This window comes from Streptomyces regalis, from assembly GCF_001509475.1.
Taxonomy (GTDB): Bacteria; Actinomycetota; Actinomycetes; order Streptomycetales; family Streptomycetaceae; genus Streptomyces; species Streptomyces regalis.
This window is the reverse complement of sequence record NZ_LLZG01000025.1, coordinates 1-56637: the sequence shown is the minus strand read 5'-3', so window position 1 is coordinate 56637 and position 56637 is coordinate 1. Positions and strand designations below refer to the sequence as shown.

Annotated in this window: 48 protein-coding genes, 2 pseudogenes and 1 riboswitch; of the genes and pseudogenes, 12 read left to right on the top strand and 38 right to left on the bottom strand. The window is 70.3% G+C overall.

Going from position 1 to position 56637, the window contains the following annotated elements; genetic code table 11:
* Positions 1-52: 52 nt before the first annotated feature.
* The 6 genes from ADL12_RS05720 to ADL12_RS05695 all read right to left on the bottom strand — a co-directional run bounded on the left by ADL12_RS05720 (position 53) and on the right by ADL12_RS05695 (position 6966).
* Complete coding sequence (locus ADL12_RS05720; protein ID WP_062699176.1) at positions 53-838, bottom strand: SGNH/GDSL hydrolase family protein; 786 nt, start codon at positions 836-838, stop codon at positions 53-55.
* 145 nt (positions 839-983) lie between these two features.
* The gene (locus ADL12_RS05715; RefSeq protein ID WP_062699173.1) at positions 984-1700 is read right to left on the bottom strand and encodes a DUF6250 domain-containing protein; all 717 of its coding nucleotides are present in this window, start codon (positions 1698-1700) and stop codon (positions 984-986) included.
* Positions 1684-2172: a rhamnogalacturonan lyase family protein gene (locus ADL12_RS05710; RefSeq protein WP_062699171.1), complete on the bottom strand. Its 489-nt coding sequence runs from the start codon at positions 2170-2172 to the stop codon at positions 1684-1686. Before ADL12_RS05710 ends, ADL12_RS05715 begins: the two co-directional genes overlap by 17 nt.
* Complete coding sequence (locus tag ADL12_RS05705) at positions 2172-3221, bottom strand: GDSL-type esterase/lipase family protein (RefSeq protein ID WP_159053085.1); 1050 nt, start codon at positions 3219-3221, stop codon at positions 2172-2174. The genes ADL12_RS05710 and ADL12_RS05705 overlap by 1 nt, the downstream gene beginning before the upstream one ends.
* 258 nt (positions 3222-3479) lie before the next feature.
* Entirely contained in the window at positions 3480-4427 is a 948-nt protein-coding gene (locus ADL12_RS05700) for a LysM peptidoglycan-binding domain-containing M23 family metallopeptidase (protein ID WP_062699168.1), read from the bottom strand.
* Positions 4428-4431: 4 nt separating this feature from the next.
* A riboswitch (cyclic di-AMP (ydaO/yuaA leader) is annotated at positions 4432-4589 on the bottom strand.
* Between the two features lie 307 nt (positions 4590-4896).
* Positions 4897-6966: an alpha-galactosidase gene (locus tag ADL12_RS05695; protein ID WP_062699166.1), complete on the bottom strand. Its 2070-nt coding sequence runs from the start codon at positions 6964-6966 to the stop codon at positions 4897-4899.
* Positions 6967-7146: 180 nt separating this feature from the next.
* Between ADL12_RS05695 and ADL12_RS05690 the strand changes: the two genes are divergently transcribed.
* Positions 7147-7944 carry a tyrosine-protein phosphatase gene (locus ADL12_RS05690; protein WP_062699164.1) on the top strand — a complete coding sequence of 266 codons (798 nt, stop codon included), beginning with the start codon at positions 7147-7149 and terminating at the stop codon, positions 7942-7944.
* A gap of 26 nt (positions 7945-7970) precedes the next feature.
* Here the strand turns inward: ADL12_RS05690 and ADL12_RS05685 are convergent, their stop codons facing one another.
* From ADL12_RS05685 to ADL12_RS05595, 20 genes and pseudogenes are all read right to left on the bottom strand, one after another.
* Entirely contained in the window at positions 7971-8093 is a 123-nt protein-coding gene (locus ADL12_RS05685; RefSeq protein WP_062699162.1) for a DUF6126 family protein, read from the bottom strand.
* Positions 8090-8713 (bottom strand): annotated as a pseudogene (locus ADL12_RS58315) (cupin domain-containing protein). Before ADL12_RS58315 ends, ADL12_RS05685 begins: the two are co-directional and overlap by 4 nt.
* Before the next feature lie 80 nt (positions 8714-8793).
* Positions 8794-10179, bottom strand: coding sequence for an aspartate aminotransferase family protein (locus ADL12_RS05675; protein ID WP_062699158.1), 1386 nt, complete (start codon positions 10177-10179; stop codon positions 8794-8796).
* Entirely contained in the window at positions 10176-12182 is a 2007-nt protein-coding gene (dxs, locus tag ADL12_RS05670; protein WP_062699156.1) for a 1-deoxy-D-xylulose-5-phosphate synthase, read from the bottom strand. Before dxs ends, ADL12_RS05675 begins: the two co-directional genes overlap by 4 nt.
* A gap of 31 nt (positions 12183-12213) precedes the next feature.
* Positions 12214-13389, bottom strand: a complete 1176-nt coding sequence (gene ispG / locus ADL12_RS05665) for a flavodoxin-dependent (E)-4-hydroxy-3-methylbut-2-enyl-diphosphate synthase (protein ID WP_062699154.1) — start codon at positions 13387-13389, stop codon at positions 12214-12216.
* Between the two features lie 4 nt (positions 13390-13393).
* Entirely contained in the window at positions 13394-14416 is a 1023-nt protein-coding gene (hpnH, locus tag ADL12_RS05660; protein ID WP_062699152.1) for an adenosyl-hopene transferase HpnH, read from the bottom strand.
* Between the two features lie 5 nt (positions 14417-14421).
* Positions 14422-15063 carry a phosphorylase family protein gene (locus ADL12_RS05655; RefSeq protein ID WP_062699150.1) on the bottom strand — a complete coding sequence of 214 codons (642 nt, stop codon included), beginning with the start codon at positions 15061-15063 and terminating at the stop codon, positions 14422-14424.
* A complete protein-coding gene (gene shc, locus ADL12_RS05650; RefSeq protein ID WP_062699148.1) occupies positions 15063-17090 on the bottom strand; it encodes a squalene--hopene cyclase in 2028 nt (675 codons plus the stop codon). The genes ADL12_RS05655 and shc overlap by 1 nt, the downstream gene beginning before the upstream one ends.
* Before the next feature lie 143 nt (positions 17091-17233).
* Entirely contained in the window at positions 17234-18370 is a 1137-nt protein-coding gene (locus tag ADL12_RS05645) for a polyprenyl synthetase family protein (RefSeq protein WP_079051854.1), read from the bottom strand.
* Positions 18370-19797 (bottom strand): hydroxysqualene dehydroxylase HpnE, encoded by a 1428-nt coding sequence (gene hpnE, locus ADL12_RS05640; protein WP_062699144.1) that lies wholly within the window; start codon positions 19795-19797, stop codon positions 18370-18372. Before hpnE ends, ADL12_RS05645 begins: the two co-directional genes overlap by 1 nt.
* Complete coding sequence (locus ADL12_RS56115) at positions 19794-19937, bottom strand: DUF6380 family protein (protein WP_244187783.1); 144 nt, start codon at positions 19935-19937, stop codon at positions 19794-19796. The genes hpnE and ADL12_RS56115 overlap by 4 nt, the downstream gene beginning before the upstream one ends.
* Complete coding sequence (gene hpnD, locus ADL12_RS05635) at positions 19937-20887, bottom strand: presqualene diphosphate synthase HpnD (protein WP_062699142.1); 951 nt, start codon at positions 20885-20887, stop codon at positions 19937-19939. Before hpnD ends, ADL12_RS56115 begins: the two co-directional genes overlap by 1 nt.
* On the bottom strand, positions 20884-21813 hold the full coding sequence (gene hpnC / locus ADL12_RS05630; RefSeq protein WP_425265066.1) for a squalene synthase HpnC: 930 nt from the start codon (positions 21811-21813) through the stop codon (positions 20884-20886). Before hpnC ends, hpnD begins: the two co-directional genes overlap by 4 nt.
* A gap of 358 nt (positions 21814-22171) precedes the next feature.
* Complete coding sequence (locus tag ADL12_RS05625) at positions 22172-22951, bottom strand: ABC transporter ATP-binding protein (RefSeq protein WP_062699140.1); 780 nt, start codon at positions 22949-22951, stop codon at positions 22172-22174.
* Positions 22944-23873 (bottom strand): ABC transporter permease, encoded by a 930-nt coding sequence (locus tag ADL12_RS05620; protein WP_062699138.1) that lies wholly within the window; start codon positions 23871-23873, stop codon positions 22944-22946. The genes ADL12_RS05625 and ADL12_RS05620 overlap by 8 nt, the downstream gene beginning before the upstream one ends.
* Positions 23874-23981: 108 nt before the next feature.
* Complete coding sequence (locus ADL12_RS05615) at positions 23982-24854, bottom strand: glycosyltransferase family 2 protein (protein ID WP_062699136.1); 873 nt, start codon at positions 24852-24854, stop codon at positions 23982-23984.
* 5 nt (positions 24855-24859) lie between these two features.
* Entirely contained in the window at positions 24860-25639 is a 780-nt protein-coding gene (locus ADL12_RS05610; protein ID WP_079051865.1) for a CDP-alcohol phosphatidyltransferase family protein, read from the bottom strand.
* Positions 25617-26678 carry an iron-containing alcohol dehydrogenase family protein gene (locus ADL12_RS05605; protein WP_062699133.1) on the bottom strand — a complete coding sequence of 354 codons (1062 nt, stop codon included), beginning with the start codon at positions 26676-26678 and terminating at the stop codon, positions 25617-25619. The genes ADL12_RS05610 and ADL12_RS05605 overlap by 23 nt, the downstream gene beginning before the upstream one ends.
* Positions 26666-27418, bottom strand: a complete 753-nt coding sequence (locus ADL12_RS05600) for a phosphocholine cytidylyltransferase family protein (protein WP_062699131.1) — start codon at positions 27416-27418, stop codon at positions 26666-26668. The genes ADL12_RS05605 and ADL12_RS05600 overlap by 13 nt, the downstream gene beginning before the upstream one ends.
* Entirely contained in the window at positions 27415-29259 is a 1845-nt protein-coding gene (locus ADL12_RS05595; protein ID WP_062699129.1) for a DUF5941 domain-containing protein, read from the bottom strand. The genes ADL12_RS05600 and ADL12_RS05595 overlap by 4 nt, the downstream gene beginning before the upstream one ends.
* A 282-nt stretch (positions 29260-29541) precedes the next feature.
* On the opposite strand from ADL12_RS05595, the gene galE reads away from it, so the two are divergent.
* From galE to idi, 3 genes are all read left to right on the top strand, one after another.
* Positions 29542-30525: a UDP-glucose 4-epimerase GalE gene (galE, locus tag ADL12_RS05590; RefSeq protein WP_062699127.1), complete on the top strand. Its 984-nt coding sequence runs from the start codon at positions 29542-29544 to the stop codon at positions 30523-30525.
* 156 nt (positions 30526-30681) lie between these two features.
* Positions 30682-31623 carry a cation diffusion facilitator family transporter gene (locus ADL12_RS05585; protein ID WP_062699125.1) on the top strand — a complete coding sequence of 314 codons (942 nt, stop codon included), beginning with the start codon at positions 30682-30684 and terminating at the stop codon, positions 31621-31623.
* A 196-nt stretch (positions 31624-31819) separates the two neighbouring features.
* Complete coding sequence (gene idi / locus ADL12_RS05580; RefSeq protein WP_062699123.1) at positions 31820-32413, top strand: isopentenyl-diphosphate Delta-isomerase; 594 nt, start codon at positions 31820-31822, stop codon at positions 32411-32413.
* Between the two features lie 21 nt (positions 32414-32434).
* Here the strand turns inward: idi and ADL12_RS05575 are convergent, their stop codons facing one another.
* Positions 32435-32944, bottom strand: a complete 510-nt coding sequence (locus ADL12_RS05575) for an ATP-binding protein (RefSeq protein ID WP_062699383.1) — start codon at positions 32942-32944, stop codon at positions 32435-32437.
* A 248-nt stretch (positions 32945-33192) separates the two neighbouring features.
* Here ADL12_RS05575 and ADL12_RS05570 point away from each other — a divergent pair, with 248 nt between their 5' ends.
* Positions 33193-33948, top strand: coding sequence for an enoyl-CoA hydratase/isomerase family protein (locus ADL12_RS05570; RefSeq protein ID WP_062699121.1), 756 nt, complete (start codon positions 33193-33195; stop codon positions 33946-33948).
* Here the strand turns inward: ADL12_RS05570 and ADL12_RS05565 are convergent.
* Both ADL12_RS05565 and ADL12_RS05560 read right to left on the bottom strand, forming a co-directional pair.
* A complete protein-coding gene (locus ADL12_RS05565) occupies positions 33920-34570 on the bottom strand; it encodes a DJ-1/PfpI family protein (RefSeq protein WP_062699119.1) in 651 nt (216 codons plus the stop codon). The two genes, ADL12_RS05570 and ADL12_RS05565, sit on opposite strands and share 29 nt — an antisense overlap.
* Before the next feature lie 10 nt (positions 34571-34580).
* Entirely contained in the window at positions 34581-35540 is a 960-nt protein-coding gene (locus tag ADL12_RS05560; protein ID WP_062699117.1) for a GlxA family transcriptional regulator, read from the bottom strand.
* Between the two features lie 114 nt (positions 35541-35654).
* Here ADL12_RS05560 and ADL12_RS05555 point away from each other — a divergent pair, with 114 nt between their 5' ends.
* The 4 genes and pseudogenes from ADL12_RS05555 to ADL12_RS49675 all read left to right on the top strand — a co-directional run.
* Positions 35655-36524: an SCO6745 family protein gene (locus ADL12_RS05555; protein WP_062699115.1), complete on the top strand. Its 870-nt coding sequence runs from the start codon at positions 35655-35657 to the stop codon at positions 36522-36524.
* 120 nt (positions 36525-36644) lie between these two features.
* A complete protein-coding gene (locus ADL12_RS57630) occupies positions 36645-36776 on the top strand; it encodes an LPFR motif small protein (protein WP_266450389.1) in 132 nt (43 codons plus the stop codon).
* Positions 36777-36880: 104 nt separating this feature from the next.
* On the top strand, positions 36881-39253 hold the full coding sequence (locus tag ADL12_RS05550) for a Tex family protein (RefSeq protein WP_062699113.1): 2373 nt from the start codon (positions 36881-36883) through the stop codon (positions 39251-39253).
* Between the two features lie 288 nt (positions 39254-39541).
* A pseudogene (locus ADL12_RS49675) lies at positions 39542-40334 on the top strand (serine hydrolase domain-containing protein); the annotation flags it as partial.
* A 69-nt stretch (positions 40335-40403) separates the two neighbouring features.
* On the opposite strand, the gene ADL12_RS05540 reads toward ADL12_RS49675, so the two are convergent.
* On the bottom strand, positions 40404-42044 hold the full coding sequence (locus ADL12_RS05540) for an ABC-F family ATP-binding cassette domain-containing protein (protein ID WP_062699110.1): 1641 nt from the start codon (positions 42042-42044) through the stop codon (positions 40404-40406).
* Positions 42045-42235: 191 nt separating this feature from the next.
* Positions 42236-43261: a hypothetical protein gene (locus ADL12_RS05535; protein ID WP_062699108.1), complete on the bottom strand. Its 1026-nt coding sequence runs from the start codon at positions 43259-43261 to the stop codon at positions 42236-42238.
* 66 nt (positions 43262-43327) lie between these two features.
* On the opposite strand from ADL12_RS05535, the gene ADL12_RS05530 reads away from it, so the two are divergent.
* On the top strand, positions 43328-44278 hold the full coding sequence (locus tag ADL12_RS05530; RefSeq protein ID WP_062699106.1) for an FAD-dependent oxidoreductase: 951 nt from the start codon (positions 43328-43330) through the stop codon (positions 44276-44278).
* A gap of 11 nt (positions 44279-44289) precedes the next feature.
* Here the strand turns inward: ADL12_RS05530 and ADL12_RS05525 are convergent, their stop codons facing one another.
* The 3 genes from ADL12_RS05525 to ADL12_RS05515 all read right to left on the bottom strand — a co-directional run bounded on the left by ADL12_RS05525 (position 44290) and on the right by ADL12_RS05515 (position 49305).
* On the bottom strand, positions 44290-45993 hold the full coding sequence (locus tag ADL12_RS05525; RefSeq protein ID WP_062699103.1) for a BCCT family transporter: 1704 nt from the start codon (positions 45991-45993) through the stop codon (positions 44290-44292).
* 88 nt (positions 45994-46081) lie between these two features.
* Positions 46082-47353 (bottom strand): M14 family metallopeptidase, encoded by a 1272-nt coding sequence (locus ADL12_RS05520; RefSeq protein ID WP_062699102.1) that lies wholly within the window; start codon positions 47351-47353, stop codon positions 46082-46084.
* Positions 47350-49305, bottom strand: a complete 1956-nt coding sequence (locus ADL12_RS05515) for a Xaa-Pro dipeptidyl-peptidase (protein WP_062699100.1) — start codon at positions 49303-49305, stop codon at positions 47350-47352. Before ADL12_RS05515 ends, ADL12_RS05520 begins: the two co-directional genes overlap by 4 nt.
* A 218-nt stretch (positions 49306-49523) precedes the next feature.
* Between ADL12_RS05515 and ADL12_RS05510 the strand changes: the two genes are divergently transcribed.
* Positions 49524-51035 carry a M1 family metallopeptidase gene (locus ADL12_RS05510; RefSeq protein ID WP_062699098.1) on the top strand — a complete coding sequence of 504 codons (1512 nt, stop codon included), beginning with the start codon at positions 49524-49526 and terminating at the stop codon, positions 51033-51035.
* 13 nt (positions 51036-51048) lie between these two features.
* On the opposite strand, the gene ADL12_RS05505 is transcribed toward ADL12_RS05510, so the two are convergent.
* Genes ADL12_RS05505 through ADL12_RS05495 form a run of 3 tightly spaced genes read right to left on the bottom strand, consistent with a single transcriptional unit; the run spans position 51049 to position 54005 of the window.
* Positions 51049-51978 carry a PfkB family carbohydrate kinase gene (locus ADL12_RS05505; RefSeq protein ID WP_062699096.1) on the bottom strand — a complete coding sequence of 310 codons (930 nt, stop codon included), beginning with the start codon at positions 51976-51978 and terminating at the stop codon, positions 51049-51051.
* Entirely contained in the window at positions 51975-52499 is a 525-nt protein-coding gene (locus ADL12_RS05500) for a macro domain-containing protein (protein ID WP_062699094.1), read from the bottom strand. Before ADL12_RS05500 ends, ADL12_RS05505 begins: the two co-directional genes overlap by 4 nt.
* A 39-nt stretch (positions 52500-52538) precedes the next feature.
* Positions 52539-54005 carry an amino acid permease gene (locus ADL12_RS05495; RefSeq protein WP_062699092.1) on the bottom strand — a complete coding sequence of 489 codons (1467 nt, stop codon included), beginning with the start codon at positions 54003-54005 and terminating at the stop codon, positions 52539-52541.
* A gap of 229 nt (positions 54006-54234) precedes the next feature.
* On the opposite strand from ADL12_RS05495, the gene ADL12_RS05490 reads away from it, so the two are divergent.
* Positions 54235-54969, top strand: a complete 735-nt coding sequence (locus tag ADL12_RS05490; RefSeq protein ID WP_062699091.1) for a MerR family transcriptional regulator — start codon at positions 54235-54237, stop codon at positions 54967-54969.
* Between the two features lie 13 nt (positions 54970-54982).
* Here the strand turns inward: ADL12_RS05490 and ADL12_RS05485 are convergent, their stop codons facing one another.
* The gene (locus ADL12_RS05485; RefSeq protein WP_062699089.1) at positions 54983-56611 is read right to left on the bottom strand and encodes a thiamine pyrophosphate-binding protein; all 1629 of its coding nucleotides are present in this window, start codon (positions 56609-56611) and stop codon (positions 54983-54985) included.
* Positions 56612-56637 lie beyond the last annotated feature (26 nt).

Below are 56637 nucleotides of genomic sequence, written 5' to 3'. Positions count from 1 at the left end.
GTGGGCCGCGCCCTTCGAACAGGGCGCGGCCCACACCGCCCGGGCGCCTGCCTCAAGCCACCGATTCGATCCGCATCTTGATGTCGTCGGGGGACAGCGCGCCCTTGGCCGTCACGTGGTCGCCCGAGGACTCGCCGCGCAGGCGCCGCCCGATCCACGGCACCAGGTACTCGCGCGCCCAGTGGACGTCGTCCCGGCGGATCTCCAGGGTGCCGCGGGCCGGGAGCGGCGGCCAGGGCTGGTCCGGGTCGGCCGGCACTTCCAGGCCGAGGACCTGGCCCGCGCGCAGCGCCACGCGCGTGTGCCCCTCGGGAGACAGGTGCAGCCGGTCGTCGTCCCAGGCCCGGCGGTCCTGAACGGTCTTCAGGGACCACAGGTCGAGCACCGGACAGCCGTACCGGTCGGCGATGGCCCGCACATGACCGTTGTACGTGGCGATCTTGCCGCGCAGATGCTTCAGCACGGGCACGCCACGGGTGTCGAAGCCGGTTGTCACCATGACGGTGCCGACGGCGGAGGTGAGCCGGACGATCGCCCGCTCGAAGCGCTCGGCCACCTCGTCGGGGTCGGATCCGGGTCGGAGGATGTCGTTGCCGCCCGCACAGAACGAGACCAGGTCCGGGGCCAGTTCGACGGCCTTCGGAAGCTGGTCCTCGACGATCTGGTCGAGCAGTTTGCCGCGTACGGCGAGGTTTGTGTAATTGAAGTCGCCCTCGGGCCGCCGGTCCGCGAGCAATACCGCGAACCGGTCGGCCCAGCCGACGAACGCCCCGTCGGGGCCGGGGTCGCCGACGCCCTCGGTGAAGCTGTCCCCCACCGCAACGTACGACCCGATCACTGATCTGCTGTCACTCTTCGAATCGCTTGCCACATCGGCACATGATTCACCTTCGAATGTGACCTACGCGACCGTAAGGAGGGGTTGACGGTCGGTGAGATAAGCCACTTGTAAAGTGTTGGCCAAACCTGGAATAAGCCTCTGATCAGGGGCGTTTGGGGCTCAACCGCCATACCCGAAAGTCGCTGATCCGGAAGTGGCTCCAGGTGGTCCGGAAGGCGAAGTGCCCGCTGGTGTACGGCTCCGGGTCGGTGTGGTCGAAGACGAGCCGCCCGTTGTTCCACCATCGCACGGTCGAGCCGTCGGAGACGATCCGGACCCGGTGCGGCTCGTTCGCCACGAGCAGCGGCTCCGTGTAGTCGTAGAGCAGCGGGCGAACCCCGGCCTGGCCGACGTAGCGGCGCAGCCGCGTCGTGGTGTTCGTGTTGGCGCCGTAGCCGACGTAGTACGTCTTGAGGTAGTCGTACTCCGCCAGTGCCCCGCCGCGCGCGGTGGCGAAGATGTCGTCCGGGGAGCGGACGTCGGTCGCGTTCCAGAAGTTGTTCAGATCGGAGACGCGGTCGTTGACGCCGCCTGCCGATATGGGCGTGGCCGCGTATTCGATGACGTACGGCCCGTCCAGCCGCTTCTTGAACCAGACCGTCGCACCGGCGGGCACGTCGACTTCGAGGATCCCGCGGGAGGCGGTGACGGTGCCGCCCTTCTCGAGTTCCACTGCCCATTGCCCCAGGCCGTGACGGAAGTCGTCGTGGGCGATGAGGCGGCGGTGGCGGGGCGTGGCGCTCGCCGTCCCCGCCGGGGCGAGGGCGGCAAGGGCGGCGCCGGCGGCCAGGGCTCCGAATGCTCTACGCGTGGTCGTCATGGGAGACGGCTCCTTCCGGGAGAGTGATCGAGGGCTTCGGCACGCGACGGGTCTCGGTGCCGAGGTGGTAGTCCGTGTACGTCGACTGCAGGTAGCCCCGCACGGGTCCAGCCGAGGCGGTACTCGGGTTCTGGGCGAGGGTGTAGAGGCGTGTCCTCGTGGGCTCGGTGGTGGTGTAGAGGCGCAGTGCGGTGTGGTCGCCGGTCTCGGCAAGGATCTCCTCGCGCCAGTCGCCGACGATGTCGCCGTAGAACGGGGTCGCGTTGCGGGCGCCCGACACGACACTCGACGGTTCGAAGAGCCTCGCGCTGGTCTCGGTGGCCGGGTTCCACTTCTCGACGTGGGTGTGGTCGAGGTTCTCCACGACCCGGCGCGGCTCCTCGGCGGAGTGCCCGGCGGGCGCGCAGAGCAGACCGGCCGGCAGGGCCGCCGCGGCGACGGCGCCGGTTCTTCGGCGTCGGTCGGGATGCACTAGAGCCCCTTTTCGAGAAGGGCGATCAGTCGGTCGGCCACCTTGCGATGGCCGTGGGTGCTGGGGTGAACGGTGCCGTTGAAGTCCCCGGCCGCCGACGAGAGCCAGTCGGTCGTGTCGACGAACTCGATGCGGGGATCGGCGAGTTCACCGACCACGGCCGTGATGTCGTCGGCATGTGCCCCGTTGAACGGGCGCAGCGCGAGGATGCGGGCGTGCGGCGCGGCGGCCCGCAGCTGGTCGAGGTAAACGCGGTAGGCGCCCCGGAACTCGTCGGAGCCGTAGGCCGCGTCGTTGGTGCCCTGGTTCACCACGATCACGTCGGCCCGGCGGTCGGACTCGGCCCGGGAGCCCGCGTGGTTCCAGCCGTACGCGTCCGGCGCCGCCGGCACTCCCCCGTTGCCGGTCTGGATCACACCCTGGCGACCGAAGCCGACCTGGGTGAGCGAGGCGCGCAGGGCGTCGGCGACCAGCGTGGGGTAGGCCTCCGTACCGTCGGCGCAGTCGGAGGTGTTCGCCTCGCACAGAGCCATGACGCCTTGCGTGATGGAGTCGCCGTAGAAGGCCAACTTACGGGCGCTGCGGGCGGGTTGATGGAGCAGGTGCCCTCCGTCGTCGAGCCGGAGTCCGGTCAGGACGACGCCCGTCTGCAGGGGCGGAGTCCACCGGTTGGCCCGGGAGAAGACGTCCTTGACGGAGATCTCGAGCGAGTGGGGCCCCCGGCCGTCCGCCGTGATCTCCAGATCGCTCCGGTCGACTGCGTGCAGGCGCTTCGGCCCGCCGTCGACCGACTCGTAGATCTGCGCGGGCACGGTGATCGAGGCGACGTCGAAGAGGGCGTGGACGCTGTCGCCGGTGAACCGGAAGCGCAGCCGAGAGCCCGAGTTGACGGTGGTGGCCGCCTCGGCGGTCCGGCCCCAGTGCCCCTCGTAGGCGAGGCGCCTGTCATCGGGGCGTACGGCGTTCGGATCACCGGACGCGGAAGCGGGCTGCGGGACACCGAGGAGCACCTCCACAGCCACCGCAGCCATCAGAGCCAATGCAGCCATCAGAGCCACCGCCAGGGGCGTACGTCTGCCGACGCCGGACACGGGAACCTCCATGAGCCGCAGAAAGCGCTTGCACCATGACGGAGATCACTGTGTCCTCACCCTCCCCTCACTGTCGACCCCCTGAGCGCCCCTGCCACAAGACCGCTATGGAGCGATCATGAACGAGCAAAGCCGCAAACACCGAAGGCCGGACCCGGGGATCGGGGTCCGGCCTTCGATTGCGTGTCAGGCAGGTGGTTCTGAGGGAGGCGGTCGTCAGCCGACCGGGATGCCCTTCGAGCGGAGGTAGCCGACCGGGTCCATGTCCGAGCCGTAGTCCGGCGTGGTGCGGATCTCGAAGTGCAGGTGCGGTCCGGTCACGTTGCCGGTCGCGCCGGAGAGGCCGATCTGCTGGCCGGCGGTCACGCTCTGGCCGGCCGAGACGGAGAGCGACGACAGGTGGGCGTACTGGGCGTAGTAGCCGTCGGCGAGCTGGATGACGACCTGGTTGCCATAGGCGCCGCCCCAGCCCGCGGAGACGACGGTGCCCGCGCCCACGGCCTTGAGTGCGGTGCCGGTCGGGGTGACGAAGTCGACGCCGGTGTGGTAGCCGCTGGACCACATGCTGCCCGCCACCTTGTAGGCGGTGCTGACGGCGGCACCGGCGACGGGGGCGGAGAAGCCATTGGCGGTGCTGGTGGTCTCAGCGCTCTGGGCGGCCGTGGTCGTCTTCTTCGCCGCGGAGGACTCCGTGGAGGACTTCGAAGCGGACGAGTCCTTGGAAGGCGCCGGAGAGGAGGAAGAGGAAGAAGGCGACGAGGACTTGGGGGCGCTCGCCGTGGCCTTCTTGCCGAGCGCGAGCTTCAGACCGGGGTGGATCAGCGACGGGTCCGCGCCGACGGCCTCGCGGTTGTCGGCGTAGAGCTTCTTCCAGCCACCGCTGACGTTCTGCTCGTCAGCGATCTTCGAGAGGTAATCGCCAACCTTCACCGAATAGGTCCGCACGCCCGACTTCTTCTCGGCGGCCTTCTTCTGAACCGCCTTGTTCCCAGCGGCCGGAAGGGACTGAACGACCTTTTCCGAAACGGACTGCGAGGGAGCGGCGTGGGCGCCGGTGGCCCCTATGAGCGGGAGAGCGAGAGCGGCGCCGCCGGTTCCGGCGACGGCGATGGAGCGGGTGAAGCGGGGGGACTTCGGACGGCGGTGCTTACCCTTCGCGGGCATGGCGAATTCCTCTCCGGCGCCTGCGAGGTGAGCTGTCGGGTGCGGGCTGGAGATGCCCGGCCGCGCCGAAACGCAGCTTTACCCCTAGCCGTTCCGGAGACCGGAACAGGCGGTTGTACCTGTGGGTCCCCCGCTCCTGCCGTGGTCGGGTGAGTTTGCGCGGGTTCCGGGCGGCGGCAGGATTGGGCGTCCGTCCGGATTGGTGGCGAACGTAAGCGAGGAAGACGCAAGGGAACAAGTGACAGGTTCCGTCCGAATGCGTTCCTGTTGATCCCTTGTGGGAATTCTCGGTCACTGTCCGTGGATTATCGGTGCGTCGCCCGACTCAAAACCCCTTGAAAAGCACGTACATTACGTGAACATGACGGGCGACGCACGGTCACGAATATGACGCTCCTCACGTGGTACCGCTCCAGCTCCCTTTCCTCCGGAGCGAGTTGGAATGAAGGCGCCAATTCGGACAGAACCCCTAGATGCGACGCAGTCGGATAACCGTCGCATCAAGGTCGCCACGCAAACCGGTACGCAGTCCGTGATGCACCAGTACAGCACCTCTATGAATTTCGCCCGTTTCAAGGCATTCGTACGATGCTGTCGGGTCGAGGGCGCGCAGCCGCAGCGCCGGGAGGGGCTCGCCGTAGCTCTGGGCCTGGAGCCAGGCGAGGACGACCGTCTCGTCGCCGAGCACGTACTGCACCGCACTCAGCCCGCCGCCCGGGGGCCGCAGCCGGTAGAGGTCACCGCGCTGCACCATGGGCCGGATGTCCCTGTAGAGGGTCACCCATTTCCGGGCCTCGGCGAGCTCGTCCTCGCTCCACAGGCTGAGGTCGCCGCCGACGCCGAGCACTCCCGCCATGGCGCTCACGAACCGAAAGCGCAGTGAGCTGGCACGGTGGTTGAGCATGGCGTTCGGGCTGTCGGTGACCCAGGCGGCCATGACCCTGGCCGGGTGGATCTGGCTGAAGCCGTGCTGGATGGCGAGCCGGTCGAGGGGGTCGGTGTTGTCCGAGGTCCACACCTGGTCCGTCCGGCTCAGCACGCCGAGGTCGATCCGTCCGCCGCCGCCCGAGCAGGACTCGAAGGCGACGCCCGGGTGAGCGGCCCGCAGCCGGTCCAGCAGGCCGTACAGGGCGTGCACGTGGTCGACCCACAGGCGCTGCGGGTACGGCTCACCGGGCCAGCCGGCGTCGGTGAAGCAGCGGTTGAAGTCCCACTTCACATAGTCGATCGGAGCGCTGGAGAGGAGCCCGTCGAGCCGCTCCCAGAGGTACTCCTGGACGTCGTCGCGCGCGAGGTTCAGTACGAGCTGATTGCGAAATTCCGTCCGCTTTCGTCCCGTTTGGTGCTGTACCCAGTCGGGGTGGGCGCGGTACAGCTCGCTGTCCGGATTGACCATTTCGGGTTCGACCCAGATGCCGAACTGCATGCCGAGCGCGTGCACGTACTCGGCGAGCGGCTTGAGGCCCGACGGGAAGCGGTCGGGGTTGGGCGTCCAGTCGCCGAGCCCGGCACGGTCGCTGGTGCGCGTCCCGAACCAGCCGTCGTCGACCACGAACAACTCGACCCCGATGGCCGCCGCCCGCCGCGCGAGCACGCTCTGCTGCTCCTCGGAGATGTCGAACTCCGTCGCCTCCCAGGAGTTGAACAGCACCGGCCGGTCCCGGTCGGCGTCCGGGATCACGTACGCGCGCTGGTACGCGTGCCAGGCCCGGCTCGCCCCGCCGAAGCCGCCGTCGCTCCACAGCCCGGCGAACACGGGCGTCGTGAAGGACTCCCCCGCCGCCAGCCGCAGCAGCCCCGAGTCGTCGTACCCGGCCCCGCCGGTGACCTGCACGCGCGCGTCCGGGAGTTGGGCCACGGCGATGCGCCAGGACCCGGACCAGCCGAGGGCGCAGCCGTAGACCTCGCCGTGCTCCTCGGTGGCGTCCGTGTCGAGCGCGACCCAGGGCAGGTGCTGGTGGCCGGTGTGCCCGCGCCGGCTGCCGATGACCTTCTCACCGTGAGTGAGAGGGGACCGCGCGAGCCGGGACTCGGCGCCCCAGCGGCCGTGCAGCTGGGACAGCCGCCAGTCCTCCCGGTCGGGCAGCGTCCAGGTGGCCGAGTCGGCGCGCAGCAGCTCCAGAGCGGCCCCCTGATTGTCCAGGGTCACCCAGCGCTCCACGACGTCGTCGCGCATCCGGTAGTGCAGGGTGATGTGCAGCCCGCCGTCACCAAAGCGCAAGCGCAGCTCGTCATCCTCGGTCTCGTACCGCTCGAAACTCCACTCGGTGCCGCGCCGCTCGTCGGTGCGCACGGACAGGGCGGGCCGTACGAAGCGGGGGCCGCCCTCGACCGGGTACTCCTCGTGTCCGTCGAGCGGGGACTCGAAGGGCCAGTACTCCGGCAGCGGGCGTACGGCGAGGGCCTCGGCGTCGGCGAGGGCGATCCGTGGCCCCCAGTGGAGGTGCAGGAGCTCCTCGCCGTCGGTCAGATGGATGGCGTAACTGCTGGTCGGCCCGGTCAGGAGCCACGTACGGCCGTTGTCGGAGATCTCCAGCATCAAGCCCTCACAGAGACGAACAAGCGCGATCAAGTACCAACATCATCAAGCGACGTAGGGCCTCGATGCAACGCCTGTGGACAACTCATTGGCCCAGGAAGGCATGTCGTATCGTCGAGAACGCACCCCGTCGGCCGCACCGCCGAGCCGCGTCGGCGGGGACGACTGGGAGGAGCCCCCGTGACGCAGCAGATCCCGTCGACCGAGCCCGAACTGGCCGGAGTCCGCAATTTCCGGGATGTGGGCGGACTGCCGACCGTGGACGGACGGCGGGTGCGGCACGGAGTGCTGTTCCGCAGCGGCCACCTCGCGCACGCGACCGAGGAGGACGCCGCTTTCCTGGACTCCCTGGGGCTGCACACGATCTTCGACTTCCGCAACGCGGCCGACCAGACGCTCGAAGGGCCGGACGTCGAGCTGCCGGGCGTGCGCAATGTGAACCTGCCGCTGTCCGATCCCGCGGACGGCGCCGAGTTCTGGAAGATGGTCCGGGACGGCAACCTCGACCAGCTCCGGGAGATCCTTTCGGACGGCAAGGCCGCGGGCCGGATGATCACCTCCTACCGCACGATCATCAAGGAGCGCACCGCCGAGCACTCCCAGGTGCTGCACGCGCTCGCGGAGGACAGCGTCCCCGCCCTGATGCACTGCGCGGCAGGCAAGGACCGCGCCGGCCTGTCCATCGCCGTGACGCTGCTCGCCCTCGGCGTCGAACGTGAGGCGATCCTCACCGACTACCTGGAGTCCAACGCCAAGCACCGTCGCTACAAGGTGCACCGCAGCAGCAGCTCCGCGTCGGCCTACTCCCCCGAGGTCATGGAGCTGCTCAACCCGCTCTTCGACGCGCGCGCGGAGTATCTGACGGCTGCCTTCGAGACGATCGAGGAGACGTGGGGCGGCGTCGACACCTATCTGGAGCAGGCCCTGCGGGTCACCCCGGAGATCCGGGAGCGCCTGCGGGAGCGGCTGCTCGACTGACCCCGGGCGCCCGCACGGGCCGACTACTACTGCTGGGCTCCCACCTCGAACAGCAGATAGATGAAGGCCGCGAAGAGGTGTCCGACGGCGATGTAGATGATGAGCCGTACCCACAGGGCGCGCGGGAACTTTTCCTCGATGTTGCTCATGGCATCTCTCCAGGGGTGGTGGGGCCCAGGCACAGCGTGGCCGTGGGGCTCTGCAGCAGGGTGTGGACAAAGAGCAGCTCGACCCCGCCCTGGTCCTGGGCGGCGATGCGGTGCGGGGTCAGCGAGTCGAAGTGTGCGCTGTCGCCGGGCGCGAGCCGGTGTGTGGTGTCCCTCAGGGGCGCCGTACGGGACGCGGACGCGGCAGGGCCTGCAAGCCGCGTCCCGAGCGGCGGCTGTCTCATTCGGTTCGGAGACGGTCGTACTTTGGAGTTCTCTCCCGGGCGAGCCTGGGAGACTCTCCCCTGGATCGCTCCGGAGAGTTTGACAGGTCAAGCCTGTCCGACGGCGACCCTCCCGGCCGCCGGAGCAAGTCCGTGACTCACTCGGGGCGTTGGGGACTTGGTTGTCGCCCCCGACGATGCACAGAGCGTATCAGGCAGGTCACGGATCGACACACCCCAACCGTGTCAGTGGGCCGGCGACAGCCCGGCGGAGCGGGCCGCGGCCTCCAGGGTGAGGGAGGCGCGGCGGCGCAGTGCGCGGAGCTGGGGCGCGACGGCGGGCAGGGTTTCGTCCGGCCCGGCCGACGGCTCGTTCTCGGGAGAGCGAGGTGGGCTCATGCCCTCTATTCAGCCGGAGGCTTGCCTCTGAGGCAAACTTCTTGCCTCAGAGGCAAAAGCCCGCCGAAGGGGCAAGGCACCTAGCGGTTGGCCACCGCCTGCTTGATCAACGTCTTGCCGAAGTCCCACATCAGCCCGCCCCCACTGTGCGCATCGTCCATCACATCGGTGAAGGCGTCGACGAACCGGTCCACCTCCCGCTCGCCGATGATCAGTGGCGGAATCAGCTTGATCACCTCCAGGTGATCCCCGGAGACCTGGGTGAGGATCCGGTGCCGTCGTAGCAACGGCACGACGACCATCTGCGCGAACAGGCCCTTGCGCGCGGCCTGCAGCATCGTCCAACGGCCCCGCAGTTTCAGCGAGTTGGGCCTGCCGAACTCGATGCCGATCATCAGGCCCCGGCCACGGACGTCAGCGAGCAGCTCGTACTTGTCGATCAGCGCCGCGAGCCGGGACTTCAGCAGCTCCCCGGTCGTGCGCGCACCCGCGACGATCTGCTCGTTCTCCATGACGGACAGCACGGCGAGCCCGGCGGCCATGGCCTGCGCGTTGGACCCGAAGCTCGCCGAGTGGACCAGCACACGGTCCATGGACGAGTAGACCTTCTTGAAGATCCAGTCCTTGCCGAGGGTGGCGCCCACGGGCACATACCCGCCGGAGAGCGCCTTGGCCACGCACACCAGGTCCGGCTCGACACCGTCCTCGTGCTGGTAGGCGTAGAAGTCGCCGGTACGACCGAGGCCCGTCTGCACCTCGTCGGCGATGAGCAGCGCCTTGTGCTGGTGCAGCAGCTCCTGGGCGGCCCGCAGATAGCCGGGCGGAGCCTCGTGCACGCCCTTGCCCTGGATCGGCTCGACGATCAGGGCGGCGACGTCACCCTTCTTCAACTCCCGTGCCAGGGCGTCGAGATCGCCGAGCGGTACGGCCGTGTCGGGCAGCAGCGGGGCGAAGCCGTCCCGGAAGCCGGACTCGCCGTTGACGGACAGGGAGCCGGTGGTCAGCCCGTGGAAGGCGTGGTCGCAGTACAGGATCCGCGGCTTCCCGGTGACGAACCGCGCGAACTTCAGCGCGGTCTCCACCGCCTCCGTACCGCTGTTGCCGAAGAACACCCGGTCCAGGTGCGGGCTGTGCGCGAGCAGCTTCTCGGCCAGCAGCCCGGGCAGCGGCTGGCAGTCGAAGCGGGTGAGGTCGGCGAGCCGGGCGTCCAGGACGTCGTGCAGCGCCTTGCGGACGACGGGGTGGTGGCGCCCCAGGCCCATCACCCCGAACCCGGCGAGCATGTCCAGGTAGTCCTCGCCGTCCGCGTCCCAGAAGTAGGCGCCCTCGGCCCGCTCGTAGACCTTGTCGAAGCCGATGGTGTGCAGCATGCGCGGGAGCTGGTGGTTGAGGTACCGGGTGTGCAGCTCGTAGCGCTCGGCTCCGCGCTCGGACAGGAGTCTGCCGAGGTCGAACTCCGTGGTCATTCGGCTTTCTCCTTGACTGACACGGCTTTCCCCTTGACCGGCACGGGTTTCCCCTTGGCCGGCACGACGGCACGACCGTCCTGACTGCCGTCGTCGCCCCGCTCCGAGCCGGCGACCAGGCTGTCCTCGGCCTCCTTGAGGGCCAGGCTCGCGCTGATCCGTCCGGCGATCTCGACGGGCGTGAGCCCGATGTCGGCGAGCAGCTCGCCCCGCTTGGCGTGCGCGAGAAACTGCTCCGGGATACCGAACCGTCGTACGGGTACGTCGACATCGGCGTCACTCAGTGCCAGCGCCACAGCGGCGCCGACCCCGGCCGAGCGGCTGTTGTCCTCGACGACGGCCGCCAACCGGTGCTGTGCGGCGAGGGGCGGGAGCGCGGGGTCGACCGGCTTGACCCAACGCGGGTCCACGACGGTGCAGTTGATGCCGCGGGCCTGCAGCAGCTCGGCCGCCTGGAGGCACACCGGGGCCATCACTCCGACGGCGACGAGCAGGACATCCGGCTCGCCGGCGTCCCGATGCAGCACGTCCAGACCGCCCACCCGGTCGATCGCCGGGATCGACGGTCCGACCGACTCCTTCGGGAACCGCACGAGCGTCGGCGCGTCGTCGACGGCCACGGCCTCCCGCAGCTGCGCCCGCAGCTGGTCGGCGTCGCGCGGCGCGGCGATCCTGAGGCCGGGCACGACCTGGAGGATCGACATGTCCCACATGCCGTTGTGGGAGGGCCCGTCGGCACCGGTGACGCCGGCCCGGTCCAGCACGAACGTCACCCCGCAGCGGTGCAGCGCGACGTCCATCAGGAGCTGGTCGAAAGCGCGGTTCAGGAACGTCGCGTACACGGCGACGACCGGGTGCAGCCCACCCGTGGCGAGCCCCGCCGCCGACACGGCCGCGTGCTGCTCGGCGATCCCGACGTCCCACACCCGGTCCGGGAACCGCTCCGCGAACTTGCCGAGCCCGACGGGATGCAGCATGGCGGCCGTGATCGCCACGACGTCCTCGCGCTCCTCGCCGATCCGCACGATCTCGTCCCCGAACACCGAGGTCCAGGAAGGCCCGTTGGACGGTGCGAGCGGCTCGCAGGTCAGCGGGTCCATCACGCCGACGGTGTGGAAGTGGTCCTCCTCGTGGGCGAGGGCGGGTTCATAGCCGCGCCCCTTCTCCGTGAGGCAGTGGACGAGCACGGGCCCGTGGAAGCGTTTCGCACGCCTGAGCGCGGACTCGACGGCCCCGATGTCGTGCCCGTCGATCGGGCCGACGTACTTCAGTCCCAGGTCCTCGAACATGCCCTGCGGGGCGAAGGCGTCCTTGAAGCCCTTCTTCGCGCCGTGCAGGGACTCGTAGATCGTGTTGCCCACGAGCGGGGTCCGCAGCAGTACGTCCTTCCCCCAGGCCAGGACCTTCTCGTAGCTGTCGGTGGTGCGCAGGGTGGCCAGGTGGTTGGCGAGGCCCCCGATGGTCGGCGCGTATGACCGCTCGTTGTCGTTGACGACGATGATCAGCGGCCGGTCCTTGGCGGCCGCGATGTTGTTCAGCGCCTCCCAGGCCATGCCGCCGGTCAGCGCGCCGTCGCCGATCACCGCGACGACGTGGCCCTTCTCCCCCTGTACCTGACGGGCCTTGGCGAGCCCGTCGGCCCAGCCGAGCGCGGTGGAGGCGTGGCTGTTCTCGACGATGTCGTGCTCGGACTCCTCGCGCGAGGGATAGCCGGACAGACCGCCCTTGCCGCGCAGCTTGGAGAAGTCCTGACGGCCCGTCAAAAGCTTGTGTACGTAGCTCTGGTGGCCGGTGTCCCAGACGATGCGGTCGACCGGTGACTCGAAGACCCGGTGGAGCGCGATGGAGAGTTCCACCACTCCCAGATTGGGCCCGAGATGTCCGCCGGTCCTGGCGACCGCGTGCACCAGGAACTCCCTGATTTCATGGGACAGATCACCGAGTTCCGCCTCGGACAGCGCCTTCAGGTCACGTGGTCCCCGGATGCTCTCCAGAATCGTCACGCTCGGGCCCCCTCTCGGTCCGTGCCTTGCTTCAACTCACAGTCACTTCTGGATTCCCCGTGACGGTGGGGGCGCCCGATGCGGCCCCCTCCTGCTCCATCTGCTCGGCGATCTTCATCGCCTCGTCGATCAGGGTCTCGACGATCTTCGACTCGGGGACGGTCTTGATGACCTCGCCCTTCACGAAGATCTGCCCCTTGCCGTTGCCGGAGGCGACCCCCAGATCCGCCTCCCGTGCCTCGCCGGGGCCGTTGACCACACAGCCCATGACGGCTACCCGCAACGGCACTTCCATGCCTTCCAGGCCGGCCGTGACCTCGTCGGCCAGCTTGTACACGTCGACCTGCGCACGCCCGCACGACGGGCAGGAGACGATCTCCAGGCGCCGCTGCCTCAGCCCCAGCGACTGAAGGATCTGGATGCCGACCTTGACCTCCTCGGCGGGCGGAGCGCTCAGGGACACCCGGATGGTGTCGCCGATGCCCCGCGACAGCAGCGCGCCGAAGGCGACGGCCGACTTGATCGTGCCCTGAAAGGCAGGCCCGGCCTCGGTCACCCCGAGGTGCAGCGGGTAGTCGCACTGCTCGGCCAGCAGCTGGTAGGCGTTGACCATCACCACAGGGTCGTTGTGCTTGACCGAGATCTTGATGTCCCGGAAGTCGTGCTCCTCGAAGAGCGACGCCTCCCACAGCGCCGACTCGACCAGGGCCTCGGGCGTCGCCTTGCCGTACTTCTGCAGCAGCCGCCTGTCGAGCGACCCGGCATTGACGCCGATACGGATCGGCGTGCCGTGGTCCTTGGCGGCCCGCGCGATCTCCTTGACCTTGTCGTCGAACTGCTTGATGTTGCCGGGATTGACCCGTACGGCCGCACAGCCGGCCTCGATCGCGGCGAACACGTACTTGGGCTGGAAGTGGATGTCCGCGATCACCGGGATCTGCGACTTGCGGGCAATCGTCGCGAGGGCGTCCGCGTCGTCCTGCGTCGGGCAGGCCACGCGCACGATCTGGCAGCCCGACGCCGTCAGCTCGGCGATCTGCTGCAAGGTGGCGCCGATGTCGGACGTACGGGTCGTCGTCATCGACTGCACCGACACGGGGGCACCGCCCCCGACCGCCACCGGGCCGACCTGGATCTGTCGCGACACACGCCGCTCGGCGATCGGCCGGAGGGGTACCTCGGGGACGCCCAAGGAGATGGCGGTCATGGTGTCACTCCCGGTTCCCGGAGACCGTCTCGCGCATGGCGCGCAGCGACTCCTTGAGCGAGCCCATGGTGGCGAGGACGGCGGTGGGCTCGTAGCCGCAGTGCGCCATGCAGTTGGCGCAACGCGGGTCCTTGCCCCGGCCGTACTTGTCCCAGTCGGTCTCCTCGATGAGTTCGCGGTACGTCGGGACGTACCCGTCGCTCATCAGGTAGCAGGGGCGCTGCCAGCCGAAGAGCGAGTAGTTCGGGATCGCCCAGGCGGTGCACGGGAAGTCGACCTTGCCCTCGAGGAAGTCGAGGAACAGCGGCGAGTGGTTGAGCCGCCACTTCCTGCGGTTGCCGCCCGCGAAGGCCTTCTTGAACAGCTCGCGGGTCTGCTCCACGCCCAGGAAGTGCTCCTGGTCGGGGGCCTTCTCGTAGGCGTAGGCGGGCGAGATCATCATCTCGTCGACCTTGAGGTCGTCGTTGAGGAAGTTGAGGACCTCGATGATCGTCTGCGGGGTGTCGGTGTTGAAGAAGGTCGAGTTGGTGGTGACCCGGAAGCCGCGCCTCTTGGCCTCCTTGATGGCCTCCACGGCCTCGTCGAACACACCCTCCTTCGCCACGGACTCGTCGTGCCGCTCGCGCAGGCCGTCGATGTGCACCGCGAAGGCGAAGTACGACGAGGGCGTGAACTTGTCCATCTTCTTGCGCAGCAGCATGGCGTTGGTGCACAGGAACACGTATTTCCGCTTGGCCACCAGCTGCCGCACGATCTCGTCGATCTGAGGGTGCATCAACGGCTCACCGCCGGCGATGGACACCATCGGCGCACCGGATTCGAGCACCGCTCCCACCGCCTGCGCGACCGGCATGCGCTGCTTGAGTACTCCGGCCGGGTGCTGGATCTTGCCGCAGCCCTCGCACTTGAGGTTGCAGGCGAAGAGTGGTTCCAGCTCGACGATCAGCGGAAACTTGTCCCGCCTGCGGAGCTTCTGTTCGGCCAAGTATGTAGCGACCTTGATGGACTGACGCAGCGGCATGGCCATCTGGCTCACCTCCTGGGGAGCAGCAAAGAACGGTGCCATTCGAAGAAAGCAGGGAGAACGGAACGAAGGACACGGAAAGCCGATATTCCACCGCGCAACGTGCCGATCCGGACGAGTTCATGTTCTGGAGCGTCCACGACCACCCGGACGGCCGCAACCGGGCGCTCGCCCGCGCGGACGGCGCTCAGGAGCGTGACCGCCGACTCCATGTCGACCGCGATTGCGCCGGTCGCAAGCAGATCGGACCGTTCCTGACCACGGACGACGTGATCGGAGCCGGTGAGCGGTCCGGTGTGGACGGTGCGGCCGGGAACGGCGCGCGTGAGCTCTTTGACGAGTAGGTCGGTCCCGACGCACGGAATGGTTCCGCCCGGATCCCGGGTCTCCTCGGCGACGACCAGATCGCCGGGATGCATCCCGGGAGCGAGCCCCGCGCAGAACCCCGTGGCGAGCACGGCGGCCCCGCTGAGGGCCGGGTCGGCCAGGACCCGGGTGACGGAGCGCTCGGCCGCCCGGGGCCCCATGCCGGTCCGCAGGACGGTGACCGGCCCGCCGGCGCCGCCGCGGTCGCTGGTGCGCAGGGCGAACTGCTCGATGCCGAGCGCGCAGGCGATCAGCAGCGGGGCCGCGGCGGGCTGCGGGCTCATCAGCCCCCCTTGGCCTCGGTGAGCGACTTCCCGGGCGCCCCGGTCGTGTGGGGCTTGTCGGCGAAGGGCTCTCCGTGCACGTACCGGCCGAGCGCCGTGAGCGGAAACACCTGCCGGTAGAGGTGGTAGTTGATGGAGAAGTCCCAGGGGAATCCGGTACCGGTGAAGTAGGGCTCGTCCCAGGAGCCGTCCTCCCGCTGGGTGGCCGCGAGCCACTCGATGCCGCGCTCGACGGCCTTGGAGTCCTTCTCCCCCGCGGACAGCAGGGCCATCAGCGCCCACGCCGTCTGCGAGGCTGTCGAGGCGCCCTTGCCGCTCCACTCCTTGACGTACTTGTAGGAGCGCAGGTCCTCGCCCCAGCCGCCGTCGTCGTTCTGCACGGACTCCAGCCAGGTCACGGCCCGGCGGATCGCCGGGTGCGAGGCCGGGAACCCGGCCGCCACCAGGGCGGGCACGACCGACCCGGTGCCGTAGACGTAGTTGACGCCCCAGCGCCCGAACCACGAGCCGTCCGGCTCCTGTTCGGCGAGCAGCCACTGGATGCCGCGCCGGGTGCGCGGGTCGTGGGCGAGGCCCTCGACGGCGAGCATCTCGACGACGTGCGCGGTGACGTCCGCCGACGGGGGGTCGATGACCTCGCCGAAGTCGCAGAACGGCAGCCGGTTGGGGAACGGGCTGGTGTTGTCGACGTCGAAGGCGCCCCACGCCCCGTTCTTCGACTGCATCCCGAGGTTCCAGCGCACCCCGCGCCCGATCGCCTTCTCCACCCGCTCCGGGTCGTGGTGCTTGACCCGGCGCAGCGCGAGCACCACCTCGGCGGTGTCGTCGATGTCGGGATAGTTGTCGTTGTGGAACTCGAACGCCCAGCCGCCGGGCGGCAGTTGGGGCCGCCTGACCGCCCAGTCGCCGGGCCGGACGATCTCCTCGCCGAGCATCCAGTCCGCGGCCTTGACGAGCTGCGGATGGTCGGCCGGCACCCCCGCGTCCACGAGCGCGATGGTCGCCAGGCAGGTGTCCCAGACGGGCGACTGGCAGGCCTCGATCATCCGGGCCCCGTCCTCGCGCCAGACGGCGAAACGGTCCAGCGACGCCAACCCCTCGCGCATGACGGGGTGTTCGAGGTCGTAGCCGAGCAGGTGCAGGGCGATGACCGAGTACACCGCCGGGGGCTGGATGCCGCCCCAGCAACCGTCGTTCTCCTGTCGCTCGATGATCCAGCGCGCGGCACTGTTCATGGCGGCCTTGCGCAGCCTGCGCGGGGCGACCTTGCGCAGCTGGTGCAGCGCCTTGTCGAGCCGCTGGAAGGCACCGTCCCAACTGGCCGTCGGCGCAAGGGGCTTGGGCGGGTTGGGATGGGCCGGGTCGGTGTGCAGTTCGTCGAGCGCGAAGGGCGCGGGCCGTACCGGACGCTTCGCGGAGACGATCGTCAGCGGGACGATGGTCTGCCGGGCCCAGCACCCGAAGTCGTAGATGTTGAGCGGGAACCACTTGGGGAAGTAGATGAGTTCCGGCGGGAGTTCGGGCAGGTCCTCCCACTTCCACCAGCCGAACAGGGCCAGCCAGATCCGGGTGAAGACCCGGGCGGCGGCGATGCCGCCCTGCTCGCGGATCCAGGCGGAGGCCTTGGCCATGTGCGGTGCGTCCGGCGCGTCGCCGGCCAGGCGGAGGGCGACGTACGCCTCGACGGTGGCGGAGAGTTCGCCCGGCGCGCCGTAGAAGGTGCCCCAGGTGCCGTCCTCGCGCTGCTCGCCGCGGATGAAGAGGGCGGCGGCGTGGGTGGTCGGCTCGTCGCGGATGCCCAGGAACTGACGGAGCAGCAGGTCCTCGGCGTCCATGGTGACGTTCGTCTCGAGGTCGCCCTTCCACCAGCCCTGGGCGTCCTGCTTCGCCAGCAGGAAGTCGGTGGCGCGCTGGGTCGCGCGTACGGCGGCTTCGTGCACCCCGGCCGCCACGGGGTTCTCGGTGTCGCTGGCCGCGGCTGCCCGGGGCGGGACCGCCCCGGCGCTTCCGTCGGTCGTCGCTGTCATGGCTTCCCCTTCGTGCAGTGCTCCAAGTAGTGCGTCTGCTGTGGGTCCGCCGTCGGCCGGTGCGCTTCTTCCAGCGGCACCGGCCGGCGACTACGCGAGGGCTATTCGACCGATACTGATCATCTCTTTTCGCCCGGTGGTGATCATCTCTTCCGTACGACGACGAAGTCGGCGAGCGCCGTGAACTGAGCCCGCACCCGGTCGGGCATGTCGACGGCGTCGAGGGCCTCGACGGCGATGGCGTGCTGACGGCGCGCCTCTTCGGCGGTCCACTCGCGGCCGCCCGCCTCCTCGATGAGGGCGGCGCGGGCCGCGAACTCCTCCTCGGAGAAGTTCGCGAAGTCGCTGCTCTTGGCGTCGGCGGCGAGGATCTCGCCGAGCCGCTCGGAGGCGGACCCGCCTGCCGCGAGCGCGGCCACGACCGGCAGGGACTTCTTGCGCTGGCGCAGGTCGCTCCAGGTCTGCTTGCCGGTGGAGACCGGGTCGCCCCAGATGCCGAGGAGGTCGTCGACGGCCTGGAAGGCGAGGCCCAGGTGGTAGCCGTACTTCTCCAGGGTGTCGGCCGTACGGTCGTCCGCGCCGCCGAGCACGGCGCCGATGGAGCTGGCGCAGGCGAGCAGGGCGCCGGTCTTGTTGCCCTCCATCTCCAGGCACTCCTCGACACTGACGCGGTCGCGGTGCTCGTAGGAGATGTCCTGCGCCTGGCCGTCGATCAGGGCGCGGGTGGCGGTGGTCAGGCGGCGGGCGGCGCGGCCTGCCTCGACGGTGCCGAGTTCCAGCAGGACCTCGTTGGCCAGGGCGAACAGGGCGTCGCCGACGAGGATGGCCTGGGCGGGGCCGTGCACCTTCCAGACGGTGTCGCGGTGGCGGCGCTGTTCGTCGCCGTCCATCAGGTCGTCGTGCAGCAGCGAGAAGTTGTGGACGAGTTCGACGGCGACGGCGCCGGGGATGCCGACCTCGGGCGCGGCGCCGGTGACCTCGGCGGAGAGCACCGCGAGGGCGGGGCGTACGGCCTTGCCGCCGTCGCCGGCCGTGGGGTTGCCGTCGGCGTCGATCCAGCCGAAGTGGTAGGCGGAAACGGTGTCCATGGGAGGGGCCAGGCGGTCGATCGCCGCCCGCAGTACCGGTGTGGCCAGGGTCCTCCCGCGCTCCAGGAGCGCGGTCACGTCCACCGCGGTCTCTCGAGCGGCCTTCTCGGCCGGGGGCACAGTGGGCACGGTCTCTCCTCTTGTTGCGGTACCGGGGGTGCGGGGGCCTGCCGCCGTGTGCTGGTTCAGCATCACGCCGCCTCCTCTACGTCGAAGAGGTGACCGGGGCGGGGCCGGCCCAGGGCGCTCAGCGCGGCACCGGCCGCACTCACGCCACTGCGGACCGCACTCTCCATGGTCGCGGGCCACCCTGTGGCGGTCCACGCTCCGGCCAGGTAGAGGCCGGGGACTTTGGTACGGGCGCCGGGCCGCAGCCGCCCGACGCCAGGGGTGGGAGCGAACGTCGCGGTGCGCTCCCGGGTCACGAAGAAGTCCTTCACCTGTGCATCGCGCGCCCTGGGCAACAGCCGCTCCAGCTCGGGCAGATACCGCTCGCGCAGTGCGGCGACCGGCTCATCGATCTCGTCCTGCGCGGCCGACTGGGACAGGGCGAGGTACTGCCCGTCCCGCAGCCCGGACGCGTCGGTCCGGTCGAACACCCACTGCACGGGCGTGCCGAGGGCCGCGAAGAACGGCCGGCTGAGCACTTTCCGGTCGTACACCACATGGACGTTGAGGATCGGCGCGGTACCGATCTCCAGCAGCTGTTCGGGGGCGTCGAGGGCACCGTCGGGCAGCAGGTCGTACGCCTCGCGCTGGGCCACGGCGAGCACGACCGTGTCCGCCTGAAGCGTCTCGCCGGGAACCTGAACGCTCCAACGTCCGTTCTCTTCAGGGGAGATGGAGGTGACGCGTGTACGGACCTCGGTACGGACGCCCGCGGAGTCGAGCGCCTTGCGGGCCAGCCGGTCATGCAGTTCGCCCAGCGGGACGTGCGCCCAGCCGATGTCGGCCGCGCCCGGGTCGGACAGCAGACCGGTCTTGAACACCATCGCGGCGAGCCCCAGCGAGGCGTCGCCCGCGACCGCGTTGAGGGTGGCGACCCCGACCAGGTCCCACAGGGCCTCGACGGCACGCGCCGACTGACCGTGCGCGGCCAGCCAGCTGCCGAAGTCCTGGGCGTCCAGGCTCGGATCGGCGAGGTCGAGCCCCTTGAGCGCGAGCGCGGCCCGGCCGACCTTGGCCCGCTCGGCGAGCGACAGATGCGGATACGTCGCCAGACTCCGGCCCAGGTGCAGGGGTACGGGCAGTTCGTCGCGCCGCAGCCTGCCGAGCCGCCGCCCCTCGGGCCGCGCGATGTCGAGTACGGGCACGTCGAGACGATCCTGCAGCGGCGCCAGCGCCGTCCCCTCGATACGGTCGAGGAACCAGCGGTAGGCGGTGCAGCAGCGCAGGTAGACGTGCTGGCCGTTGTCGACGGTGAGTTCGCCGCGCTGGAAGGAGAAGGCCAGGCCACCCAGTCTCGGCCTGCCCTCGATCAGGGTGACGCGCACTCCGGCGTCGGCGAGAGCGAGCGCGGCGGTGATGCCGGCGAGCCCGCCGCCGATCACGACGGCGTCTCTCCCGGAGCGTCCCGGGATGTCCGCGAGTGACCCTTCGGACCCCATGCCGTCGGTCATCGTGCACCCTCCCGTGCGCGACCGCCGAGCCGGTGCTTGAACGCTGCACGGCCGGTCGTCTCAGTCAGGGACGCGACCCGGGCGCGGAGGGTTGCCCGCCGCTTTTCGCCGGTGGCATCACCTTGGACCGGAATGTCCATCAGGCCCGCCTCCTGACGGTACGACGGGTCACATGCCGGGCGTCCAGACCGCTCAGGCCACGCACGGCGACGTACGCCTTCTCGCGCCCCGGCAGGGAGACCCGGCCGCGCAGCACGGCCTCGGGGTCGCGCTCGATGCGGTCGAGGAGGCGGCGGTAGATGCCGGCCATGGCGGCGACACAGGCACCGCTGCGCCGGTCCAGCATGGGGAGCAGCCGGTAGCCCTCGGCGAAAAGGGCGCGGGCCCGACGCACTTCGAAGTGCACGAGGCCCGCGAAGTCGGAGCCCTCCGGCGGGTTCGGCCCGCTGAAGCCGACCGAGCAGCCGAACTTGGCGAGGTCGTCGGAGGGCAGATAGGTGCGCCCCCCTACGGCGTCCTCGCGGACGTCGCGCAGGATATTGGTGAGCTGCAGCGCGAGCCCGAGCGTGTCGGCGTACTCCGACGCGCGCTCGGCGCCGCGCGCCCCGGGTTCCGTGCCGAACACACCGAGCGAGAGGCGACCGATGGCGCCCGCGACGCAGCGGCAGTAGACCTTGAGGTCGTCCCAGGTCTCGTAGGTCTCGCCGCGCACGTCCATCAGGACGCCGTCGATGAGCTCGTCCAGGCCGCCGAGCGGGATCGGGAAGGTGTCGGCGGCGTGCGCGAGGGCGACGGCCACGGGGTCGACCTCGTCCTCGTCGACCGCCCGGTCGCGGATCCGGGTCAGCAGCTCCCGGGTGTCCTCGAGCCTGGCGATCTTGACCTCGGTGGTCAGCGCACCGTCGCCGATGTCGTCGACGCGGCGCGAGAACGCGTAGAGCGCCGACATCGCGCGGCGCTTGGGCGTCGGCAGCAGCCTGATGCCGTAGGCGAAGTTACGGGCCTGCTGTCCGGTGACGGCCTCGCAGTAGCTGTAGGCGGCGAGTACCGGTGCGGACGCGTGTGGTTCTGACTCCACGGTCCGGATCACCCCTCTCCTCGCAGAGTCACGCCCGCCTCACGCAGCAGCTGGAGCTTGCTGGCCTTGGGCGGGCCGGGAAGTACGTCGTATTCGGCGGCGGCGATCGCACGGATCGCCGCCCTTCCCCCCGCCACGAAACCCGCGAGCAGCAGCTTGAGCCTGCCGTGGACGCTACCCACCAGGGGGGTGCCTTCATTCAGGAGGTTCTGGGCACGTTCCGCTTCGTATGCAACCAGTGCGCGCACCGATGCGCCTGCTGTTTTTACCGCGAGATCGGTTTCCTCGACGTGAAAACGCTTCATGTCGTCCGCCGGCAGATAGATCCGGTCACGACCGAGATCCTCGGCGACGTCCTGAAGGTGTTCGACGATCTGCAGCGCCGTGCACACCGCGTCGGAGCGGCGGATCCGCTCGGGGGTCTCGGTGCCGGTGATGGCGAGGACGAGACGGCCGACCGGGTTGGCGGACAGTTCGCAGTAGGCAAGAAGATCGTCGTAGGTCTCGTACCGCCTCACGAGCTGGTCCTGGCGGTTGGCGGCGATCAGGCCGAGGAAGGGCTCGGGGGTCAGCGAGCGGCGGCGGACGGTCGGCTGCAGACGACGCAGCAAGGGGTGGCGCGGGGTGCCGTCGAAGACACGGCGCAGATCGGCCTCGAAGGCGTCGAGGAGGACGAGAGGGTCGTCGGCACCCTCGGACGACACGCCGAGCAGACGGGCGTCGGCGCCGCCCGGAGCGAGATCGCCGTCGCCGATGTCGTCGACCAGGCGGGCGAAGCCGTAGACGGCCATGAGGTCGGTGCGCCAGGCTCTGGGCAGGAAGAACGGCGCCACGGGGAAGTTCTCCGCGGCGGCCTTGTCGAGGGTGCCGCGCTCCGGATCACCTGTGCGCGCGCTTGGTCCCGTCACCGCGGGCTGCCCGGCGCGGGGACGGCACATGCTGCGTGGAGCTGGGGAGTTTCCGTAGCCATTGCCGTCACATCTCCCGTTCTACACCGCAGACCCAATGCACACTATTTCGGACACGCCGCCCGGCCGTCCGCGCCGCAGCCCAGGGAGAGGGGTGTCGCGCCTTATCGCCCCACTTGCCGCGTTTCGGTACCGGTACAGCTTACGTTGTACAACGGGGCGCGACCCGTGCGGGTGTCCTGCACATCACAACAACACACCGATTGTCGTCAAGATTCCTACGGTCGGCCGGAGTTGACGTTTCCTTTGCAGAAGCGGGGCCCCGCCGGGGCAGTTCCGGCGGGGCCCTGGGAAGCGTGCTGGGCCGTACGGCCCATGTCCGGGTGGACTACTTGCCCGTGAACTTCTCGTACTCCTTGAGGACCTCGTCCGTGGGGCCGTCCATCCGCAGCTCGCCGCGTTCCAGCCACAGGACGCGGTTGCAGGTGTCGCGGATCGACTTGTTGTTGTGACTGACCAGAAACACGGTGCCGGCTTCCTTGCGCAGCTCGCGGATGCGTTCCTCTGAGCGCTTCTGGAACTTGCGGTCGCCGGTGGCCAGCGCCTCGTCGATCATGAGGACGTCGTGGTCCTTGGCGGCGGCGATGGAGAAGCGCAGCCGGGCAGCCATGCCGGAGGAGTAGGTGCGCATCGGCAGGGTGATGAAGTCGCCCTTCTCGTTGATGCCGGAGAAGTCGACGATCTCCTGGTAGCGCTCCTTGATCTGCTCGCGGGTCATGCCCATGGCGAGCCCGCCCAATATGACGTTGCGCTCGCCGGTCAGGTCGTTCATCAGGGCCGCGTTCACGCCCAGCAGCGAGGGCTGGCCGTCGGTGTAGACCTTGCCCTTCTCGGGCGGGAGCAGGCCGGCGATGGCGCGCAGCAGGGTGGACTTGCCGGAGCCGTTGGAGCCGATCAGGCCGATGGCCTCGCCGCGGTAGGCGACGAAGGAGACGCCGCGGACGGCGTGCACCTTGCGTACGCCGCGCTCCTCGCCGCGCTTCATGATGCGGCTGAGGGCGGCGGTGGCGCTGCCCTTGCCGGTCTTGGCGCCATTGACGCGGTAGACGATGTGCAGCTCGTCCGCGATGACGGTGGGGATGTGGGCATCCGTCCTGTGCTCAGCCACGGCCGTACCTCTCCTCCGCCTTCCAGAAGTACACGAAGCCGCCGACGGCGAACAGCAGGGCCCAGCCGAGCGCGGCAGCCCAGACGTGGTCGGGGAGGTTCTCGGAGCCGTAGCCGTCGATGAGGGCGAAGCGCATCAGGTCCATGTAGATCGCGGCCGGGTTCCACTGCAGGACGGTCGCGATCCACTCCGGCCGGTCCTTCAGCATGATCGGGATGGAGAACATCACGCCGGACGCGTACATCCACGTACGCATCACGAACGGCATGAGCTGGGCCAGGTCCGGGGTCTTGGCGCCCGCACGGGCCATGATCATCGCAAGGCCGGTGTTGAAGAGGAACTGCAGCACCAGCGCCGGCACGATCAGCAGCCAGGACAGGCGCGGGTAGCTGCCGAAGCCGACGGCCACCACGAACAGCACGATCATCGAGAACAGCAGCTGCTGGAGCTGCTGGAGCGCGAAGGAGATCGGCAGCGAGGCGCGCGGGAAGTGCAGTGCGCGGACCAGGCCGAGGTTGCCGGAGATCGCGCGCACGCCCGCCATCACCGAGCTCTGGGTGAAGGTGAACACGAACACGCCGGTGACGAGGAACGGGATGTACACCTCGCGGTCCATGCCGCGGTCTGCCTTGAGGATGAGGCCGAAGATGAAGAAGTACACCGCCGCGTTCAGCAGGGGCGTGGCCACCTGCCAGAGCTGTCCGAGCTTCGCCTGGCTGTACTGGGCGGTCAGCTTCGCCCGCGAGAACGCGAGGATGAAGTGCCGCCGGTCCCAGAGCTGGCGGACGTACTCGAACAGCGAAGGGCGGGCACCGCTCACGGACAGCCCGTACTTGGCGGCGAGCTGTGCCGCCGTGAGGCCCTCGTCGGGCGACGGAGGCGCGCTCACCGCGACACCGCCGTCGTGCGTTGTCTCACTCACCAGTTGAAACTTTCGTCTTCGAGATGCGCAGCCTGTGCGGGCCTGGCATGAACCCTCGGACTCGGGTACAGCCCGGATACGGCCCGGTGGCTCTAAGGGTCGAGCTTGTCAGATGACGGGAGGTCGGCCCAGTCGAGTCAGCCGCCACACCGTACGCCACTTCATGGGCCTGCGGGGACCGCACGGGGTGGTCCAGCCTTCCCTGAATCCACCGAACCATGCCTTGAGGGCAGGCCGGGAAGGACGGCGCAGGAGGGTGAGCAGCATCCAGACGCCCAGATAGACCGGGACGAGGGGGGCGGGGAGGTTGCGGCGGGCGAGCCAGACGCGGTTGCGGGCGACCATGCGGTGGTAGACCGCGTGCCGGGAGGGCGCGGTCGTCGGGTGGTACAGCACCATGTCGGACCGGTAGTCGATCATCCAGCCCGCGTCGAGGGCCCGCCACGCCAGGTCGGTTTCCTCATGGGCGTAGAAGAACTCGTCCGGCAGCCCGCCGACCTCGGCGAAGACCTGGGTGCGGACGGCGTTGGCGCCGCCGAGGAAGGTCGTGACCCGGGAGGAGCGCAGCGGGTCGGAGGCACGCAGCCGGGGGACGTGGCGGCGCTGGGTGACGCCGGTGTCCGGGTCGGCGATGCGGAAGCTGACGATGCCGAGCTTCGGGTCGGCCTCGAAGGCCTGGCGGCACAGTTCGGCGGTGTCGTGGTGGGCGAGGAGGCCGTCGTCGTCGAGGAACAACAGTACGTCGACATCGCGCCCGCTGGGGCCGAAGGCCTCGATGCCGACGTTGCGGCCGCCGGGGATGCCGAGGTTCTCGGGCAGCTCGATCGTGCGGACGCCTTCGGGGACGTCGGGCACCGGGGAGCCGTTGCCGACCACGACGACCTGGACCGGGTCGCCGTCCTGCTTGGCGATCGAGTCGAGCAGGGCACGGAGCTCGTCGGGGCGGTTGCCCATGGTGATGATCACCGCGCCGACCTTCATGCCGCTCACTTCAGCCTGCTCGAGGCGAGGATGGACACGAGGTGCAGCAGGGTCTGCAACAGCGCGATGCCGGCCAGCACCGCGACGCCGAGGCGGGAGAAGAACAGGTCGCCGCGGACCTGGTCGAGGACCGCCAGGACCAGGATCAGCAGGGACGCCTCGATGCCGAGGACCAGACGGTGGAACTTGAGCGCGGCGGCCGCCTTGCGGGCCAGCGCCATGCCGGAGGAGCGCATCTCGGAGGCGGCCTCCTTGACCGGCGCCAGCCCGTTCTGGTGCCGGGCGACACCGACGAGGTCGGTCTCCGCCTTGATCAGGATCGCGCCGAGCGCGGCCAGCGTGCCGAGGAACGCCCACAGCCAGTCGATACGGCCGCTGCCCCACAGGTCGGCGGCGCGCAGGCCGAAGCCGACCAGTACCGCCGCGTCGGTCAGGTAGGCGCCGACGCGGTCCATGTAGACCCCGCCGAGCGAGTACTGCTTCCTCCAGCGGGCGATCTCGCCGTCGACGCAGTCCAGCAACAGGTAGAGCTGGACCATGACCACGCCGAGCACCGCCCCCGGGATCCCCGGCACCAGCAGTGCCGGGGCCGCGAGGACACCACAGACGGTCATCAGGTACGTGAGCTGGTTGGGCGTGACCCTGGTGTTCACCAGGTAGCGGTCGACCCGCAGGGACACCTCGCGCATGTAGAGGCGTCCCATCCAGTGCTCACCGCTGCGCCTGTCCTTCACCCCCGCGGGGTGAACGACGGGGCGGAGTTCAGCTACCGATGGCCTTGACATAGTCGGCGTAGATGTCCTTGATCTGGTCGGTGGTCAGGTCGAGGTGTTCGAGGATCGTGTAGCGGCCGGGCCGGGTCTGCGGGGCGAACTCGACGACGCGGACGAACTCCTCGTCCGTGAAGCCGATCTCCTCCGGCAGCACCGGGAGCCCGTGCCGACGCAGTACCTCGGCCATGTAGGCCGACTCCTCGTGGGCTCCGCGCAGGTACATCGCGAAGGCCGCGCCCAGACCGCACTGCTCGCCGTGGGCGGCCGCGCGTCTGGGGAACAGCAGGTCGAAGGCGTGGTTGATCTCGTGGCACGCGCCGGAGGACGGACGGGAGTCGCCCGACACCGACATGGCGATACCGCTGAGCACCAGCGCTTCGGCGAGCACCTGGAGGAACTCGGTGTCTCCTATGCCGCCGGGATGCCGGAGTACCGCCTCGCCCGCCTGACGGGCGATCGCGGCGGCGAGGCCGTCGATCTTCTCGCCGTTGACGCGGTGGGCGAGCTCCCAGTCCGCGATCGCGGAGATGTTGGAGATCGCGTCGCCGATGCCGGCACGCACGAAGCGGGCCGGGGCCTCGTGGATGACGTCGAGGTCGATGACGACCGCGATCGGGTTCGGCACCCCGTAGGAGCCGCGGCCCGCGTCGTTGTCGAGGGTGGCGACCGGCGAGCACAGGCCGTCGTGCGCGAGGTTCGTCGGTACGGCGACCAGGGGCAGGCCCACGCGCGCCGCGGCGAACTTGGCGCAGTCGATGATCTTGCCGCCGCCGAGCCCGACGACCGCGTCGTAGTGGCCGGCCTTTATGTCGCTCGCCAGCCGGACCGCGTCGTCGAGGGTGCCGCCGCCCACCTCGTACCAGCTGGCGCCGGGCAGCGCGGGAGCGAGCCGCTCCTTGAGCCGGGCGCCGGAACCGTTGCTGACCGCGACGGCCAGCTTGCCGGAGTGCGAGATGCGTTCGTCGGCGAGCACACCGCCCAGGTCGTCGAGGGCACCCGGGCGGATATCCACGACGACCGGCGAGGGAATCAGCCGGGTCAGTACTGGCACGCGATCTCCCGTCCGCGGGCGAGATCGTCGTGATTGTCGATCTCCACCCACTTGACGTCGCCGATCGGCGCCACGTCGATCCGGAAGCCGCGGTTCACGAGCTCCTGGTAGCCATGCTCGTAGAACTGCTGCGGGTCGGTCTCCCACACGGTCTTCAGGGCGTCGGCCAGCTCGGGGGCGGCGTCGCCCTCGATGAGGGTGACGCCGATGTACTCGCCGGTGGCCTCGGCGGGGTCCATCAGCTTGGTGATCTTCGTCATGCCCTTCTCGGGGTCGACGACGACCTTCATCTCCTCGTCGGCCAGGTGCTTGACCGTGTCCAGGGCGAGGATGATCTTCTTGCCGTCGCCGCGTGCGGCGAGCAGCGTCTTCTCGACGGAGACCGGGTGCACGGTGTCGCCGTTGGCGAGGATCACGCCGTCCTTGAGGGCGTCACGGCCGCACCACAGGGAGTAGGCGTTGTTCCACTCCTCGGCCTTGTCGTTGTCGATGAGGGTGAGCTTCAGGCCGTACTTCTGCTCAAGGGCTTCCTTGCGCGCGTAGACGGCCTCCTTGCGGTAGCCGACGATGATCGCGACCTCGGTCAGCCCGATCTCGGCGAAGTTGCCCAGGGTGAGATCGAGAACCGTGGGTTCGCCCTCTATGCCCGCGGGCCCCACCGGCACCAGAGCCTTGGGAAGGCTGTCGGTGTAGGGGCGCAGACGCCGTCCGGCGCCGGCCGCCAGCACGAGGCCGATCATGCGGGTTCTCCTTCATCGTGTACGGCGGGCGCCCCGGAGGACACCCAGAAGCGGATGCTCTCGACGAGCACCACCAGAGCCACGGCCACGGCCAGGGCCGTGAGCGCGACCTTGAACTGCGAGGCGGTGAGCGCGGCGGCCAGGACGGTGACGAGCAGCGTCCGCCCTTCGTGCCCTCCGATGACGCGCACCAGCCAGGCCGGGGACGCCCCGGCGTTGCCGCGGATGCGGTACACCGTGTCGTAGTGATGGTAGGCGACAGCCGCCACCAGGCCGAAAGCCGCAGGAAGGGCTCCGTTCACCCCGGCTTTGACCGCGAGGGCGAGCACGGTGCCGTATTCGGCCGCCCGGAAGAACGGCGGAACCAGCCAGTCCAGGGCGCCCTTGAGGGGCCGGGCGACGGCGAGCCCCGCGGTCACGACGTACACGAGCGCGGCGACGATCGGCCACGGTCCGCCGAAGTCGGTCAGCGCGGCCGCGGCGACGACCGCGGCGCCGCCGAGGAGGGCGACAGCCGGGACGGCGAAGCGGGGCAGCCGTCGCGCGGGGTTCTTGAAGGCCTTGGCGAGGCCTTGCGCGAGCGGCCCCGAGTCCGCGAGGTCGGCCAGCGCCTGCGCGGCCCGGTCGGTCCGCCGGGCCTTACGGGTCAGCGAGCGCAGCATGCGGCCCGCCGTGGTGTACGTCGCGGCGAAGGCGCAGCCGATGAGCAGCGCGTAGAAGGTGATCCGCGGAGTGGTGACCGCCGTCAGCACCGCGATCATCGCCCAGCGCTCGCCGATCGGCAGCACGATCATCCGGCGCACCCACACCGTCCAGCCGACGCTGTCGAGCTTGTCGGAGAGGGCGGCCGTGGGGCTGGTGTTGGCGGTGGCGTCGTGATTGGCCTCGTTGAAGGAGAAGTCGACGACGTGCCGACAGGTTTGCAGGACCATCGCGCCCAGCGCCAGCGCCCAGATGTCGTCGCCGCCCCGCGCGGCTCCCAGCGCGAGGCCTGCGTAGTAGGCGTACTCCTTGGCCCGGTCGAAGGTCGCGTCGAGCCAGGCGCCGAGCGTGGAGTACTGCAGGGAGTAGCGGGCGAGCTGGCCGTCGGTGCAGTCCAGCACGAACGAGAAGATCAGCAGGAGGCCGGCCGCGACGAAGCCGCCGCGGGTGCCGGTGGCCGCGCAGCCCGCCGCGATGAGCGCGGTGAGCAGGGAGGCGGTGGTGACCTGGTTGGGGGTCAGGCCCCGGCGGGCGCACCAGCGGGCGATGTAGCGGGAGTACGGGCTGATGAAGAAGGTGGTGAAGAAGCCGTCGCGGGACTTCACGGCCGACTTCAGACGTACCGCCTCGTCGTCGACGCCGGCGACGGCCTGCCGTGCCTCGTTGCGGGCCTGCGGGTCGGCCGGGACGGCGGCGACCAGGCTGCCGAGCTCGGGGTGGTGGACGTCGGTGCCGTCGTCGTCGAGGGCGGTGACGATGCGGTCGGCGAGGCTGTCGACGTCCCCCACGCTCGGCTTCGCTCGCGCGGGGGCACCCCCATCCACCGTGCCGCCGCCCGCGGAGTTCTCGCGGGCCATGGCGCGGGTCAGGGCCTGGCGGCCGGCCGGCTGGGCCGTCACGGCACCCGGGATCGCGGCCAGCGGGAAGCGGGGGTCGGTCATGCCGAGGCGCAGCGCGTGCAGGTGGCCGACGAAGCGGGCGTCGACCACGGCGACCCGCTGGTCACCGGGCACCTGGGCGAGGAGCGTCTCGGCGTCGGCGAGGTCGGCGGCGACCCGCACGTCGTAGCCGAGGGACCGCAGATCGCCCTCGATCGACGATCCGGGGACCGGCTGACCGGTGAGGATGGCGGTCGACAACCGAAACTCACTCCCTGGGTGCCGGCATGTCCGTGCCGGGCATGTACGTGGGTGGCAGCGCCCGTTGGCGGTGGCGGCCGGGCGGCGTGTCGGCAGAGGCTATCGGATGATTGGAAGCCAACGTTCACCGGCCGTTTGGCGAAGCGATCAACGTGGTTTGCCCAGAACTCTGCCGCGATCATCATCAGGGATTTCGGGGCCCGCCCACAAACTCGCGCCCGCAGACCGGGGCATCGAGGACATTGTGTGCCGCGCCGGTGCCTCGGCATAGGGTGGGCGACCATGACATGGCTGATCACAGGCGGAGCCGGCTACATCGGAGCACATGTGGCGCGGGCCATGACCGACGCCGGGGAGCAGGTCATCGTACTGGACGATCTCTCGGCCGGGTTTCCCGCGCGGCTCCCGTCGGACGTCACGCTCGTCGAGGGCTCTTCGCTCGACGGTGACCTGCTGAAACGGGTGCTGGCCGAGCACGCGGTGACGGGTGTGGTGCATCTCGCCGCGCGCAAGCAGGTCGGTGAGTCCGTGGCGCAGCCGACGCGCTACTACCGGGAGAACGTGGGCGGTCTCGCCACGCTCCTGGAGGCGGCCGCCGAGGCGGGGATCAAGCGGTTCGTGTTCTCGTCGTCCGCCGCCGTCTACGGCAACCCCGATGTGGATCTCATCACGGAGGACACCGGGTGCGCACCGGTGAACCCGTACGGCGAGACCAAGCTCGCCGGTGAGTGGCTGGTGCGGGCCACGGGCCGGGCGCACGGCATCGCGACCGTGTGCCTGCGCTATTTCAACGTCGCGGGCGCCGCCGCACCCGAGCTGGCGGACACCGGCGTCTTCAACATCGTCCCCATGGTCTTCGACCGGCTCACCCGTGACGAGGCCCCGCGGATCTTCGGCGACGACTATCCGACGCCCGACGGCACCTGCATCCGCGACTACATCCATGTCGCCGACCTCGCCGAGGCGCACCTGGCGGCGGCCCGGCGGATCACCGCGGCGGACGCGAGCGGCGATCTGACGGTCAACATCGGTCGCGGCGAGGGTGTCTCCGTCCGCGAACTGATCACCGTCATCGGCGAGGTCACCGGCGACCGCCGCCCCGCCGTCGTCGAGGCCCGACGCCCCGGGGACGTCCCGCGCGCGGTCGCCTCGGCCGCACTGGCCGCCGAGGAACTGGGCTGGACAGCTCGGCGCGGGGTACGCGAGATGGTCGAGTCGGCGTGGCAGGGGTGGCTGCTGCACCACGGCGGCCGGTCGAGCAACTGATCATGCAGGGCCCTGACCTGCGGATCGTTTCCGCAGGTCAGGGCACATGACAACGGTGTTCAGTGCCGCGTTGCCGGATACCCCCCGCCCGTAGTTCACTGTGATCCCGCACGGAAGTTCCGATCGTCGTACGGACCACAGAAGGGCGGCTTTCTCATGGGGGCTGGGCACGATCACGGACACGCGCACTCGCACGCGCCCACGACCGGCACAGCGGCGGCCGCGTATCGCGGAAGACTGCGCGTCGCGCTGTCGATCACGCTCGGCGTCATGGTGGTCGAGATCGTCGGCGGTGTGGCCGCCGACTCGCTCGCCCTGATCGCGGACGCGGCGCACATGGCTACGGACGCACTCGGCCTGGGCATGGCCCTGCTCGCCATCCACTTCGCGAACCGCCCGCCGAGCACGACGCGCACCTTCGGCTACGCCCGCGCGGAGATCCTCGCCGCCCTCGCCAACTGCCTGCTCCTCCTCGGCGTCGGCGGCTACGTCCTGTACGAGGCGATCCAGCGGTTCTTCACGCCCGCGGACACCGAGGGCGGCCTGATGATCGTGTTCGGTGCGATCGGCCTGGTCGCCAACATGATCTCGCTGACGCTGCTGATGCGGGGCCAGAAGGAGAGCCTGAACGTGCGCGGCGCCTTCCTGGAGGTGGCCGCGGACGCGCTCGGCTCGCTGGCGGTGCTGATCTCGGCGACGGTGATCCTGGCCACCGGCTGGCAGGCCGCCGACCCGATCGCCTCGCTGGTCATCGGCCTGATGATCGTGCCGCGCACCTTCAAGCTGCTGCGCGAGACCCTCGACGTCCTGCTGGAGTCGGCCCCCAAGGGCGTCGACATGGCTCAGGTGCGGGCCCACATACTCGCTCTGGACGGCGTCGAGGACGTCCACGATCTGCATGCCTGGACCATCACGTCCGGCATGCCGGTGTTGTCGGCTCACGTGGTGGTGCGCTCCGACGTCCTGAACGCGATCGGCCACGAGAAGATGCTGCACGAGCTCCAGGGCTGCCTCGGCGACCACTTCGACGTGGAACACTGCACCTTCCAGCTGGAGCCGGTCGGGCACGCGGAGCACGAGGCCCGGCTCTGTCACTGAAACAACTGAAACAACCGTACGGTCCGATAAAACGCCAGTACGGACGGAATGCAGCGATCCGGTGGTCGGTTGCGTCCTCATGCCCACAGCGCCCCCGCCGACGGTTCCGTGCCCGCCGCGCCGGGCACGATCAACTGCCGGGAGTGCCGGATTCGTACGGCACACTTGGGGCGCAAGACCGATGCGAAGGATGGGTATGCCGATCACACCTGCGACCGCGACGCACAGTCCGTCGAACGGCGCCGCAGACGCGATTTTGCTGGAACTGGTCGACGAGAACGGTGTGACGATCGGCACCGCGGAGAAGCTCGCCGCCCATCAGCCGCCGGGGCAACTGCACCGCGCCTTCTCCGTGTTCCTCTTCGACGAGCACGGCCGGCTGCTGCTCCAGCAGCGGGCGCTCGGCAAGTACCACTCCCCCGGCGTCTGGTCCAACACCTGCTGCGGCCACCCCTACCCCGGCGAGGCGCCCTTCGCGGCGGCGGCACGGCGGACGCATGAGGAACTCGGTGTCTCCCCGTCGCTGCTCGCGGAGGCGGGCACGGTCCGCTACAACCATCCGGACCCGGACTCGGGCCTGGTGGAGCAGGAGTACAACCACCTCTTCGTCGGCATGGTGCAGTCCCCGCTGCGGCCGGACCCGGAGGAGGTCGGCGCGACCGCCTTCGTGACCTCCGCGGAGCTGGCGGAGCGCCACGCGAAGGACCCCTTCTCGTCCTGGTTCATGACGGTGCTCGACGCGGCCCGCCCCGCGATCAGAGAGCTGACGGGCCCGTCGGCCGACTGGTGACGGGAACTACGGCTACGGGAACTAGGGCACGCGCACGGGTTTGAGCGGGACGGCGGCCCAGATCACCTTGCCGCCGCTCGCCGTGTGCTCGACGTCGCACACGCCACCCGCCTCCCGCGTGACCTCGCGCACCAGGAGCAGGCCGCGGCCGCCGGTCCGGCCGTGGTCCGCCTCCAGGGCGGTCGGGCGGTACGGGTGGTTGTCCTCGACGGACACCCGCAGCCACTCGGCGCCGACGGCGACCTCCACGGCGAGCATCGGCGACAGCAGCGCCGCGTGCCGCACGGCGTTGGTGACCAGCTCCGAGACGATCAGCAGCAGTCCCTGGACCAGGTCGTCCGAAACCGGCACACCCTGGCGGTACAGCAGGTCCCGTACGGCGTGCCGCGCCTGCGGGACGGAGGCGTCGACGGCGGGAGCGGTGAACCGCCAGACGCCCTCGTACGGCAGTGGATTCGGCGGCCGCTGACCGAAGGGCTCGTCCGCGCCGCCTGCTGGGCGTGGGCCGGACCCGCGCCCGTGGTTCTCCATCGTCCGGTCGCCACCCTCGCGCTCGATTGTCACCACACGTCGAGTGTTGGTAACGCGCAGGTCCGGACCGTAGAGCTGAACACAAGTCAGCAGGTATCGAGCGTTTCTGATCGTTGGCGTATGACACCGTCAGATGTGGGACCGCTCCTGTCCCGCTCGTGCCGCCTTGGCGAACTATTCGGGTTGTACGGGTTTGGCGGGCACCCTTCTTGATCGGCCGTTCGGTGCGGGCGGATAGCATCCGGGCCATGGAGCCCCAGCTGCTGCACAGCGTCGCCGACTCGGTCGCCACCGTCGTCATCCACCATCCGGCCAAGCGCAACGCGATGACGGCCGCGATGTGGCGGGCGCTGCCGCCGCTGCTCGGCACGCTGGCCGCCGATCCGGCCGTACGGGCGCTGGTGCTGACCGGTGAGGGCGGGACGTTCTGCGCGGGCGCCGACATCTCGACGCTTCAAGGGTCCCCTCAGGAGGCGCAGGGGCTGGCCGTGGCCGCCGAGGAGGCGCTGGCCGCCTTCCCTAAGCCGACGCTGGCGGCGATCCAGGGGCACTGTGTGGGGGGCGGTTCGCAGCTGGCGGCGGCCTGTGATCTGCGGTTCGCCGAGGAGGGGTCGCTGTTCGGGGTGACGCCGGCGAAGCTCGGGATCGTGTATGCGGCGTCCTCCACCCGGCGGTTGGTGTCGCTGGTGGGGCCGGCGACCACCAAGTACCTGTTGTTCTCCGGCGAGTTGATCGACGCGGAGCGTGCGCTGCGTACGGGACTGGTGGACGAGGTGCTGCCGGAGGGCGAACTCGGCAAGCGGGTCGCGGAGTTCACCCGGATCCTGGCATCGCGCTCGCAGCTGACACAGGCCGCGGCGAAGGAGTTCGCCGACGGGCGCACGGACCGGGACGCGCACTGGAGCGAGCAGGCGCGCGGCAGCGGCGACGCCGCAGAGGGGGTCGCCGCGTTCCTGGAGCGCCGTCAGCCGCGGTTCACGTGGTCGGTTCCTGGCCGAGGATGAACCGGCTCATCGACCGGAGCATCTCGACGACGTCCGCGGGCGCCTTGTGCGGGGCTCCGGCGTCGTAGGGCGGCTGCGGGTCGTACTCGATCCCCAGCTGTACGGCCTGGGCGACGAAGTCCCCCGCGAGGTGGCCGAGCAGGGCGAGCCCCATGTCGATGCCGGAGGAGACGCCGGCCGCCGTGACGTACTTGCCGTCGGTCACCACCCGCTCCCCCGTCGGCTCGACGCCGAACTTCCGCAGCTCGTCGAGGGCCAGCCAGTGCGAGGTCGCACGACGCCCTTCGAGGAGGCCCGCGGCGGCGAGCAGCAGGGAGCCGGTGCACACGGACGTCGTCCAGGTGCTGGTGGCGTCGGCGGCGCGGATCCAGTCCAGGAGAGCCTTGTTCTCCATCTGCGGGGTCTGTCCGGGGCCGCCGGGGACGACCACGACGTCGGGGTTCGGCACCTCGGCCAGGGTCTTGTCGGCGATCAGCGCGAGATTCCCGCTGTCGCTGCGGACGGGGCCCCTCTCCTCGGCGACGAAGACGAGCTCGCAGTCCGGCAGCCGGCCGAGGGTCTCGTACGGCCCGACGGCGTCGAGGGCGGTGAAGCGGTCGTAGAGGACGATCGCGAACTGCATGGTGGGCCCTTCAGTGCGTTGAGGTCGGATGGAAGCGGCGGCGGTACTCGGAGGGGGCCGCGCCGAGGGTCCTGACGAAGGCGCGGCGCATCGCCTCCGGGGTGCCGTAGCCGCTGGTGCGGGAGATCTCCTCGATGCCGTCGGCGGTGTCCTCCAGGAGCCGGCGGGCGTGTTCGAGGCGGACGCGGTCGACGTAGCGGCCCGGGGTCATGCCGGTCTCGGTCTGGAAGGCGCGGGCGAAGTGGCGGGGCGAGAGGCGGGCGCGGGCGGCCAGCGCCTCCACCGACAGGTCCTCGCCGGGATGCTCGCTGATCCACTGCTGGACCTCGCGCAGGGGTTCGCGCCGGGCGGTCTGGGCCGCTAGCTGGGCGCTGAACTGGGCCTGGTTCCCCGGCCGCCGGAGGAAGACGACCAGGTGCCGGGCGATGGCGAGGGCCGCGTCCCGGCCGAGGTCCTCCTCCACCAGGGCGAGGGCGAGGTCGATGCCCGCGGTGACGCCGGCGGACGTCGAGACGTGTCCGTCGCGCACGTAGATCGGGTCGGGGTCGACCTCGACGGCCGGGTGGTCGCGGGCGAGCTTGTCGCAGTACGCCCAGTGGGTGGTGGCGCGGCGGCCGTCCAGGAGGCCCGCCTGGGCGAGCCGGATCGCGCCGGTGCACACCGAGACCAGCCGCTCCACCCGCGGTCCGTGCTCGCGCAGCCAATCGGTGAGCTGCGTGTCCGGACGCCGGGTGCCCTGGCCGCCCGGGACCAGCAGGGTGTGCAGCTCGTCGCTGTCCGCGAGCGATTCATCGGGTACGACGGTCAGGCCGCTGGAGGTGCGCACGGGGGCGCCGTCCAGCGAGGCCGTACGGATGCGGTACGTGCCCGGGGTGTGCTGCTCGGCCCCCACGAAGACCTCCAGCGGGCCGGTGACATCGAGGCTCTGCACACCGTCGAACAGGACGAGGAGAACGGTTCGCTGCGCCATGTGCTCGATTCTTCGGCACCCCGAGAACGGCCGCAATGACGTGCCCCCCACCTTTTCTGCCATGCTCCACGCACCCGGGCAGAGGACGTACCAAGCGGTTGGTAATCTCCGGCCATGACTACTGCCGCCCTCGAACCCCGCGCCGGTCGCCGCTGCCACAACATGCTCAACTCCCTGCACGCGACGTCCTACTTCGCCCCCGAGCTGGGCAAGGAACTGGCCGCCCTCGGGATCACCCACCCCAGGGCCGTCAACTTCGCGGTACGGGCCGCCGCGCTGGGTCCGGTCGGTGCGGGCGCGGTGACGGCGACGTTCTACAACTACAAGCACGAGCTGGTGGCCAGGCACGTACCCGCGGTCTGGGCGATCGCCTCACCCGAGGACGTGCTGGCGGCACGCGCGCGTGCGGTCGACGCGGCGCTGCGGCGACTGCTGGGCGAGGAGGCGGTGGCGTCCGCGGAGATGGCGGAGGCCTCGCGGCTCGCGCTGCGGGCGACCGAGGCCTGTTCTCGCAGTGCACGCCCGCTGTACTCGGCGCACGCGGACCTGCCGGTCCCCGAGGAGCCGCACCTGGCCTACTTCCACGCCACCACGCTGCTGCGCGAGCACCGGGGTGACGGGCATCTCGGCGTGCTGATGTCCGCGGGGCTCGACGGTCTGGAGGCGGTGGTGACGCACACCGCGACCGGCAAGGGCATGGCGCCGAAGTGGGTGTTCTCCAGCCGTGGCTGGACCCAGGAGGACTGGGACGCGGCCTCCGGCCGACTGCGCGCGCGAGGTCTGCTGGAGGACTCGGGCGACCTCACGCCGGAGGGCGTCGCCCTGCGCGAGGAGATCGAGTCCGAGACGGACCGCCTGGACCGGGCGCCGTACGAGCATCTCGGCGCGGAGGATGTCGCACGGCTGACGGAACTCGGTGCGAGGTTCGCGCGGGCCGCGGTGGCAGCGGGGGCGTTCCCGGCGGATCTGCTCGGCAAGGGCTGAAGCTCCCGGGAGGCACAGGCACGGACGGCCCCCTTGATCGGGTCCGCGCTGCATGGCGGACCCGCGCCGAGGTACCCGGTCCCCAACCGGCCGTCATGGCCGGACAGAAAGGGGAATCAAGTGTTCCGTGCAATCGCAGACGTGTTGCGGCAGATCGGTGGTGCGATCGCCACCGTCGTGACGCTGCCGTTCCGGGCGCTGGCCCGGCTCTTCGGCGGGGCGTCGGGCAGTACACGAAGCCGCAGGGTCTGAATCCGCCCCGCCACGACCGGCCGGGTTTCCGCCCTGATCCCCGGTTGTCGGTGCCACCTGCCACAATTGCCGCGCAACCTCAGTCAGAAGGCGGGAACGGGATCGTGACGACACCCCTCGTAGGGTCCATCGAAGGCAGGATCGCCGCGGAGCTCGGCGTACGGGAGCGGCAGGTGAAAGCTGCCGTGGAGCTGCTCGACGGCGGTTCGACGGTGCCCTTCATCGCCCGCTACCGCAAGGAAGCGACCGAGATGCTCGACGACGCGCAGCTGCGCACGATCGAGGAGCGGCTGCGCTATCTGCGGGAGCTGGAGGAGCGGCGGACGGCGATCCTCGACTCGGTGCGCGAGCAGGGCAAGCTGACCGCGGAGCTGGAGGCCCAGATCCGCGGCGCCGAGACCAAGGCGCGGCTCGAGGACATCTATCTGCCGTACAAGCCCAAGCGCAGGACCAAGGCACAGATCGCGCGTGAGGCCGGACTGGAGCCGCTCGCGGAGGGGCTGCTCAGTGACCCGACCGTCGACCCGACGGCCGCTGCCGCCGCCTTCGTCGACGCCGACAAGGGCGTGGCCGATCCGCAGGCCGCACTCGACGGGGCCCGGGCGATCCTCACCGAGCGGTTCTCGGAGGACGCCGACCTGATCGGCGAGCTGCGTGAGCGCATGTGGGTGCGCGGGCGGCTTTCGGCCAAGGTGCGCGACGGCAAGGAGGAGGCGGGCGCGAAGTTCGCCGACTACTTCGACTTCGCGGAACCGTTCACCGAGCTGCCCTCGCACCGCATCCTGGCGATGCTGCGCGGCGAGAAGGAGGAGGTCCTCGATCTCGTCCTGGAGCCGGAGGAGCCCACGGACGGTCCTTCGTCGTACGAGGGGATCGTCGCCGCCAAGTTCGCGATCGCCGACCGCGGCCGTCCCGCCGACAAGTGGCTCAAGGACACGGTCCGTTGGGCCTGGCGCACCCGGATCCTCGTCCACCTCGGCATCGACCTGCGGCTGCGCCTGCGCACGGCCGCCGAGGACGAGGCGGTGGGCGTCTTCGCAGCGAACCTGCGGGATCTGCTGCTCGCTGCTCCCGCCGGTACGCGCTCGACGCTGGGCCTGGACCCGGGCTTCCGTACGGGCGTGAAGGTCGCGGTGGTCGACGCCACCGGCAAGGTCGTCGCGACGGACGTCATCTACCCGCACGTCCCGGCGAACAAGTGGGACGAGGCGATCGCCAAGCTGGCCCGGCTGGCCAAGGAGCACGCGGTCGAACTGGTCGCGATCGGCAACGGCACGGCGTCCCGCGAGACCGACAAGCTCGCCGGTGAACTCATCACCAAGCACCCCGAGTTGAAGCTCACCAAGGTGATGGTGTCCGAGGCGGGCGCCTCGGTGTACTCGGCCTCGGCGTTCGCCTCGCAGGAGCTGCCCGACATGGACGTGTCGCTGCGCGGCGCGGTGTCGATCGCCCGCCGTCTGCAGGACCCGCTGGCCGAGCTGGTGAAGATCGACCCGAAGTCGATCGGCGTCGGGCAGTACCAGCACGACCTGTCCGAGGTGAAGCTGTCGCGCTCGCTGGACGTGGTGGTGGAGGACTGTGTGAACGGCGTGGGCGTGGACGTCAACACGGCGTCGGCCCCGCTGCTCGCCCGGGTCTCCGGCATCACCTCCGGGCTGGCGGAGAACATCGTGGCGCACCGGGACGCCAACGGCCCCTTCAAGTCGCGCACCCAGCTGAAGGGCGTGGCGCGGCTGGGCCCGAAGGCGTACGAGCAGTGCGCGGGCTTCCTGCGCATCCGCGGCGGCGACGACCCGCTGGACTCCTCCAGCGTGCACCCCGAGGCGTACCCGGTGGTCCGGCGCATGGTGAAGACCTCCGGCCAGGAGGTGGCCTCGCTCATCGGCAACACGGGCGTGCTGCGGTCGCTGAAGCCGAACGACTTCGTGGACGAGACCTTCGGTCTGCCGACCGTGACGGACATCCTCAAGGAGCTGGAGAAGCCCGGGCGCGACCCGCGGCCCGCCTTCAAGACGGCCACCTTCAAGGAGGGCGTCGAGAAGATCTCCGACCTGGCGTCCGGGATGGTCCTGGAAGGCGTCGTGACAAACGTGGCGGCCTTCGGGGCGTTCATCGACGTCGGTGTCCACCAGGACGGTCTGGCGCACGTCTCCGCGCTGTCGAAGACGTTCGTCAAGGACCCCCGTGACGTGGTGAAGCCCGGTGACATCGTCAAGGTCAAGGTCCTCGACGTCGACATCCCGCGCAAGCGGATCTCCCTGACCCTGCGCCTCGACGACGAGACGGCCCCGCAGGGGCAGCAGGGCGGGGGCGGCGGCGAGCGTCGGCAGCGGGGCGGTCGGCCGCCGCAGCAGCGGCAGGGGCGCGGCGGCGGGGGTGGCGGCGGCTCGCGTCAGGCGCCGCCGCCGGCCAACAGCGCGATGGCCGACGCGCTGCGCCGGGCGGGTCTGGTCGACAAGAAGCAGGGCAAGCGCTGATCCACGACACGGGCCCGGACTCTCCGGTGGGACACGGAGGCTCCGGGCCGGTTCGTCCCTAGCGGCTGTCTGTCACCGCCGAGTCGGCGGAGGGCGTGCGCCGGCTCGATCTACGGCATGACGGAGCGGGCGGCTGGACTGCGCAACGTGCCGCAGCACCGGTGTTGCAGTAGCACGGACGGCTGCCCGGCTCCGGGCGGGCGAAGCTGGACGCCCGATCCGCGTGCCGCCGCCGCTCAGGAGTGCCGATGCCGACCCCGCCCCGCCGCCGTACCCCGTTCGGGCCCCATCTCGGGGCGGTCTCCGTCTTCGCCGCCTGCCTGGCCCTGCTGTCCCCGGCAGCGGCGGAAGCCGCCACGCGGCCCGCCCGGAGTCATCGCCGTCCTCCGCGACGGCAGGCGCAGCCGGGTCGTCCGGGCCGGTGTCGCGGACCTGGAGACCGGCCGAAGGCCCGACCCGCACGACCACATGCCGATCGCCAGTGCGGCGAAGGCGTTCAGCGGCGCGGTGGCGCTGTCCCTCGTCGACCGCCGCTATCTGCGTCTCGACGACACCCTGCGCGAGCGGCTGCCCCGTCTGCCGCGGGCCTGGGGCTCCGTGACGCCACGCCGGCGCGCAGGCCCCGGCGTCCGTGGCCACCCTCAGCGCCGACCCCCGGCACCGCTTCGACTCCCGCCGACTGCTCGACTACGTCGCCGACCAGCCTCTGCGGTTCCGGCCCGGCTCCCGGTACCAGTACTCCAACTCCGACAACATCGCCGTCGCCCTGATGGCGGAAGCGGCGACCGGCGCTCGGTACGAGCGTCTGCTACCCGCATGCCGAGGCCCTGTCTGCACGGCTACGACGTGAGCCCGCCCTCGCCGCCGGAGGACGTCAGCGAGGTCCTCAGCATGTCCGGTGTCTGGGCGTCGGGCGGCGTTCGAGCCCGCCGGGCCGGGGCGCAACGACGCGGGCCTCGCCCTCTTCCGGTACACGAGCCGCTGTGGCGTGGTGCTGGGGCACACCGGCAACACCCTCGGCTACACGCAGCTGATCGCCGCCACACCGGACGGGCGCCGGTCGCTGACCTTCTCCGTCACGAGAACTTCGTCTGCGCGCTGCTGCGCTGACCGAGGACTGGGGCAAGGGACAGGGGCTGCCCCACACGCCCTAGCGTTCGGTCACCTTGCCGTCGGCGACCTCCAGGCGGCGGGTGACGTGGACCGCGTCGAGCATGCGCCGGTCGTGGGTGACCAGGAGCAGCGTGCCCTCGTAGGCGTCCAGGGCCGATTCGAGTTGCTCGATGGCCGGCAGGTCGAGGTGGTTCGTCGGCTCGTCCAGGACCAGGAGGTTGACGCCCTTGCCCTGGAGGAGGGCGAGGGCCGCGCGGGTGCGTTCGCCCGGGGAGAGGGTGGCCGCGGAGCGCAGGACGTGGTCGGCCTTCAGACCGAACTTGGCCAGGAGGGTGCGGACTTCCGCCGGTTCGGTGTCCGGGACCGCGGCGCAGAAGGCGTCCAGCAGGGACTCGTCGCCGTGGAACAGCTTGCGGGCCTGGTCGACCTCGCCGATCAGGACGCCGGAGCCGAGCGTCGCCTGTCCCGCGGTCAGGGGGATGCGGCCCAGCAGGGCGCCCAGCAGCGTCGACTTGCCCGCGCCGTTGGCGCCGGTGACCGCCACCCGGTCGGCCCAGTCGATCTGCAGGGACACCGGGCCGAGGGTGAAGTCACCGCGTCGTACCTCGGCGTCCCGCAGGGTCGCGACCACGGCGCCGGAGCGCGGGGCCGAGGCGATCTCCATACGCAGTTCCCACTCCTTGCGCGGCTCCTCCACGACGTCCAGGCGCTCGATCATGCGCTGGGTCTGGCGGGCCTTCGCGGCCTGCTTCTCGCTGGCCTCGCTGCGGAACTTGCGGCCGATCTTGTCGTTGTCGTTACTCGCCTTACGCCGGGCGTTCTTGACGCCCTTGTCCATCCAGGAGCGCTGCATCTGTGCCCGGTCCTGGAGGGCGGACTTCTTGTCGGCGTACTCCTCGTAGTCGTCGCGGGCGTGCCGGCGGGCCACCTCGCGCTCCTCCAGGTAGGCCTCGTAGCCGCCGCCGTAGAGGTTGATCTGCCGCTGGGCGAGGTCGAGTTCGAGGACCTTGGTGACCGTGCGGGTGAGGAACTCTCGGTCGTGGCTGACGACCACCGTCCCGGCGCGCAGGCCGCCGACGAAGCGTTCCAGGCGCTCCAGGCCGTCGAGGTCGAGGTCGTTCGTCGGCTCGTCGAGGAGGAAGATGTCGTAGCGCGACAGCAGCAGCGAGGCCAGTCCGGCGCGCGCGGCCTGGCCGCCCGACAGGGACGTCATCGGCTGGTCCAGGTCCACCGCCAGGCCCAGCGAGTCTGCGACCTCCTCGGCCCGCTCGTCGAGGTCGGCGCCGCCCAGTCCCAGCCAGCGCTCCAGGCTCGTCGCGTACGCGTCGTCCGCGCCCGGTGCCTCGTCGACCAGGGCCTGCGTCGCCTCGTCCATCGCCCACTGCGCCTCGGCGACTCCGGTGCGCCGGGCCAGGAACTCCCGCACGGTCTCGCCCGGGCGCCGCTCCGGCTCCTGCGGGAGGTGACCGACGGTCGCGGTCGGCGGCGACAGCCGCAGCTCACCCTCCTCCGGCGCGGTCAGCCCGGCGAGCAGCCTGAGCAACGTGGACTTGCCCGCCCCATTGGCCCCGACCAGGCCGATCACGTCTCCGGGCGCCACGACGAGGTCGAGCCCACTGAACAGGGAGCGGTCGCCGTGGCCGGCGGCAAGATTCTTGGCAACGAGGGTGGCGGTCACAGGGAGCGATCCTAATGGCCAGGCCGCCTCGACGCGTCAGCGTTTCCCGGCGCACAAGATCGCCGGGGGGCAACGCCCCTAAAGGGGCGCGGGGCTGTATCGATATGCGGCTCCGCCGCGTGGGCGCGACCAGCCACAACGAATCCGCAGACAACCGACGGCATAAAGCGGCACCCACCTCATCGCGCCACCTAGCGGAGCGCGACCGCCTCCACCAGCACACTCCCCGACGTCCGCGCCACCAGGAACGACTCCCCCTTCACCGCCTTCGCGTCCAGCGCGATGCGATGCCGGCCGGCTTCCAGGATGCCGTCGAAGACCTCATGGACGTGGGTGCGGTACAGCCGGTCGAGGCGGTACGCGGTGAGGCGGACCCGGCAGGGTGAGGTGACCTCGACGCCCGCCTCGCCGTCGGCGGCCACCAGGCGGGTCAGGCGGCGCTGTTCGGCAGGGCTGCGGTCCAGGGCGTGTTCGATCTGCGCGACCAGCAACGGCACGATCGGCGCGAGACCGTCGACGTACGCCACGTCGACGCCGGCATCCGCGAAGGTGCGGCGTACGGCGGCGCGCTGCTCCTGTCCGATCGCCCGTCCGAAGGCGACGGCGCCGTAGGCGCGCAGTTCGTCGGCGGGGACGCCGCCCACGTCATGGGTGATGTCGGCACCGATGCCGATGGTGCGCAGGGCGGCGGCGAGCTTGGCCAGGAGCGCGACGCGGGCGCCGATGAGGAGAACCCGGCGGCGCGGCGCCTCGGAGTCGCCGTCGAGCAGGGAGCCGAGCGCCGTCCGGTACTCGGCACCCTGGAAGCGGAAGGGCCCGATGCCGTGGTAGCCGTTGAGCTCCAGGTCGGCGTGTTCGTCCGTCTGCCAGGCGAAGTCCCGCCAGATGTAGTCGTCGCCGTCCTTGTCGATGAGTGCGGTGACGGCGCCGCAGGCGAGGTCCTCGCAGTCCGGGCAGCCGTAGATGACGTACCGGCCGCCGGGAAGCGGAGCCTCCGCCTCCAGGAGCAGGCTGCGGACCTGGGCGGTGAAGATGGCGGGCGGGACGTCGGAGGCGAGCGGGGAGACGGCGTCGAGGTCGGAGAGCTGGAACAGCAGCGGGCGCCCGTCGACGATGAAGTCCACGAAATCCCGGTGCACCTGGTAGTCACCGTTGGCGAGGACGCCACCGGCACGCATCGCCGGTGCCAGGCCGAAGGTCGCGTACTCGGCAGACATGCTGTGAGTATCCCCAGGACGGGACCGATATGAGCGCGGCATGACATATTCCGCTAACGTCCCGGCATGGGGAGCGAACAGGCGGACGATGTCGTGGTCGTCGGCGGCGGTGTCATCGGGCTGACCACGGCCCTGGTCCTGGCCGAACGCGGCGTACGCGTGCGGGTCTGGACGCGGGACCCCGTCGAGGGAACCACCTCGGCTGTTGCGGGGGCGCTTTGGTGGCCGTACCGGATCGAACCGCTCGTGCTCGCGCGGGCATGGGCCCTGCGCTCCCTGGATGTGTACGAGGAGCTGGCGGCGCGGAGCGAGCCGACCGGCGTACGCATGGTCGAGGGGGTAATGGGCGAGACGGACCTGGACGAGGCCGAGGCGTGGGCCTCCGCCCGCTTGCCGGGGCTCAGGGCGTCGACGGCCGAGGAGTATTCCGGGTCCGCGATCTGGGCCCGGTTGCCACTCATCGACATGTCGATTCATCTCCCGTGGCTGCGGGAGCGGTTCCTCAAGGCGGGCGGAGCGGTCGAGGAGCGTACGGTGTCGGACTTCACCGAGGTCGACGCGCCGGTCGTGGTCAACTGCACCGGGCTGGGCGCTCATGAGCTCGTACCGGACCCGTCCGTGCGTCCCGTGCGCGGGCAGTTGGTCGTGGTGGAGAACCCCGGCATCCGGACCTGGCTCGGCTCCACGAACGCCGCCGGGGAGATGGCCTACTTCTTCCCGCAGCCGGGCCGGCTGCTGCTGGGCGGCACGGCGGAGGACGACGTCTGGTCGGCGGAGCCTGATCCGGCGGTGGCCGAGGCGATCGTACGGCGGTGTGCGGCGCTGCGGCCGGAGATCGCGGGGGCGCGGGTGCTGGGGCACCGGGTGGGGCTGCGGCCGGTGCGGGACGCCGTACGGCTGGAGCGTGAACCGCTGCCGGGCGGGCGGGTCTTGGTGCACAACTACGGGCACGGCGGGGCGGGTGTGACCGTGGCTTGGGGGTGCGCGGAGGAGGCGGCCGGGCTCGCCTCCTCCTGAGTGCGCACCGTTCAGCTGTGGTCGTGGCCCAGCGGGTCGCCTTCCGCGTCGGTGCCGGGGCCCGGCCCGACCTTGATCTCGAACTCGCCGTCGTACCTCTTGTGGCCCTCGATCACGGCGAGCTCGACGGCCTCGGAGCCCATCTCGCCGCGCACGATGACCGGGTCCCGGCGCAGATCGCGCATAAGGGCGACGCACATGCCGATCATCACGAGGACGAAGGGCGCGGCGGCCAGGATCGTGAGGTTCTGCAGGCCGGTGAGCGCGTCACCCTGGCCGCTGCCGACGAGCAGCATGATGGCGGCGACGGCTCCGGTGACCACGCCCCAGAACACGACGACGAAGCGGCCGGGTTCGAGGGCGCCCTTCTGGGAGAGCGTGCCCATCACGATGGAGGCGGCGTCGGCGCCCGAGACGAAGAAGATGCCGACCAGGATCATCACGAGCAGGCTGGTGACGGTGGCGATGGGGAACTCCTGCAGAACGCCGAAGAGTTGACCCTCGGGGGTGTCCTCGCCGCCGAGCGCGCCGCCCTCCTTCAGCTGCATCGCCGTACCGCCGAAGATCGCGAACCAGACGAGGCTGACGGTGCTGGGCACGAGTATGACGCCGCCGACGAACTGCCGGATGGTGCGGCCGCGGCTGATGCGGGCGATGAACATGCCGACGAAGGGCGTCCAGGAGATCCACCAGGCCCAGTAGAAGACGGTCCAGCTGCCGAGCCAGTCCGCGACGCCCTCGCCGCCGCTGGCCTCGGTGCGGCCGGCGAGCTGGGGCAGGTCGCCGAGATAGGCGAAGATCGAGGTGGGCAGCAGGTCGAGCACGATGATCGTGGGGCCCGCGATGAACACGAAGACCGCGAGGATCAGGGCCAGCACCATGTTGGTGTTGGACAGCCACTGGATGCCCCGCTCGATGCCGGAGACGGCCGAGAGCACGAAGGCCAGGGTCAGCACGGCGATGATCGAGACGAGCAGGCCGGTGCTGACGTCGTCCATCCAGTCCAGTTCCTGGAATCCGGAGCCGATCTGGAGGGCACCCAGGCCCAGTGAGGCCGCGGAGCCGAAGACGGTGGCGATGATCGCGAGGATGTCGATCACCCGGCCCGCGGTGCCGCCTGCGTGCTTCTCCCCGATCAGCGGAGTGAAGACCGCGCTTATGGTCTGGCGTCGGCGTTTGCGGAAGGTGCTGTAGGCGATGCCGAGTCCGACCACCGCGTAGATCGCCCAGGGGTGCAGCGACCAGTGGAAGAGGGTGGTGGCCATCGCCGTCTCCATGCGTTCGCCGGAGCCGGCGGGGTCCGTGCCCGGAGGCGGGGCCGTGTAGTGCGAGAGCGGCTCGCTCACGCCGTAGAACATCAGGCCGATGCCCATGCCGGCGCTGAACATCATCGCGACCCAGGACACCGTCTTGAACTCGGGTTCCTCGCCCTCGGCGCCCAGGTGGATGCGGCCGTAGCGGCTGATCGCGAGCCACAGCGCGAACACCACGAAGCACGAGGCGGCGAGCATGAAGGCCCAGCCGCCGTTGTGGATCAGGCCGCCGAGCATCTTCGTGGACACGCTCTCCAGCGAGTCCGTGGCGGCCCAGCCCCAGATCACGAAGGCCACGGTGATGGCGGCGGTGACGCCGAACACCACTCGGTCCGTACTGGGGCGGCCGGAAACGTCCGGATGACCTTCCCGGCCACCCCTTCTCTTCAGATCCTCAGTCATCTGCGGCACCTTCCCCGGTGAACGGTGGATACGCCGGTTCCACGTCGTCTCCCAGGACCTACCACAGATCCCGTCGATCTCAGCCGTTTCAGCAGTCGATGTCGGGCTCACCGGCCGTGAGGTGATACGGGGCACGCTCGTCGAGGAGCAGCGGGACGAGGGCGCGCAGGGACTGGCGGAGCGGGACCAGGGCACCCGTGGCGGTCGCCCTCGACTTCACTCCGTGCAGGGCCAGTTCGTCCTTGACCTGCGTGTACTGGTCGGTGGTGAGCCGGTATCCGCAGGGCGGGTCCTGGATCACCTCGGCGGGTTCGGGCGGGTCGTTGTCGCCACCGCCGAGGAGGACCGGTCCGGCATCGGCGTAGCCGGCGAGCCGGGCCGTGCCGGTCGCCACCTCGATCCGGCCGCGACGGGCATCGGTGAACTCGAACAGGCCGTCCAGCGCGGCGAGTTGGGAAGTCACCCGGCGCCGGTTGTTCAGCGCCTCGTCGGCCTTCTCCTCATCGGTGAGGGGATCGACGCGGCTCTCGATGAGCAGGCCCACCGAGTGCTTGACGCCGGACATGTTCCGCAGGATGCGTTCCTGGCCGTCACCGGCGACCTGCCGGATCGGATCGCCGGTGACCGGGTCGGTCCAGATGCCGTACGTGCCGGTCGAGTAGCCGGCGCTCGTCGCGGCGGGGCGTACGTACGACTGGGACAGGGCCTGTGCCTCGTCGTGGACGTGCGTGTCCGTGTTGAGATTGCGGGGCCACAGGTCGAACAGGTCCTTGTCGTAGTACGGGGGTGTGGCGCCGTACTCGTGCAGGTCGTAGACGACGTCGGGGCGCTGGTCGCGGATGACCGCGGCCATGGCGCGGCCCTCGGCGGTCCGGAGTGCGAGGTGGTCGCGGTTGATGTCCAGGCCGTCGCTGTTGCCCCGGGTGTCGGCGGCCCGGCCGTCGGGGTTGGCGGTGGGCACGACCAGCAGGGTGGTGCGCTCCAGGAAGCGCCGGGTCTGCCGGTCCTTGGCGTACGCCAGGTCGCGCACGGTGGACAGGCAGGCCTCGCGGCCGGAGGGTTCGTCGCCGTGCTGGCTGCAGATGAGCAGCACCTTGTTCGGGGTGGGGCCGGCGCCGATGCGGACCAGGTCGAGCGGGCGACCCTGTTTCGTCGTACCGATGCGGCCGACGGAGACCCGGTCGCTCGCCTTGTCGACGGCCGCGAGGAAGTCCTGCTCCTCGGATTGCCCGGTCCATCTGGCGCCGTTCGACTGCTCGAAGCCGGTGCGGGGCGGGGAGTCGGCGGCGTGGGCCGGTACGGCGACGAGGGATGCGGCGAGGGCCGCCGCGACGAGGATGACGGTTCGGATGCGGGTCACTGGCCTCCCTCCGGGATGCGGTGGGTGGTGCGGGGTGCGGTCACGCCGTCGAGCGGCGTGGTGTCGGGAGTTGCGGACACGGAGCCCGTCGCGGCGCGGGCGAACGCGGGGGCGCCGCCGACCAGCGGGACGCGGGCCTTGGTACGGGAGAGGTCGAGGGTGAGGGTCGGCGTGGTCGACGGAGGATCGATCAGGTCCTTGTCCGTGCCCGCGATGATCAGGGCGAGGCGGTGGCCCGCCGGGACCACGTGGTCGGTGGCCGCCAGGTCGAGGGTGATGGTGTAAGGCTTGCCCGGCGTCAGCGGAACGCCCTTCAGGTCGGAGGCGTAGTTCCCCAGGTCGGCCCAGCCGCGGCTGACGACCGTGTAGTCGACGTCGGCGGTCTTGGCCTTGGTCCCCTTGAAGCAGGCGCTGTCGCCGGTGGTGCTCACGCCCCAGCAGGTGCGGTCGGTGAGCGTGGCGATGCCCTCGCCGCTCGTCGAGTAGTCGCGGATGGTGTCGGGGCCGAGATCGACCAGGACGGCGGAGAGGTGGGCCGTCGAGGTGGTCGGGGTCGCGGTGACGGTGACCTCGGAGGAGCCGGCCAGGCGCAGGTCGCGGGTGAGCGGCTTGGTCACGAAGCCGGCCTTGTCGGGGGTGGGCTGGTCGATGTGCGCGGCCCAGTCGGTCTCGCTGTGCTGCGGGTCGTCGGTGACGGTCTCGGTGCCGTTGCCCTTGCGTAGGCCGAGGGTGCCGACGCCGGCCTGGCTGCCCTTGGCGGGGCGCAGGGTGGTGGTGTCGGTGCCGCGTGGCGGCCAGGCCTTGGAGGTGACCCACTGGTCGGGGTGGCGCTCGATGTCGGCCATCGGTTCGCGGTCGATGCCGTTGTCGTAGCCGAGGAGTTCGTGGTCGAACCAGCGGTGCAGGGTGTCGACCCACTCCGCGCGGCGGAAGTCGAACGGGTCGACGTGACCGGTCTGGGAGAGCCAGATCTTGCGCTCGACGCCGTTCTTCGCGAGCGCGTCCCACCACTGACCGACGTGCTTCATACGGACGTTGAGGTCCTGCATGCCGTGGATGAGGAAGACGCTCGCCTTGACCTTGCGGGCGTCCTTCACGTAGTCGCGCTCGGTCCACAGCGGCGTCCAGTCACCGGTGCGCGGGGCCCCGTCGACGAGCATCTGCTGGACGGCCTGGCATTTGGCGCGGGCGTCGGGGCTGTCGACGTAGTTGGACAGCCCGTGGGGGCCGGAGTCGTACAGCGGGGCGCCCTGCTGGAAGTAGTAGTCGTACCAGGAGGAGATGCCGCTGATCGGGACGATGGTCTTCAGTCCCTCGACCCCGGTGGCGGCGACGCCGTTGGCTATGGTGCCGTCCCAGCTCTTGCCGATCATGCCGGTGCGGCCGTTGGTCCACGTCGCCTTGGCCTTGGTGGTGCCGGTGCGGCTCGTGTACGCCTTCGCGCGCCCGTTCAGCCAGTCGACGACGGCCTTCGCGGAGAGGATGTCGGAGCGGCCGCCGACGTCCACGCAGCCGTCGGAGCGGTTGGTGCCGGCGAGGTCGACGCCGACGAAGGCGTAGCCGCGGGGCACGAAGTAGTTGTCGTAGAACAAGGGCATCTGTACGACGTTCCCGTTGGCGTCGTACGTCTTCTTCTGGCTCTCGTTGCCGCGCCCGCAGCACGAGTAATACGGGCTGGCGTCCATGATGACGGGGATCTTGCGGCCCTGCTGGGCGGTTTCGCGGGGCCGGACGATGTCGACGGCGACTCGGTCGGTCTTTCCGTCGCGGTCGTAATCCAGTCCGGTGTCCACCCATACGGCCTCGCGGATGGCGTTCTCGTACGAGTAGACGGGTCTGCTCTCCCGCACGGCGGCGTGCGCCGTCGCGGGCGTCAGGAACGTGGCCATCAGGGCAGCCGTGGCCACTGTCGCGAGCATTCTCCAGGTCGTGAAGCGCATGCGTATCGGCATGCGCGGACGTTACATCGGTCAACTCCCGTGCAGAAGAGGGAGACTGATGGTGCATTAGGTCCCATGAGGTCCTGAGTGGCCGATAAACGTTCCTGGGGCGGGTCGGCTCAGGTCGGCCGAATGGCGATCGTGTGACAGCAGTGGTCATGGACACACCGGGGGCACAGGTGGTGAATAGGCTCCGGACAGACTTCGGGCCCCTACGACTTGGAGCTTTCGTGCACCGCAGAATCATGGCGCCGGGCGCACTCGCAGCCGCCTGTTTGATGCTGGCGATCCCGGCTTCGGCCGCGAGTAACTCCCTCGGCGCTCCGGGCATCGGCGACCCCTACTACCCGGCCTACGGCAACGGCGGATATGACGTCTCCCACTACGACCTCCGGCTGAAGTACCAGCCGGCCACGGACGAGTTGGAGGGGACGGCGACCCTGCTGGCGAAGACCACGCAGGATCTGTCCCGCTTCAATCTGGACTTCCTGCTGGACGTCAGCGAGGTCCGGGTCAACGGCGTGAAGGCGTCGTTCGCGACCTCGGGCGAACACGAACTGGAGGTCACGCCGAAGAGCCCGCTGGCCAAGGGCACGGCCGTCACGGTCGTCGTGCGCTACCGCGGTGTGCCGTCATCGAAGAAGGCGTACGGCTTCACCAGTTGGCACCGCACCCCGGACGGCGGTGTCGGGGCGAACGAACCCGAGGCCGCCTGGTGGTGGTTCCCGAGCAACGACCACCCGCTCGACAAGGCGACGTACGACGTCTCGGTGCTCGTCCCCGACGGCACGCAGGCCATCTCCAACGGCACGCTGCAGTCGACGAGTTCACGGATGGGCTGGACCCGCTACAACTGGCGCTCGAACAAACCTCAGGCGACGTATCTCGCCACGCTCGCGGTCGGCAAGTTCGACGTGACCACGGGAACCAGCGAGAGCGGTATTCCCGTCATCAACGCCTACAGCAAGGACCTGGGCGACCGCTACGGCGCGGCGCGGGCGAGCATCGAGCGGACCGGGGAGATCGCCGATTGGCTGAGCGAGTACTTCGGGCCGTACCCCTACAACGCGCTCGGCGGGTATGTGCCGAACACCGACACGGGGTACGCGTTGGAGACGCAGACCCGGCCGTTCTACAGCCCGGCGAACTTCGCGAACGGGTCGAACACCTCCGTCGTCGTCCATGAGCTCGCCCATCAGTGGTACGGCGACCTGGTGTCCGTCAAGGACTGGAAGGACATCTGGATCAACGAGGGCTTCGCCCGGTACGCGCAGTGGCTGTGGTCGGAGCACGAGGGTGAGGGGACGGCGCAGGAGATCGCCGACTACGTGTACGCCTCGCGTGCGGCCGGTGATGCCTTCTGGAAGGTGCGGCCCGGTGACCCCGGGCCGGAGAACCAGTTCCACATCGCGGTCTACGACCGGGGCGCGCTCACTCTGCAGGCGCTGCGCAACGAGAGCGGTGACGACGCGTTCTTCGCCATTCTCAAGGGCTGGACGCAGAAGTACGCCTACGGCAACGCTTCGGTGGCCGACTTCCAGCGGTATGCCGAGGAGGTGTCCGGGAAGCCGCTGGCGGCGCTCTTCGACACATGGCTGTTCCAGCCGTCGAAGCCGGCCGCTCCGGCGGCGCACAGTGCGTCCATCGCCAGGTCGGCCAAGGGCTCGGTGCAGCCGAAATCCTGGAAGAAGATCGCGGCTACGAACGGCGTGCACGACCACGGGCACGAGGGCGGCCACTGACGTCCTAGGACGCCTAGGACGCCTTGGGGGACTTCAGGGCCTCGAACGAGGCCGCACGCTCGAGGAGTTCGTCCCGGCCTATCGCGTCCGTCTCCGTCGACGGCACCGTGCAGGCGTGGGCGCCGGCCACCGCGCCGTACAGAGCACAGCGGTGCGGTGGCTCGCCGGTCAGCCGGCCGAAGAGGAAGGCGGCCGCGAACGCGTCGCCGGCGCCGTTGGAGTCCACCACCGGCGCCGGTGGGGCCACCGCGGGAACGTGTGTGATCACGCCGTCGGTCAGGAGGTACGCGCCGTCTGCTCCGGCGGTGGCGACGACCACCTCGGCCCTCCCCCGCTCGGCGATACGGCGCATGGTGCGCTCCGGGTCGGTCAGGGCGGCCGCGGAGAGGAACACCACGTCGGCCGCGTACGCGAACGGCTCGTGGTACGGGTTCTCGCCGTCCCAGTTGTGGAGGTCGGTGGAGAGCGTGACGCCGGCCTCGCGGAGGACGGGCAGGGCATGGGTGCAGGGGTGGGTGATCGACACATGCGCGTGCCGGCCGGCCGCGGCGAGGGTCCGCAGCGTGTCCTCGGGGAACCGGTCGTCCGCGTGTGCCCTGCTGGTGTCGTACAGGGACAGCCGCCGTCCGTCCGGCCCGACCAGGTTGACCGCGCGCTTGGTGCCGGCGGGCTGCGGGATCGCGGTCAGGGCGATGCCGTGCTCGCGGTGCAGGGCACGGACGAGGTCGCCCTCGGGGTCGTCGCCGAGGAAGTCGACGTGGTGGGTGCGCAGGCCGAGGCTGCTCAGCCCGGCGGCCACGAAGTCCCCGGTCTGACCGGCGCGGGGACGGATCCCACTGTCGATCATGTAGCTGTCGGCGTACGGGAGCGGCAGCTCGGGGACGTACACGATGGTGTCCACCCCGGCGCCGCCCAACACGAGCACGTCGATGTCGCGGCTCAACTCGCGCCCTCCCCATGGTCGTAGACGGTGACGGCGATGCCCCTCAGCACCAGCCGATCGGCGATCAACGGCTCGACGCGGGACCACTTGCCCCCGGCCAACCCGCACCCTATCCGCGGCATGTGCACGGACGCGCCGAGTTCGGTCGCCTTGTCGGCCAGCCTTCCCAGCGCCGCTTCGATCGCCTCGTACCGGACCGGGACGCCCTTGCTGCCGATGGGGGTCCCCCCGCGCGAGCGAAGCCGAGCGTGGGGGAGTATCCCCCGCTGCCCGATCAGGTTGGCCACCCACACATACCGCTCGACCTGCACGAACTGGGCGGCACCCAGCCCGAAGTCGTTCGACGCGCGGTCGCGGTGCCAGGCCCGGTAAGCCGCCTCCGGCTCCGGCCAGCGGCGTGACACGGCCAGGACGAAGCCCTTCCCCCATCCCCCGCTGTCGTTGCAGACATGGGCGATCAGCCTGACGCCCTTCACCGACGGAACGGTGGCGTCACCCCGGATGTAAGTGATCTCCGACATGACGCCACCGTAGAGGCCGCCACTGACAACGGCCCCCGATTACTTCGTGAGCTCGGTCAGCTCCCGGTCCTCCGCCTTCGCGACCCGGCGCCGGATCGCGAACCAGCCGCCGACCAGCATCAGCGCGATCACCGGGATGAGGAGGAGGGTCTTGCGGCCGACCTCGGGGTCGTTCCACATCAGGGCGAGTACGGAGAGGAGGAAGGCGATCGTCACGATCTCGGTGACCGGGCTGCCGGGGAGGCGGAAGCCAGGCCGGGCGAGCAGGCCCGCCTTGGCGCGGCGGACGAAGATCAGGTGGCAGATCATGATGATCACCCAGGTCGAGATGATGCCGAGGGAGGCGACGTTCAGCACGATCTCGAAGGCCTGGCCGGGCATGAGGTAGTTCAGGCCGACGCCGAGCACGCACACCGCGCAGGTGAGCAGGATGCCGCCGTAGGGGACCTGGCTGCGGTTCATACGGGCCGTGAACTTGGGCGCCGAACCCGCCATCGCCATCGAGCGGAGGATGCGGCCCGTCGAGTACAGGCCCGAGTTCAGCGACGACATCGCCGCCGTCAGGACCACCAGGTTCATCACGTCGCCCGCGCCCTCGACGCCGATCTTCGACAGGACCGTGACGAAGGGGCTCTCGTCGGCCGAGTAGACCGAGCCGGGGAGGAGGAGGGCCAGGAGGACGACCGAGCCGACGTAGAAGAGGCCGACGCGCCACATGATCGAGTTCACCGCGCGCGGGACGACCTTCTCCGGCTCGGCGGTCTCGCCCGCGGCGACGCCGACCAGCTCGAGGGCGGCGTACGCGAAGATCACGCCCTGCATGACCAGGACGACGGGCATCAGGCCGTGCGGGAAGACGCCGCCGTTGTCGGTGATCACATCCAGGCCGGGGGTCTGGCCGCCGACCTTGTGCTGGGTGGCCAGCAGGAAGATGCCGACGAACATGAAGGCGACCAGCGTGGCGACCTTGATGATCGCGAACCAGAACTCCATCTCGCCGAAGATCTTCACCGAGATCAGGTTCACCGCCAGGACCACCGCGAGGGCGGCCAGGGCGAGCGCCCACTGCGGGATGTCGGTGAACAGGCTCCAGTAGTGCGTGTAGAGCGCGATGGCGGTGATGTCGGCGATGCCGGTCGTCGACCAGTTCAGGAAGTACATCCAGCCGGCGACATAGGCGCCCTTCTCGCCGAGGAACTCGCGCGCGTACGACACGAAGGAGCCGGACGAGGGGCGGTAGAGCACCAGCTCGCCCAGGGCACGGACGACGAAGAAGGCGAAGATGCCGCAGACCAGGTAGGCGATCGCCAGCGCCGGGCCCGCGTTGTGGAGGCGGCCGCCGGCGCCGAGGAAGAGGCCGGTGCCGATGGCCCCGCCGATGGCGATCATGTTGACGTGGCGGGCCTTGAGGTCCTTGCTGTAACCGGCGTCGCCCGCGTCCGCGGGCATCGAGGCCGCGTCGGTACGGCGTACGGCCACTGCCGTGTTCACGGCGTCCTTGCTCACGGGGGTACCACTCTCTGGTGCGCTCGAGCGGGTCGCGCTCGGGTGTCCGGACGTACGTATGGCCTGTGCCCTCGGTAAAGGCGCAGACCAAGGGGTCACCTTCCCCCAGGGGCCGCGGCTCACGCGGTGGCGTGCGTCACAGAGCGTTACATCTCACACGGGCGTCCCGCACCGCCGCATGGGTCGCGGGAGGTGTCACAGCACTGGTGAGACAGCGATACTGCTGCACATGACGACCGACACCACCGAGGGGCCGACCCTCACGATCGACGAGCTGGCCGCGCGGGCGGGTGTGACGGTCCGCACGGTGCGGTTCTACGGCACCAAGGGGCTGCTGCCGCCTCCGGTGATCGGTCCGCGCAGAGTGGGGCATTACGGGCGCGAGCATCTGGCCCGGCTGGCGCTCATCGAGGAGTTGCAGCAGCAGGGCATGACGCTGGCGGCCATCGAGCGGTATCTGCAGCAGCTGCCACCCGATCTGGACGCCCATGACCTCGCCATTCACCGGGCCGTCGTGGCCTCCTGGTCGCCGGAGGCGGTGGAGACGGTGACGCGGGCGGAGCTGGAGCGGCGGGCCGGGCGGGCGCTCGGCGACGACGACGTGGAGCGGCTGGCCGCGATGGGGGTGGTCGAGGCCGGTGACGCCGCCGGATCTGGCGACGACGCCGACTACCGCGCAGACCTCGGACTGCTGCGGCTGGGGGTCGGGCTGCTGGACGTACCCCTGTCGCAGGAAGCGATACTCGCCGCGCGCAAGGTCCTCATCGAGCACTCACGCGCCGCCGCGCACGAACTGTCGCAGCTCTTCCGCGGTGAGGTGTCCGAGCGCGCGGCACAGGACGTGAAGTCGCTCTCAGCGCACATGCAACCCCTGGTGGTGCAGGCCTTGTTGACGACCTTTCAGCGGTCGCTCCGGGAGGAGCTGCGCGAGTGGTTGGGCGATGTCGACGACGCGGGCACGTAGGTCGTCGTCACCGTCATGGGCGCAGTGGTACGTCGACCAGGAGCGGGCGGGTCAACTTGCCTGCCCCGGCGACCAGTTCGCGCAGGTGGGTCGCGCTCTGTGCCCGTACCGCGTCGACGCCGAAGAAGCCCGCGGCCTGGGTGAAGTCCAGTCGGCCGAGGTCGGTGCCCGGGCAGACGCCCTGGCCGCCCATCGACTCGTAGGTGTCCTGGAGGGTGCGGTAGGCACCGTTGTTCATGACCACGAACAGGACGGGGGCGGTCTGCCGGGCGGCGCTCCACAGGCCTTGCAGGCCGAACAGCGTGCAGCCGTCGCCCAGGACGGCGACCACCGGCCGGCCGGGTTCGGCGAGCGCGCGGCCGACGGCGGCACCGATGCCCCAGCCGAGGCCGCCGCCGACGGTGTGGGTGTAGCTGCCGGGGCGGTCGAGGCGGACGATGCGGCGTAACAACAGGCCGACGGTGATGGCCTCTTCGACGACCACGGCGTCGGGCGGCAGGCCACGGGCCACGGCGTGGGCGGCGGCCCAGGGGGCGAGCGGGGCCCGGGAGTAGGCGGCACGGGCCGCTGACTCGGCGCGGTCGCGCTCGGCGGCGTGCCGTTCGCCCGCGCGCAGGATGCGGGACTTGGCGGTGTGGTCGGGGACGCGGTCGCGGAGCAGTTCGGCGAGGCGGTGCAGGGAGGGGGCGAGGGCGCCGACGAGTCCGGTGTCGGCGGGGAAGTTGCGGCCGATCTCGTCCGGGTCGGAGTCGAGTTGTACGACCGTGAGGCCGGGCGGCAGGGCGGGGCCGGGCGTGTAGTGGTGCGGGGTGAAGGCGTGCGCGCCGACGATCAGCACCGTGTCGTACGCGGCGAGCGCGGCGCGGACGGCGTCGTGGCGCGGAGGCAGCATCCCGGCGTGGAGGGGGTGCGTGGTCGGGAAGTTCAGGCAGTCGGCCATCGGTTGGTGGTGGACGGTGGCGCCACAGGCCTCCGCGGTGCGTATGAGCGCGCCGAGGGCGTCCTCGCGGCCCACGCCGTCGCCCGCGACGATCGCGGGGCGGGTGGCGTCGCCCAGCAGGAGTGCGGCGCGTTCCAGGCCCGGGGCCGGTCCCGGTGCGGGTGTGGGGGTGCGGGCCGGGACCTCGATCTCGGTGTCCTCGCCGAGGAGATCCATGGGGACGGAGAGGAACACGGGCCCTGCGGGCGGCCGTACGGCGAGCGCGAAGGCGCGGCGCAGGGCGAGCGGGAGGTCGCGGGCGTGCTGAATGTCGTACACCGCCTTCACCGCGGGGGCCGCGAGGCCCGTCAGGTCGCCCGAGAGCATCGGGTCCTGCTGGAGGTGACGGCGGTCCTGCTGGCCGGCCGTCACCACGAGGGGGGTGCGGGAGCGGCGGGCGTTGAGCAGGCCGATCAGGCCGTTGGCGAGGCCGGCGGCGATGTGCAGGCTCACGAACGCGGGGCGGCCGGTGCCGCGGGCGTATCCGTCGGCCATGGAGACCACGGCGCCTTCGTGGACGCCGAGGACGTATTCGGGGGCGTCGTCGGTCTGCGACAGCGCGGCCAGGAAGGGCAGTTCGGTGGTTCCCGGGTTGCCGAAGACGCGGTCCACGCCCTCGTCGCGCAGGATGTCCAGCAAGGCGAGGGCGGGGCGGGATCCCATGGGGCTCCTCGGGGACGGGCCGGGAG

Bases quoted from the DNA above. Each gene is read 5' to 3' on its own strand.
- ADL12_RS05575 (WP_062699383.1), bottom strand. From the start codon at position 32,944: ATGGAGAACCACGGGCGCGGGTCCGGCCCACGCCCAGCAGGCGGCGCG.
- ADL12_RS56115 (WP_244187783.1), bottom strand. From the start codon at position 19,937: ATGGACATTCCGGTCCAAGGTGATGCCACCGGCGAAAAGCGGCGGGCA.
- ADL12_RS05645 (WP_079051854.1), bottom strand. From the start codon at position 18,370: ATGCTGAACCAGCACACGGCGGCAGGCCCCCGCACCCCCGGTACCGCA.
- ADL12_RS05585 (WP_062699125.1), top strand. From the start codon at position 30,682: ATGGGGGCTGGGCACGATCACGGACACGCGCACTCGCACGCGCCCACG.
- ADL12_RS05535 (WP_062699108.1), bottom strand. From the start codon at position 43,261: ATGTCTGCCGAGTACGCGACCTTCGGCCTGGCACCGGCGATGCGTGCC.
- ADL12_RS05600 (WP_062699131.1), bottom strand. From the start codon at position 27,418: ATGATCGGCCTCGTGCTGGCGGCCGGCGCCGGACGGCGTCTGCGCCCC.
- ADL12_RS05715 (WP_062699173.1), bottom strand. From the start codon at position 1,700: ATGACGACCACGCGTAGAGCATTCGGAGCCCTGGCCGCCGGCGCCGCC.
- ADL12_RS05515 (WP_062699100.1), bottom strand. From the start codon at position 49,305: ATGCCGATACGCATGCGCTTCACGACCTGGAGAATGCTCGCGACAGTG.
- hpnC (WP_425265066.1), bottom strand. From the start codon at position 21,813: ATGTGCCGTCCCCGCGCCGGGCAGCCCGCGGTGACGGGACCAAGCGCG.
- galE (WP_062699127.1), top strand. From the start codon at position 29,542: ATGACATGGCTGATCACAGGCGGAGCCGGCTACATCGGAGCACATGTG.
- ADL12_RS05555 (WP_062699115.1), top strand. From the start codon at position 35,655: ATGACTACTGCCGCCCTCGAACCCCGCGCCGGTCGCCGCTGCCACAAC.
- ADL12_RS05675 (WP_062699158.1), bottom strand. From the start codon at position 10,179: ATGACCACGGAGTTCGACCTCGGCAGACTCCTGTCCGAGCGCGGAGCC.
- ADL12_RS05685 (WP_062699162.1), bottom strand. From the start codon at position 8,093: ATGAGCAACATCGAGGAAAAGTTCCCGCGCGCCCTGTGGGTACGGCTC.
- ADL12_RS05530 (WP_062699106.1), top strand. From the start codon at position 43,328: ATGGGGAGCGAACAGGCGGACGATGTCGTGGTCGTCGGCGGCGGTGTC.
- ADL12_RS05655 (WP_062699150.1), bottom strand. From the start codon at position 15,063: ATGAGCCCGCAGCCCGCCGCGGCCCCGCTGCTGATCGCCTGCGCGCTC.
- ADL12_RS05700 (WP_062699168.1), bottom strand. From the start codon at position 4,427: ATGCCCGCGAAGGGTAAGCACCGCCGTCCGAAGTCCCCCCGCTTCACC.
- ADL12_RS05560 (WP_062699117.1), bottom strand. From the start codon at position 35,540: ATGGCGCAGCGAACCGTTCTCCTCGTCCTGTTCGACGGTGTGCAGAGC.
- ADL12_RS05570 (WP_062699121.1), top strand. From the start codon at position 33,193: ATGGAGCCCCAGCTGCTGCACAGCGTCGCCGACTCGGTCGCCACCGTC.
- ADL12_RS05500 (WP_062699094.1), bottom strand. From the start codon at position 52,499: ATGTCGGAGATCACTTACATCCGGGGTGACGCCACCGTTCCGTCGGTG.
- idi (WP_062699123.1), top strand. From the start codon at position 31,820: ATGCCGATCACACCTGCGACCGCGACGCACAGTCCGTCGAACGGCGCC.
- hpnH (WP_062699152.1), bottom strand. From the start codon at position 14,416: ATGGCCATGCCGCTGCGTCAGTCCATCAAGGTCGCTACATACTTGGCC.
- ispG (WP_062699154.1), bottom strand. From the start codon at position 13,389: ATGACCGCCATCTCCTTGGGCGTCCCCGAGGTACCCCTCCGGCCGATC.
- ADL12_RS05525 (WP_062699103.1), bottom strand. From the start codon at position 45,993: ATGACTGAGGATCTGAAGAGAAGGGGTGGCCGGGAAGGTCATCCGGAC.
- ADL12_RS05610 (WP_079051865.1), bottom strand. From the start codon at position 25,639: ATGTCAAGGCCATCGGTAGCTGAACTCCGCCCCGTCGTTCACCCCGCG.
- ADL12_RS05695 (WP_062699166.1), bottom strand. From the start codon at position 6,966: ATGCTGGAGATCTCCGACAACGGCCGTACGTGGCTCCTGACCGGGCCG.
- ADL12_RS05615 (WP_062699136.1), bottom strand. From the start codon at position 24,854: ATGAAGGTCGGCGCGGTGATCATCACCATGGGCAACCGCCCCGACGAG.
- ADL12_RS05490 (WP_062699091.1), top strand. From the start codon at position 54,235: ATGACGACCGACACCACCGAGGGGCCGACCCTCACGATCGACGAGCTG.
- shc (WP_062699148.1), bottom strand. From the start codon at position 17,090: ATGACAGCGACGACCGACGGAAGCGCCGGGGCGGTCCCGCCCCGGGCA.
- hpnE (WP_062699144.1), bottom strand. From the start codon at position 19,797: ATGACCGACGGCATGGGGTCCGAAGGGTCACTCGCGGACATCCCGGGA.
- ADL12_RS05485 (WP_062699089.1), bottom strand. From the start codon at position 56,611: ATGGGATCCCGCCCCGCCCTCGCCTTGCTGGACATCCTGCGCGACGAG.
- ADL12_RS05565 (WP_062699119.1), bottom strand. From the start codon at position 34,570: ATGCAGTTCGCGATCGTCCTCTACGACCGCTTCACCGCCCTCGACGCC.
- ADL12_RS05705 (WP_159053085.1), bottom strand. From the start codon at position 3,221: ATGGCTGCATTGGCTCTGATGGCTGCGGTGGCTGTGGAGGTGCTCCTC.